This is a genomic window from Citrobacter sp. KTE30, assembly GCF_000398825.1.
GTDB lineage: Bacteria > Pseudomonadota > Gammaproteobacteria > Enterobacterales > Enterobacteriaceae > Citrobacter > Citrobacter freundii.
The window spans coordinates 115344-158104 of the sequence record NZ_KB976055.1 but is presented as its reverse complement, the minus strand read 5'-3'; the positions used below and the strand labels follow the sequence as shown (position 1 = coordinate 158104).

General features: G+C 52.9%; 39 protein-coding genes (1 of these 39 only partly in view). 30 read left to right on the top strand and 9 right to left on the bottom strand.

Annotation, left to right across the window (positions count from 1 at the left end; genetic code table 11):
• The first annotated feature begins 527 nt into the window (after window positions 1-527).
• The 5 genes from WC1_RS21875 to WC1_RS21895 all read left to right on the top strand — a co-directional run bounded on the left by WC1_RS21875 (window position 528) and on the right by WC1_RS21895 (window position 7446).
• Window positions 528-2159, top strand: coding sequence for a sensor histidine kinase (locus WC1_RS21875; protein ID WP_016149431.1), 1632 nt, complete (start codon window positions 528-530; stop codon window positions 2157-2159).
• The gene (gene dcuR, locus WC1_RS21880; protein WP_003031875.1) at window positions 2156-2875 is read left to right on the top strand and encodes a two-component system response regulator DcuR; all 720 of its coding nucleotides are present in this window, start codon (window positions 2156-2158) and stop codon (window positions 2873-2875) included. The genes WC1_RS21875 and dcuR overlap by 4 nt, the downstream gene beginning before the upstream one ends.
• Before the next feature lie 716 nt (window positions 2876-3591).
• A complete protein-coding gene (gene dcuB / locus WC1_RS21885; RefSeq protein WP_003031873.1) occupies window positions 3592-4932 on the top strand; it encodes an anaerobic C4-dicarboxylate transporter DcuB in 1341 nt (446 codons plus the stop codon).
• A gap of 96 nt (window positions 4933-5028) precedes the next feature.
• Window positions 5029-6675 carry a class I fumarate hydratase FumA gene (gene fumA, locus WC1_RS21890; protein ID WP_016149430.1) on the top strand — a complete coding sequence of 549 codons (1647 nt, stop codon included), beginning with the start codon at window positions 5029-5031 and terminating at the stop codon, window positions 6673-6675.
• A gap of 147 nt (window positions 6676-6822) precedes the next feature.
• Window positions 6823-7446, top strand: a complete 624-nt coding sequence (locus tag WC1_RS21895; protein WP_003031870.1) for a DUF2238 domain-containing protein — start codon at window positions 6823-6825, stop codon at window positions 7444-7446.
• Between the two features lie 20 nt (window positions 7447-7466).
• On the opposite strand, the gene WC1_RS21900 is transcribed toward WC1_RS21895, so the two are convergent.
• From WC1_RS21900 to melA, 3 genes are all read right to left on the bottom strand, one after another.
• Entirely contained in the window at window positions 7467-7721 is a 255-nt protein-coding gene (locus WC1_RS21900; protein WP_003031867.1) for a SemiSWEET transporter, read from the bottom strand.
• A 2-nt stretch (window positions 7722-7723) separates the two neighbouring features.
• On the bottom strand, window positions 7724-9154 hold the full coding sequence (melB, locus tag WC1_RS21905; protein ID WP_016149428.1) for a melibiose:sodium transporter MelB: 1431 nt from the start codon (window positions 9152-9154) through the stop codon (window positions 7724-7726).
• Between the two features lie 92 nt (window positions 9155-9246).
• Window positions 9247-10602, bottom strand: coding sequence for an alpha-galactosidase (melA, locus tag WC1_RS21910; RefSeq protein ID WP_088902826.1), 1356 nt, complete (start codon window positions 10600-10602; stop codon window positions 9247-9249).
• Between the two features lie 269 nt (window positions 10603-10871).
• Here melA and melR point away from each other — a divergent pair, with 269 nt between their 5' ends.
• The 7 genes from melR to pmrB all read left to right on the top strand — a co-directional run bounded on the left by melR (window position 10872) and on the right by pmrB (window position 20387).
• Window positions 10872-11804 (top strand): transcriptional regulator MelR, encoded by a 933-nt coding sequence (melR, locus tag WC1_RS21915; protein WP_003841146.1) that lies wholly within the window; start codon window positions 10872-10874, stop codon window positions 11802-11804.
• A 237-nt stretch (window positions 11805-12041) separates the two neighbouring features.
• Window positions 12042-14309, top strand: a complete 2268-nt coding sequence (gene adiA, locus WC1_RS21920; RefSeq protein WP_008321469.1) for an arginine decarboxylase — start codon at window positions 12042-12044, stop codon at window positions 14307-14309.
• Between the two features lie 311 nt (window positions 14310-14620).
• Window positions 14621-15382, top strand: coding sequence for an AraC family transcriptional regulator (locus WC1_RS21925; RefSeq protein WP_016149426.1), 762 nt, complete (start codon window positions 14621-14623; stop codon window positions 15380-15382).
• 127 nt (window positions 15383-15509) lie between these two features.
• Window positions 15510-16847, top strand: a complete 1338-nt coding sequence (gene adiC, locus WC1_RS21930) for an arginine/agmatine antiporter (protein WP_003031853.1) — start codon at window positions 15510-15512, stop codon at window positions 16845-16847.
• Between the two features lie 146 nt (window positions 16848-16993).
• Window positions 16994-18631: a phosphoethanolamine transferase EptA gene (gene eptA, locus WC1_RS21935; protein ID WP_003031851.1), complete on the top strand. Its 1638-nt coding sequence runs from the start codon at window positions 16994-16996 to the stop codon at window positions 18629-18631.
• 4 nt (window positions 18632-18635) lie between these two features.
• Window positions 18636-19304, top strand: a complete 669-nt coding sequence (gene pmrA / locus WC1_RS21940) for a two-component system response regulator PmrA (RefSeq protein ID WP_003031849.1) — start codon at window positions 18636-18638, stop codon at window positions 19302-19304.
• Window positions 19305-20387 carry a two-component system sensor histidine kinase PmrB gene (pmrB, locus tag WC1_RS21945; RefSeq protein WP_003841135.1) on the top strand — a complete coding sequence of 361 codons (1083 nt, stop codon included), beginning with the start codon at window positions 19305-19307 and terminating at the stop codon, window positions 20385-20387.
• Here pmrB and pmrR read toward each other — a convergent pair.
• Both pmrR and proP read right to left on the bottom strand, forming a co-directional pair.
• On the bottom strand, window positions 20381-20470 hold the full coding sequence (gene pmrR, locus WC1_RS21950) for an LpxT activity modulator PmrR (protein ID WP_008321468.1): 90 nt from the start codon (window positions 20468-20470) through the stop codon (window positions 20381-20383). The two genes, pmrB and pmrR, sit on opposite strands and share 7 nt — an antisense overlap.
• 157 nt (window positions 20471-20627) lie before the next feature.
• Window positions 20628-22130, bottom strand: a complete 1503-nt coding sequence (gene proP / locus WC1_RS21955; RefSeq protein ID WP_003841133.1) for a glycine betaine/L-proline transporter ProP — start codon at window positions 22128-22130, stop codon at window positions 20628-20630.
• 699 nt (window positions 22131-22829) lie between these two features.
• Between proP and kdgT the strand changes: the two genes are divergently transcribed.
• Window positions 22830-23828, top strand: a complete 999-nt coding sequence (gene kdgT, locus WC1_RS21960) for a 2-keto-3-deoxygluconate transporter (protein ID WP_003031841.1) — start codon at window positions 22830-22832, stop codon at window positions 23826-23828.
• Window positions 23829-23858: 30 nt separating this feature from the next.
• Here kdgT and WC1_RS21965 read toward each other — a convergent pair whose 3' ends face one another.
• Window positions 23859-24752: a diguanylate cyclase regulator RdcB family protein gene (locus WC1_RS21965; RefSeq protein ID WP_016149425.1), complete on the bottom strand. Its 894-nt coding sequence runs from the start codon at window positions 24750-24752 to the stop codon at window positions 23859-23861.
• Window positions 24749-27106 (bottom strand): clamp-binding protein CrfC, encoded by a 2358-nt coding sequence (gene crfC, locus WC1_RS21970; protein ID WP_016149424.1) that lies wholly within the window; start codon window positions 27104-27106, stop codon window positions 24749-24751. Before crfC ends, WC1_RS21965 begins: the two co-directional genes overlap by 4 nt.
• 539 nt (window positions 27107-27645) lie before the next feature.
• On the opposite strand from crfC, the gene WC1_RS21975 reads away from it, so the two are divergent.
• The 16 genes from WC1_RS21975 (at window position 27646) to phnP (ending at window position 39635) form a co-directional block, all read left to right on the top strand.
• Window positions 27646-27981 (top strand): zinc ribbon domain-containing protein YjdM, encoded by a 336-nt coding sequence (locus WC1_RS21975; protein WP_003031835.1) that lies wholly within the window; start codon window positions 27646-27648, stop codon window positions 27979-27981.
• A gap of 139 nt (window positions 27982-28120) precedes the next feature.
• Window positions 28121-28570 (top strand): VOC family metalloprotein YjdN, encoded by a 450-nt coding sequence (yjdN, locus tag WC1_RS21980; protein ID WP_003031832.1) that lies wholly within the window; start codon window positions 28121-28123, stop codon window positions 28568-28570.
• Between the two features lie 132 nt (window positions 28571-28702).
• Window positions 28703-29491: a phosphonate ABC transporter ATP-binding protein gene (gene phnC / locus WC1_RS21985; RefSeq protein WP_003841124.1), complete on the top strand. Its 789-nt coding sequence runs from the start codon at window positions 28703-28705 to the stop codon at window positions 29489-29491.
• A gap of 155 nt (window positions 29492-29646) precedes the next feature.
• On the top strand, window positions 29647-30663 hold the full coding sequence (gene phnD / locus WC1_RS21990) for a phosphonate ABC transporter substrate-binding protein (RefSeq protein ID WP_003031828.1): 1017 nt from the start codon (window positions 29647-29649) through the stop codon (window positions 30661-30663).
• A gap of 104 nt (window positions 30664-30767) precedes the next feature.
• Window positions 30768-31547 (top strand): phosphonate ABC transporter, permease protein PhnE, encoded by a 780-nt coding sequence (phnE, locus tag WC1_RS21995; protein ID WP_003841119.1) that lies wholly within the window; start codon window positions 30768-30770, stop codon window positions 31545-31547.
• A gap of 20 nt (window positions 31548-31567) precedes the next feature.
• The gene (phnF, locus tag WC1_RS22000) at window positions 31568-32293 is read left to right on the top strand and encodes a phosphonate metabolism transcriptional regulator PhnF (protein ID WP_003841117.1); all 726 of its coding nucleotides are present in this window, start codon (window positions 31568-31570) and stop codon (window positions 32291-32293) included.
• Window positions 32294-32746: a phosphonate C-P lyase system protein PhnG gene (gene phnG, locus WC1_RS22005; protein ID WP_016149423.1), complete on the top strand. Its 453-nt coding sequence runs from the start codon at window positions 32294-32296 to the stop codon at window positions 32744-32746.
• Window positions 32743-33327, top strand: a complete 585-nt coding sequence (gene phnH / locus WC1_RS22010) for a phosphonate C-P lyase system protein PhnH (protein ID WP_003844771.1) — start codon at window positions 32743-32745, stop codon at window positions 33325-33327. Before phnG ends, phnH begins: the two co-directional genes overlap by 4 nt.
• The gene (locus WC1_RS22015; protein ID WP_016149422.1) at window positions 33327-34394 is read left to right on the top strand and encodes a carbon-phosphorus lyase complex subunit; all 1068 of its coding nucleotides are present in this window, start codon (window positions 33327-33329) and stop codon (window positions 34392-34394) included. The genes phnH and WC1_RS22015 overlap by 1 nt, the downstream gene beginning before the upstream one ends.
• 46 nt (window positions 34395-34440) lie before the next feature.
• Window positions 34441-35232: an alpha-D-ribose 1-methylphosphonate 5-phosphate C-P-lyase PhnJ gene (phnJ, locus tag WC1_RS22020; protein WP_224774781.1), complete on the top strand. Its 792-nt coding sequence runs from the start codon at window positions 34441-34443 to the stop codon at window positions 35230-35232.
• Window positions 35229-35987 (top strand): phosphonate C-P lyase system protein PhnK, encoded by a 759-nt coding sequence (gene phnK / locus WC1_RS22025; protein ID WP_003844769.1) that lies wholly within the window; start codon window positions 35229-35231, stop codon window positions 35985-35987. The genes phnJ and phnK overlap by 4 nt, the downstream gene beginning before the upstream one ends.
• Window positions 35988-36076: 89 nt before the next feature.
• Window positions 36077-36757 carry a phosphonate C-P lyase system protein PhnL gene (phnL, locus tag WC1_RS22030; RefSeq protein WP_003841104.1) on the top strand — a complete coding sequence of 227 codons (681 nt, stop codon included), beginning with the start codon at window positions 36077-36079 and terminating at the stop codon, window positions 36755-36757.
• Window positions 36754-37890: an alpha-D-ribose 1-methylphosphonate 5-triphosphate diphosphatase gene (gene phnM / locus WC1_RS22035; RefSeq protein WP_003031811.1), complete on the top strand. Its 1137-nt coding sequence runs from the start codon at window positions 36754-36756 to the stop codon at window positions 37888-37890. The genes phnL and phnM overlap by 4 nt, the downstream gene beginning before the upstream one ends.
• A 2-nt stretch (window positions 37891-37892) precedes the next feature.
• Window positions 37893-38447, top strand: a complete 555-nt coding sequence (phnN, locus tag WC1_RS22040) for a ribose 1,5-bisphosphokinase (protein ID WP_016149421.1) — start codon at window positions 37893-37895, stop codon at window positions 38445-38447.
• Window positions 38434-38868: an aminoalkylphosphonate N-acetyltransferase gene (gene phnO / locus WC1_RS22045; RefSeq protein ID WP_003031809.1), complete on the top strand. Its 435-nt coding sequence runs from the start codon at window positions 38434-38436 to the stop codon at window positions 38866-38868. Before phnN ends, phnO begins: the two co-directional genes overlap by 14 nt.
• Window positions 38869-38876: 8 nt before the next feature.
• Window positions 38877-39635, top strand: a complete 759-nt coding sequence (phnP, locus tag WC1_RS22050) for a phosphonate metabolism protein PhnP (RefSeq protein ID WP_016149420.1) — start codon at window positions 38877-38879, stop codon at window positions 39633-39635.
• Between the two features lie 201 nt (window positions 39636-39836).
• Here the strand turns inward: phnP and yjdP are convergent, their stop codons facing one another.
• Both yjdP and WC1_RS22060 read right to left on the bottom strand, forming a co-directional pair.
• Window positions 39837-40166, bottom strand: a complete 330-nt coding sequence (gene yjdP, locus WC1_RS22055; protein WP_003031807.1) for a DDRRRQL repeat protein YjdP — start codon at window positions 40164-40166, stop codon at window positions 39837-39839.
• 69 nt (window positions 40167-40235) lie between these two features.
• Complete coding sequence (locus tag WC1_RS22060; RefSeq protein ID WP_016149419.1) at window positions 40236-42500, bottom strand: hybrid sensor histidine kinase/response regulator; 2265 nt, start codon at window positions 42498-42500, stop codon at window positions 40236-40238.
• 114 nt (window positions 42501-42614) lie between these two features.
• Here WC1_RS22060 and WC1_RS22065 point away from each other — a divergent pair, with 114 nt between their 5' ends.
• Window positions 42615-42761, top strand: partial view of a sugar ABC transporter ATP-binding protein gene (locus WC1_RS22065; RefSeq protein WP_016149418.1) — the 5' portion only. The gene runs 1377 nt beyond the window's last position; only the first 147 of its 1524 coding nucleotides appear in the window; its start codon is at window positions 42615-42617; its stop codon lies off the right edge, out of view.

The following is a 42761-nucleotide window of genomic DNA, read 5'->3' as shown; positions in this document are numbered from 1 at the left end:
TTCGTCTTGCGACGTTAAGAATCCGTATCTTCGAGTGCCCACACAGATTGTCTGATAAATTGTTAAAGAGCAGTTGCGACGCGCTTTAGCGCTCTGTCGCGAGGTGGCGTATATTACGCTTTCCTCTTTCAGAGTCAACCCTCATTTTCAGGTTTTTCTCTTCAACCGAACCGGCTGTTTGTGTGAAGTGATTCACATCCGCCGTGTCGATGGAGGCGCATTATAGGGAGTTTCCTGTGGCCCGCAACCCTTAAATTGCAGAAAAATGACTGACTGCTGCATTCCACAGCAAAACCCCGCCTTATACCAATTTACGCACAGAGTTATCCACAATCGTAAGCAAATTATCTGTCAGCGTCCCTGAAAAGGGAGAGAATCGGTATGAAAACCTCTATATAGAAAGAAATTCACTCTACGCTATATAAAGAAGAAAAGCTGACAACTTAAGCTCCATAATCCCTACCACCTTTGAATTACGCCCCCCATCAGGCGATAATACCCGCACAAACCGTGATTCCAGGACCGTGATGAGACACTCACTGCAACGTACTGCTATACGCAAACGCCCGATGAAGCTTGGCACCACCGTGATCCTCATGGTTAGTGCAGTTCTCTTCTCCGTGCTGCTTGTCGTTCATCTGATTTATTTCTCGCAAATTAGCAACATGACGCGCGATGCGTTAGCGAGTAAAGCGCTTGCCGTCGCGCGAACGTTGGCCAACTCTCCGGAGATCCGCCAGGGACTAATGAAAAAGCCCGAGGAAAGCGGTATTCAGGCGATTGCCCAGGCGGTGAATAAGAGCAACGATTTTTTGTTCATCGTCGTCACCGATATGCACAGCATTCGTTACTCCCATCCCGAAGCACAGCGAATCGGCCAGCCATTTAAAGGCGATGACATTTTGCTGGCCCTGCAAGGTAAAGAGAATGTCGCCATTAATCGCGGGTTTCTGGCTAAAGCCCTGCGGGTATTCACCCCTATATACGACGAACATCACCAGCAAATTGGCGTGGTGGCGATCGGTCTTGAGCTAAGCAGAGTTGCTGAACAGATCAATAACAGCCGCGGCAGCATCATCTGGTCAATCTTATTTGGCGTGCTGGTTGGGCTGCTCGGTACATGGATATTCGTTAAGGTCCTCAAGCGCATTCTGTTTGGTCTGGAACCTTATGAAATCTCCAATCTGTTCGAACAACGCCAGGCGATGCTGCACTCTATAAAGGAAGGAGTCATTGCCGTTGACGAGTGCGGTGAAGTGACGTTGATTAACCAAGCTGCGCAGGAGCTGCTGGATTATCACAAATCACAAGATGATGCCCAGCTCTCCACGCTCAGCCATGCGTGGTCACAAGTGGTCGATTTTTCACAGGTACTACATGACGGAACGCCGCGCCGCGATGAAGAGATCATGGTGAAGGATCGGCTACTCTTAATTAACACGGTCCCGGTACTCAGCAACGGTAAAATCATCGGCGCCATTTCAACCTTCAGAGATAAGACTGAAGTCCGAAAGTTAATGCAACGCCTGGACGGTATGGTCAACTATGCCGATGCACTTCGTGAACGATCCCACGAATTCATGAATAAATTGCACGTGATTCTGGGATTATTGCATCTGAAAAGTTATAAGCAGCTTGAAAATTACATCCTCAAGACCGCGAACAATTATCAGGAAGAAATTGGCTCACTGTTAGGAAAAATAAAATCTCCGGTGATCGCAGGATTTTTACTCAGTAAGATTAATCGCACATCTGATTTAGGCCATAGCCTGGTCATCAGCAATGAAAGCCAGCTACCGGAGAATAACAACGAAGATCAGGTGGCGGTGCTGATTACCGTTCTGGGGAATCTGATTGAAAACGCCCTGGAAGCGCTAGGTCAAGAACCTGGTGGTGAGATCAGCGTATCCTTGCATTATCGACACGGCTGGTTGCATTGCGAAGTGAATGACGATGGTCCGGGGATCGCCCCCGAAAACATTGAGCACATCTTTGAGAAGGGCGTTTCGTCAAAAGGAACCGAACGGGGCGTAGGTTTAGCGCTTGTTAAACAACAGGTTGAAAACGTTGGCGGCAATATATCCGTCGAGTCTGAACCTGGGATCTTCACCCAATTTTTTGTACAGTTACCGTGGAATGGTGAGAGGGCCAGCAGATGATCAATGTCTTAATTGTCGATGACGATGCAATGGTAGCGGAATTAAACCGTCGTTATGTCGCGCAACTCTCCGGTTTTCACTGCTGCGGCACAGCCTCCACGCTGGAGAAAGCAAAAGAGATAATCTTTCATAGCGGTCATCATATCGATCTGATTTTGCTAGATATTTATATGCAAAAAGAAAACGGCCTGGACCTGCTACCGGTTCTGCACAGTGAAGGTTGCAAGTGCGATGTCATCGTCATCTCTTCTGCAGCCGATGCCACCACCATTAAAGATTCACTTCACTACGGCGTCGTTGACTACTTGATCAAACCTTTCCAGGCGTCCCGGTTTGAAGAGGCGCTCACCGGCTGGCTACAGAAAAAAACTGAGATGGAAAAGCATCAGTACTATGAACAGTCTGAGCTTGACCAGTTGATTCACGGCAGCTCCTCCAATGAACAAGAAACGCGGCGCTTACCCAAAGGATTAACGCCACAAACGTTGCGCACGTTGTGCCAGTGGATTGATGAGCACCAGGATCAGGAGTTCTCCACGGATGAGCTGGCTAACGAGGTCAATATCTCGCGCGTCTCTTGCCGTAAATACCTTATCTGGCTCGTCAATTGTCACATCTTATTTACCAGCATCCATTATGGCGTGACCGGCAGACCTGTTTATCGTTATCGCGTGCAGGCTGAACACTACTCATTGCTTAAACAATATTGCCAATAAATACACTTGGGATTATTTGTTATTTGAAAGTAACAATTATTAAAATAATGAAAAATCCCTATTTCACCAGCTGACACTGCAAAATTATAAATTTGCGTTAGATCAAATATATTTGTATCCGGCATGTTAAATGTATTATTTTAATATTGACAAACATCACACTGTTTTTAATTTCAAAATCGCTAACAAAAGTTAATTAAGTATTATCTAACTCGCAGAGTGTGTATTTTTACCCATAAAGGATTAGTCTGAAATTAACCAGACATATAAAATCTAGACTGGTAGCAATGGAGACCATGCTACGTACTATGGACACCGTACATTTTTGTGAGCAAATAAAAGTATCCGCACGCCGACTTCATCACATCATGAAATGGCGTGACCGTGATCACATAAATAACCCACTCACTCATTCTGTCGGTGGTTCATGTAATAGCGGAAAACGCAAAATAGATAAATTACAGCGTCAACCGCGGCTCTCCATGTTCAGCTCTGCTTCCCATCGCCTGAGGATTCTCTCCTCTGATCAAAGCCACAGAAAAAACCAAATATCGCCATAACTTTAAAAAAAAATTCTAGCAAGACATTTGAACATTAATCGCAAATACGGACATATCGAATACTGACCATTTTTTGATGCTTATTCTGGCAAAAAAGAATGTGGCACAGATCCATTTTTCAAAAAATTGACTGGGTTTTTCGCGAGGGTAAATAAAATGTTATTTAGTATACAACTTCTCATAATATTAATATGTTTGTTTTATGGTGCCAGAAAGGGCGGTATCGCGCTGGGTTTATTAGGCGGTATCGGCCTGGTCATTCTGGTTTTCGTTTTCCATCTCCAGCCGGGTAAACCACCTGTAGATGTCATGCTGGTTATTATTGCCGTGGTGGCCGCATCGGCAACCTTACAAGCCTCCGGCGGTCTTGACGTTATGCTGCAAATCGCTGAAAAGCTGCTGCGCCGTAACCCAAAATATGTTTCCATCGTCGCACCTTTCGTTACCTGCACCCTGACGATTCTCTGCGGTACAGGGCACGTGGTATACACCATCCTGCCAATCATTTATGACGTTGCCATTAAGAACAATATTCGCCCGGAACGTCCGATGGCGGCGAGTTCCATCGGTGCGCAGATGGGTATTATCGCCAGCCCGGTTTCTGTAGCCGTTGTGTCACTGGTGGCAATGCTGGGTAACGTAACGTTTGAAGGCAAGCATCTCGAATTCCTCGACCTGCTCAGCATCACCATCCCGTCTACCCTGTTGGGTATCCTGGCGATCGGTATCTTCAGTTGGTTCCGTGGTAAAGATCTGGATAAAGATGAAGAGTTCCAGAAGTTCATTTCTGTACCTGAAAACCACAACTATGTGTATGGCGATACCGCCACGCTGTTAGACAAAAAGCTGCCGAAAAGCAACTGGCTGGCCATGTGGATCTTCCTTGCCGCTATCGCCGTTGTTGCCGTACTCGGCGCGTTCTCTGAGCTGCGCCCTACCTTTAGCGGCAAACCACTGTCAATGGTGCTGGTTATCCAGATGTTCATGCTGCTGACCGGTGCGCTGATTATTATCCTGACGAAGACCAATCCCGCTTCAATATCTAAAAACGAAGTCTTCCGTTCCGGTATGATCGCGATTGTGGCGGTGTACGGTATTGCCTGGATGGCCGAAACAATGTTCGGCGCGCACATGACAGAAATCGAAGGTGTGCTGGGCAATATGGTGAAAGAGTATCCGTGGGCCTATGCAATTGTTCTGCTGCTGGTATCCAAATTTGTAAACTCCCAGGCAGCAGCGCTGGCAGCGATTGTTCCGGTCGCACTGGCAATCGGGGTTGATCCAGCGTACATCGTGGCTTCCGCTCCGGCATGTTACGGTTACTACATTCTGCCGACCTACCCGAGCGACCTGGCGGCTATTCAGTTTGACCGCTCTGGCACCACCCACATCGGCCGCTTCGTTATCAACCACAGCTTCATTCTGCCTGGTTTGATCGGCGTAAGCGTATCCTGTGTCTTTGGTTGGATCTTCGCCGCAATGTACGGTTTCCTGTAATCACAGTTCGCGTGCCGTCCGCGTTGGTACGGCACGCCACCATTAAGACACAGAGAATTTTAAAATTCCTGAGAAAAATGAAAAGGCTGGAAGCAAATGTCAAAAGTTGAATTCACTTACCAGGCGGCTTTCCCACTGGGGGAAGACAAAACTGAGTACTACCTGCTGACATCCGATCACGTCAGTGTCGGCGAGTTTGAAGGCGAAACAATCCTGAAAGTAGCTCCTGAAGCACTTACGCTACTGGCCCAACAAGCCTTCCACGATGCCTCCTTCATGCTCCGCCCAGAACACCAGCAGCAAGTCGCCTCAATTCTCCATGATCCCGAAGCCAGCGAGAACGATAAGTACGTAGCGCTGCAGTTCCTGAGAAACTCCGAAATCGCCGCCAAAGGCGTGTTGCCAACCTGCCAGGACACCGGTACGGCAATTATCATGGGTAAAAAAGGTCAGCGCGTTTGGACCGGCGGCGGCGATGAAACGGCCCTCTCCAAAGGCGTATTTAATACCTATATTGAAGATAACCTGCGCTACTCGCAAAACGCGGCGCTGGATATGTACAAAGAAGTGAATACTGGCACCAACCTGCCCGCACAAATCGATCTGTACAGCGTGGACGGTGACGAATACAAATTCCTGTGCGTGGCCAAAGGCGGCGGCTCAGCCAACAAAACCTATCTGTATCAGGAAACCAAAGCGCTGCTGACTCCCGGCAAACTGAAAAACTTCCTGGTTGAGAAAATGCGCACGCTGGGTACTGCAGCTTGCCCGCCGTACCACATCGCATTCGTCATTGGCGGGACGTCAGCGGAAAGTACCCTTAAAACGGTGAAATTGGCCAGCACACACTACTATGACGCGCTGCCGACTGAAGGTAATGCTCACGGCCAGGCGTTCCGCGATCTCCAACTGGAACAGGAACTGCTGATCGAGGCACAGAAACTCGGCCTTGGCGCTCAGTTTGGCGGGAAATACTTCGCACATGATATCCGCGTGATCCGCCTGCCTCGCCACGGCGCATCCTGCCCGGTTGGTATGGGCGTTTCTTGCTCCGCAGACCGTAATATTAAAGCCAAGATTAACCGCGAAGGGATCTGGATTGAAAAACTGGAACATAACCCAGGTCAGTACATTCCGGAATCTCTGCGCCAGGCGGGTGAAGGTGAAGTGGTTAAAGTTGACCTTAACCGCCCGATGAAAGAGATCCTCGCTCAGCTCTCTCAGTACCCGGTTTCTACTCGTCTGTCACTGAGCGGTACTATCATTGTCGGTCGTGACATTGCCCACGCGAAGTTAAAAGAACGTATTGAGTCCGGCGAAGGTTTACCGCAGTACGTGAAAGATCATCCGATCTACTACGCGGGTCCGGCCAAAACGCCTGCAGGCTATCCGTCCGGTTCTTTAGGCCCAACCACCGCGGGTCGTATGGACTCCTACGTTGACCTGTTGCAGTCTCACGGCGGCAGCATGATCATGTTGGCGAAAGGTAACCGTAGCCAGCAGGTGACTGACGCCTGCCACAAACACGGCGGCTTCTACTTAGGCAGCATCGGTGGTCCGGCAGCGGTACTGGCGCAGCAGAGCATTAAGCATCTGGAATGCGTGGAATACCCGGAGCTGGGAATGGAAGCTATCTGGAAAATCGAAGTAGAAGATTTCCCTGCTTTCATCCTGGTCGATGACAAAGGCAACGATTTCTTCCAGCAAATCGTCAGCAAACAATGCGCTAACTGCGCGAAGTAACCCATTCGGCCCGGCACTGGACTGGCACTAAATTTTTGGCGTCAGTCCAGCGATCCCCCCGGGCCAACTTTATCCCCCCATTTACTGGTATTGAATTTTTGCCGTTCACAGGGAATAGTGACCTTTTCCATTACGTGTGAATTCACAATGCTCCGCACTCTGAACCCCACAATCTTGCACACTGGCGCAGTGTTCCTGGCGCTGATCCTTATCTACACCGGTATCTCTGCCTCGGAGAAAATCACCTGGCTGATGGAAGTCACGCCGGTCATTATTGTCGTCCCGCTGTTGCTGGCTACCATGAAGCAGTACCCATTGACGCCGCTGCTTTATACGTTGATTTTCTTGCACGCCATCATTCTGATGGTAGGCGGGATGTATACCTACGCCAAAGTTCCCGTCGGTTTTCAGGTTCAGGAATGGCTGGATCTCAGTCGTAACCCCTATGACAAGTTGGGTCACTTCTTCCAGGGGCTGGTACCAGCCCTGACGGCAAGAGAGATTTTAGTGCGCGGCAATATTGTCCGTGGTCGTAAGATGCTGGCATTTTTAGTCTGCTGCGTAGCACTGGCGATTAGCGCAATGTATGAACTGATCGAGTGGTGGGCAGCGCTGGCAATGGGACAAGGTGCGGAAGACTTCCTTGGCACGCAGGGTGACCCGTGGGATACCCAGTCGGACATGTTCTGCGCCCTGCTCGGTGCGTTAACAACGATCCTCGCGTTGGCGGGCTGGCACAATCGGCAGTTGAAAACGGCCGGAGAGCGCTAACGCTTCTCCGGCAATCTGCGCTACCTACTGCGATACTTGATAACCAGAATCGGCAAGGCGAACAACAGTGTCAGAAAGTTCGCCATGCTGACAGCGGTATCTTCAATCAATAACCCATAAGCCAGCCACAACACCAGCCCGCACACAAACATCACATACATTAAACCGGAGATACCCTGGGTGTTGCGGGTGGTAATAACCTTAATCGCCTGCGGCAAAAAAGAGAGCGTCGTCAGCGTTGCCGCCAGATAGCCAATCCAGGAATGCCACTCCATAGCTAGGCCTTCACATCGCTGGCCACTACCACCGGAATCTCCGGAGTATTCGACTGTTTGACGGGCGACGGCACTTTTCGGTACTTATCCAGCAGGTGGATCTGAATCTTACGCAGCATATCGCCATTCAACCGGTAGTAACGGAAATAGAGCACCAGTGTCACAACGAAAAAAAGCGTGGGCAGCGCGATCATGATGAACTGCATGCCGAGGATGGTCTCAGCAGATTGCGTCGCATTCGGAACATAACCAATCAATCCCAGCACCACCGCAATAAAGAAAGCGGAAAACGCCGAGCCACCTTTGACCACCATTGTCTGCACGGCATAGGCAATACTCTCGCAGCGGACGTTAAACTTGTATTCACCGTAATCTACGGTGTCCGCCACCATAATCACCTGCAGTACCCAGAACAGCGCCGTACCAATGTTCAGAAGGATCCCTGCGGTAACAATCAGGAAAGTATTGTGGAATGCCCCCAGAGCCATAATCAGCAATACGCCTGCGCTGAGAACTGGCATAACCGAAGCGCCAGCCCACAGTACCCGGCGAGAAAGCGCCTTTGACAGACGGGGAAAGAGAATCAATGTCAGCAAGTTCGCTGCTCCGGCATAGGAGAGGTAGTATGGGAAAAGGTCAGCATCACCCACCACGTAGGTGAAGTAGTAAATCGCAAAACCTGTAATGATATTGGACGCCACGTTGTAAGCCAGCGCCATCCCCAGCAGGCAGGAAAGCTGATCGTTTTTGTAGATAAGCGCAAGGATTGATTTCAGCGTCAGCCGGGTGCTGTCTGCGGTAGCTTTGCTGTCAGAGGAATACACTTCATGCACATTGCGCAAGGTTACGAGGGTAGAAACAATAAAAAATGCGATCAGCACCAGCGTAAACATCTGAAAACCGAACCCGCGATCCGCGCCGCCAACATAGTTTACAAAGGGTAGCGTCACGCCCGCGGTGACAAACCCTGCAAGGCTGGCAAAAAAACGAGGGAACGGCACCAGTTGTTCACGTTCGCGTTTATCCAGCGTAATCGTGGGGACCAGCGACCAGAATGGAATATCCATAATGGTGTAGGTCATCCCCCACAATATGTACGTCACACAAACAAAAACGATTTGCGCCGTCCCCTCAAACAGATGTGCGCTAAAGAGCAAAAACAGCACCAACGAGTTCGCCAGCGTACCGAGTAAGATCCAGGGTTTAAATTTTCCCCAACGCGACCGGGTGGCATTCACTATCCACCCCATCACCGGATCGTTAAACGCGTTCCATATTTTTGCCACCAGGAACAAGGTTCCGACGACGCCCACCGATAATCCCACCACGTCGGTGTAGTAATACATCAGGTACATGTACACGATACCGATAGCGAAATCCTTACCGAACGCTCCAAATCCGTAACTGAGTTTTGTTGTCAGAGAGATGCTCATAGGGTATCGGGTCGCTGTTACCAGCGCCCGCCTTCTGTAAGAGGAAACGTCAGAGGTTAAACGCCGGATGCTCTGCCCGGCGTGATTGTGTATTAACGGTGCAGCCAGGCCGGCAGCCAGTCGCCGTGAGACGCGATCAGGTCGTCCACCAGCGCATAAATCTCTTCAATCCCCAGTACCGCGGCGGTATGCGGATCCATCATCGCCGCGTGATAAACACGATCGCGGTTCTCCGTCAGGATGGCTTCCGTTAGCAGAGTCTGAACATTGATATTGGTTTGCATCATCGCCGCCAAATGTGACGGGAGAGCACCGACTTTCGTTGGCTGAATACCATTCGCATCAACCAGACAAGCGACTTCAACACAGCAACCTTGCGGCAGGTTATCGATCAGACTGTCATTGCGAACATTGCCATACACGACGCTCGGTTCACCGGTCCAGATAGCGTTCATGATAGTGCTGGCATATTCGCGCGACGGTTTAATGTCGATCCGCTCAGCCGTTTTGTACTCTTCCAGCTCTTTTTTCCAGTTCGCCAACTGTTCCACACAACGTTTCGGATATTCATCCAATGGCACCTTATAGCGTTCAATCAGATCTTCACGCCCCGGTTTGATAAACCACGGCGTATATTCGGCGAAGTGCTCCGACGATTCGGTGACGAAGTACCCCAGTTTTTTGAACATTTCATAGCGCACAATGTTCTGGCAACGGGTATTTCCGTGAATATTCGGTTTCGGCGCCTGACCGGATTCATAGGCCGCCAGCAGCTCCGGGTAGAGATTCACATAGGCGCCGTCCGCCGTTTTGCGCTCCAGCTCCAGATAAAACGCCATATGGTTGATCCCGGCACTGCGATAGCGCAAAGAGGCAGGGTCAATGTTCAGATCGCGGGCCAACTCCTCCGCCGTCCCCTGCACCGAATGACACAGCCCAACCTGCTTAATATGCGGATAGCGCGCATACATTGCCCAGGTGTTCATCGCCATCGGGTTAACGTAGTTAAGCATTGTGGCCTGCGGACAGACTTCGGTCATATCCTCACAAATCTGCCATAAATGCGGAATGGTGCGCAGCGCGCGCATAATGCCGCCCGGCCCCAGCGTGTCGGCAATCGTCTGCTCCAGACCATGGCGTTTACACACCGTAAAATCGGTGACGGTACAGGGTTCATAGCCGCCGATCTGGAAAGCGACCACCACAAAATCAGCATCCTGTAATGCTGCTTTTTGATCGGTATAGCAGGTGATTCGTCCAGACGCGCCCGCAGAATCCATCAACTTGCGCACAACAACGTGTGACTCTTCCAGACGCGTAGGATCGAGATCCATCAAGGCGATATGCGCAGATTTAAGCGCATCGCGGTGAAAGACGTCCCCAAGAATATTTTTGACGAAAATCGTGGAACCGGCGCCGATAAAGGTAATTTTGGGTGCAGACATCATGACTCTCCAGAACATTAGTAAACACAGTCATGGTGGCACAGCGTATAGCTGAAAACTTCCGACTTCTCTGCTGAGCATTCCCATAAACTCAGATCATCACTCTGCACCCTATTGGATCTGAGTTTATGGGACAAAATTACCCAAAAAGCAGAGTATGTGGCCGCAAAATGTCGCTATGCTCAATGGTAACGGTCCAATTTGTGTCCTGATTCTCAGCCTTAATACGTGTTAAATGACATGATTCTGATAATTCAGGAAATGGAGCAACCATGAGTACATTACCGACATCGCCTCTTCCTCCCGATCCGCACATGTGCAGTAGCGATGAAGAACAAACCCGCAGCCCACTATCGCTGTACTCAGAATATCAACGGATGGATATCGAGTTGCGCTCACCGCATGCTATGCCAGCCAGCCACTGGCATGGGCAGGTGGAGATCAATGTGCCGTTTGATGGTGACGTCGAGTACCTGATCAACAACGAAGTCGTACAGATAAAACAGGGACACATCACGCTATTCTGGGCCTGCACACCGCATCAACTCACGCGTCCGGGCAGTTGCCAAAGTATGGCTATCTTCAATTTACCGATGCACCTTTTCCTCTCCTGGCCGCTGGATCGCGAGTTGATCAACCATGTTACCCATGGAATGGTCATCAAATCGCTGGCGTCGCAGCAGTTGAGCACCTTTGAAGTTCAGCGCTGGCAACAGGAACTGAACAACCCGAACGAACAAATTCGCCAGCTCGCCATTGATGAAATTGGTCTGATGCTCAAGCGGTTTAGCCTTTCCGGCTGGCAGCCTATACTCGTCAATAAAACCTCGCGGACCCACAAAAACAGCGTGTCGCGGCACGCCCAGTTTTACGTCAGCCAAATGCTGAGCTTTATTGCCGATAACTACGATCAGGCGCTCACCATCAACGACGTCGCGGAACACGTGAAGCTCAACGCCAACTACGCGATGGGGATTTTCCAACGCGTAATGCAACTCACCCTGAAGCAGTACATCACGGCAATGCGGATCAATCACGTCCGCGCATTGCTAAGCGATACCGATAAAACCATTCTCGACGTTGCGTTGACCGCCGGATTCCGTTCCAGCAGCCGTTTTTATGACACCTTCAGCAAGTTTGTCGGCATGTCGCCGCAGCAGTACCGCAAACTAAGCCAGCAGCATCGGCAAACAATGGCTGGTTGATATCATTCGGCCATATCAGTATCAGCCAAAAAAATAATCCCCCTGTCGATAAACGGTGGTGAAAAACCGCCAATAAGCAAACGTAACCATATGTTTAAAAACAAATTAAACATAAATCAGACTATTTTTCACCCGCTTTACAGCCCGTTTTGACAGGATAATACTTGCCTGCGTCACATTCATACGGTGTGTCTGCAATTCATAGATTGCAACCTTTCCACAACCGGGTAAAAGATGATGAAAGTATTAATTGTTGAAAGTGAGTTTCTGCATCAGGACACCTGGGTCGGTAGCGCTGTCGAACGTCTGGCTGACGCATTAAGCCGCCAAAATGTTACCGTCATTAAGTCCACCTCATTCGACGATGGCTACGCAATCCTCGCCGCCAATGAAGCCATTGATTGCCTGATGTTCAGCTATCAAATGGAACAACAAGACGAACATCTGAACGTCAGGCAATTGATCGGCAAGCTCCACGAGCGCCAGCAAAACGTTCCCGTATTCCTGCTGGGCGATCGCGAAAAAGCCACCGCATCGCTGGATCGCGACCTGCTGGAGCTTGTCGATGAATTCGCCTGGATTCTGGAGGACAGCGCTGACTTTATCGCTGGCCGTGCCATCGCAGCGATGACTCGCTATCGTCAGCAGTTGTTACCACCGCTGTTCAACGCCCTGATGAAATACAGCAATGTCCATGAGTATTCCTGGGCTGCACCGGGTCACCAGGGCGGTGTCGGTTTCACCAAAACACCTGCCGGTCGACTGTACCATGACTACTACGGTGAGAATCTCTTCCGTACCGACATGGGGATTGAACGTACCAATCTCGGTTCTTTACTCGACCATACAGGCGCATTTGGGGAAAGTGAAAAAAATGCTGCCCGCGTGTTCGGTGCCGACCGTTCCTGGTCCGTAGTGGTCGGGACTTCCGGCTCTAACCGCACCATCATGCAGGCCTGTATGACCGACAACGACGTCGTGGTGCTGGATCGTAACTGCCATAAATCCATCGAACAGGGGCTGATCCTCACCGGGGCAAAACCGGTGTACATGGTGCCAAGCCGCAACCGGTACGGCATTATCGGGCCTATCTACCCGCAAGAAATGCAGCCTGAAACTTTACAGAAAAAAATCAGCGAAAGCCCGCTGACCAAAGGCAAAGCTGGGCAAAAACCGTCTTACAGCGTTGTGACCAACTGTACCTACGACGGTGTTTGCTACAACGCCAAAGAGGCGCAGGATCTGCTCGCACAAACCAGCGATCGCATCCACTTCGATGAAGCCTGGTACGGCTATGCTCGCTTCAACCCAATTTATGCCGATCACTACGCCATGCGTGGCGCGCCGGGCGATCATAACGGTCCTACCGTTTTTGCCACCCACTCGACCCACAAACTGCTGAATGCGCTCTCTCAGGCATCTTACATTCACGTTCGTGAAGGGCGTGGGGCCGTGAACTTCTCCCGCTTTAACCAGGCGTACATGATGCACGCCACCACCTCTCCGCTGTATGCTATCTGCGCCTCAAACGACGTGGCGGTCTCCATGATGGACGGTAACAGCGGCCTGTCGCTCACTCAGGAAGTGATCGACGAAGCAGTCGATTTCCGTCAGGCCATGGCACGGTTGTACAAAGAGTTCACCGCCGAAGGCGACTGGTTCTTCAAACCGTGGAACAAAGAAGTGGTAACCGATCCGCAGACCGGTAAAACCTATGACTTTGCCGACGCGCCAGCCACATTGCTGGCAACCGATCAGAACTGCTGGGTGATGCGTCCGGGTGAATCCTGGCACGGCTTTAAAGACCTGCCGGATAACTGGAGCATGCTGGACCCGATCAAAGTCAGCATTCTGGCACCGGGGATGGGCGACGATGGCGAACTGGAAGAGAACGGCGTACCGGCCGCACTGGTTACCGCCTGGCTTGGCCGCCACGGCATCGTGCCGACCCGAACCACCGATTTCCAGATTATGTTCCTGTTCTCCATGGGGATTACCCGCGGGAAATGGGGCACACTGATCAACACGCTGTGCTCTTTCAAACACCACTACGATGCCAATACCCCGCTGGCACAGGTGATGCCAGAACTGGTTGAGGAACATCCTGACACTTATGCCAACATGGGTATTCACGATCTGGGCGACACCATGTTCGCCTGGCTGAAAGAGAACAACCCAGGCAGCCGTCTCAATGCAGCCTACTCCGGTCTGCCGGATGCGGATATTACTCCGCGTGACGCTTACAACGCGATAGTCAGTGACAACGTTGAGATGGTGGCGATTGAAAATCTGGCGGGACGTATTGCGGCAAACTCCGTGATCCCTTACCCACCGGGAATTCCGATGCTGCTGTCCGGTGAAAACTTTGGCGATGCCAACAGCCCGCAAATTGGGTACCTGCGTTCGTTGCAGTCCTGGGACCACCACTTCCCTGGATTTGAACATGAAACCGAAGGAACGGAAATTATTGACGGTGTTTATCACGTTATGTGCGTGAAAGCATAAGGTCTCTTTTTAGATAGTCCGATGTTTAAGGTAGACATGTCATTCTTGAGTAATTCCTGAGTATTGCTGCAAAACAATAACACTGTCATACCTTTTTGCGCGGGACCACCCCGCGCTTTTTTTATACGCAAATAGCATCTTTCCACTTGCGTAAAAAAATGTGTACATAAGAAAAATCCCACCAAACATTGTAATTAATTTCAGACACGTTATTTTATTGCGGTCCTGGTTTCATCATACAATTTCAATTTAGCCGATTTGGCTCATCTGATGTTGAGCTACGGTGTTTTTTCATATTCCTGGAGTTGGGTATGAAGCTTTGCAGCAAAGAAGCTTGTGTTGTTGTATTAACGGAGAAGGATGTTTGGTTAAGGATTAACGGTAAAGACGCCATCAGTTTAAAAGCTAATCATATGGCACTGGTGGCATGCGATAATAATATTATCGATTTTTCATCACTTAATAACGCATTGGTTGTACATATTAGCCGCGATATCATTAAAGACTATCTGCGCTTTTTAAATAAAGACCTTTCACAGATCCCACTCTGGCAACGCAGTGCCAGCCCAGTAATGATCTCAGCGTGTCTGACGCCGGATGTCTTCAGGGTGGCTGCCCAACATAGCGTAATGGACACAGTGAACGAAGCTGAAAGAGAGCGTACGCGCTCGCTACTGTTCACGGTGTTATCACGCTTTCTCGACAGCAAAAAGTTTATCTCTTTGCTCATGTATATGCTGCGCAACTGTATCAGCGACAGCGTTTATCACATTATTGAGAGCGATATACATAAAGACTGGAATTTAAGCATGGTTGCCAGTTGCTTATGCCTGAGCCCCAGTTTGTTAAAGAAAAAGCTCAAAAGTGAAAATACAAGTTACAGCCAAATAATTACCACCTGTCGCATGCGATATGCCGTCAATCAATTACTGATGGACGGCAAAAACATTTCCCAGGTCTCTCAACTGTGTGGATATAACAGTACCTCATACTTTATCTCCGTATTCAAAGAGTTCTATGGGATGACACCTCTGCATTATGTTAGTCAACATAGGGAGCCATCCGCCGCCTGATTTTTAATCAGTTAGCGATAAGCCATAATAATATCAGCATTAGCGATACCCCAGCTCCGTCATCATTAAACAGACTTTTGACGAGGTATGATAAGGCGTCATTTATCCTTATCAGGAGTTAGAAAATATGTCGACGGATGCTGATGCTCACAAAGTGGGCTTAATCCCCGTCACCCTTATGGTGTCGGGGAATATTATGGGTTCCGGTGTATTCCTGCTACCCGCAAACCTTGCGTCAACTGGCGGGATTGCAATCTACGGATGGTTGGTCACGATTATCGGTGCTCTGGCACTGTCGATGGTGTACGCCAAAATGTCGTCCTTAGACTCCAGTCCCGGTGGTTCTTATGCTTACGCCCGCCGCTGCTTCGGTCCTTTTTTGGGCTACCAGACCAACGTGCTGTACTGGCTGGCCTGCTGGATTGGTAACATCGCCATGGTGGTCATTGGCGTCGGTTACCTGAGCTACTTCTTCCCCATCTTAAAAGATCCGCTGGTCCTGACGCTGACCTGTGTCGTAGTGCTGTGGATCTTCGTATTACTGAACATTGTCGGACCGAAAATGATCACCCGCGTGCAGGCCGTCGCAACGGTACTGGCGCTGGTACCAATTGTCGGGATTGCCGTCTTCGGCTGGTTCTGGTTCCGCGGTGAAACCTATATGGCGGCCTGGAACGTCAGCGGCATGAACACCTTCGGCGCGATTCAAAGCACTCTGAATGTTACCTTATGGTCATTTATCGGGGTAGAAAGCGCCTCCGTCGCGGCTGGCGTGGTTAAAAACCCCAAACGTAACGTACCTATCGCCACCATGGGCGGCGTGCTGATTGCCGCTGTTTGCTACGTGCTCTCCACCACCGCGATCATGGGTATGATCCCTAACGCGGCGCTACGTGTTTCAGCCTCTCCGTTCGGTGATGCCGCACGCATGGCGCTGGGTGACACCGCAGGGGCAATTGTCTCCTTCTGTGCTGCGGCCGGGTGTCTTGGTTCTCTGGGCGGCTGGACGCTGCTTGCCGGGCAAACCGCCAAAGCCGCAGCCGATGACGGCCTGTTCCCACCGATTTTTGCCCGCGTGAACAAAGCCGGTACGCCAGTGGCCGGGTTAATTATCGTCGGCATTCTGATGACCATCTTCCAGTTCAGCAGCATGTCGCCGAACGCAGCGAAAGAGTTTGGTCTGGTCTCTTCGGTCTCCGTTATCTTCACCCTGGTGCCGTATCTGTACACCTGCGCCGCGCTGCTGCTGCTCGGCCATGGTCACTTTGGTAAAGCACGCCCGATGTACTTACTGGTGACCTTTATCGCCTTTGTCTACTGCATCTGGGCGGTTGTCGGTTCCGGAGCCAAAGAAGTGATGTGGTCGTTCGTCACGTTGATGATCATCACCGCGCTGTACGCACTGAACTACAACCGGATCCATAAAAACCCGTATCCACTGGATGCCCCGGTAAACAATAACTAACACCAACAATCGTCGTGGCCCGATGGCGTAAGTTCATCGGGCCAACGTTCTCCCACCGCTCTTCGAAACATCAACATTAAGAACTTAAGGTTGGCTTAATTTTACTTTGAGAGGATTTGCGCCACATAGTCGATGGAACCCCCTTAATGTTAAAGCTCTTGTTTAAAAGGCCCACTCTCGGGCTAATCAGCTGGCTTCTGCTGATCTCATTTTATCTTGCGACCTTCCTGAACATTGCGTTCTATAAACAAGTGCTGCAAGACCTGCCTCTGGACTCTGTGCGTAACGTGCTGGTGTTTTTATCAATGCCGGTGGTCGCGTTCAGCGTCATGAACATTGTGCTGACACTGGCCTCATTCCTGTGGCTTAATCGCCTGGTGGCGTGCATTTTCATTCTGGTTGGCGCATCGGCCCAATATTTCATCATGACCTACGGCATCATCATCGACCGCTCAATGATCGCCAATATGATGGACACCACCCCCGCCGAAACCTTTGCTTTGCTGACGCCACAACTGCTCATCACGCTCGGAGTGAGCGGCATTCTGGCCGCACTTATTGCCTGCTGGGTAAAAATCAAACCGATCACGTCTGTCATGCGCAGCATACTGTTCCGTGGCGCGAACATTCTGATCTCCGCACTGCTGATCGTGCTGGTCGCTGCGTTCTTCTATAAAGATTACGCTTCACTGTTTCGCAACAACAAAGAACTGGTGAAATCCCTCAGTCCATCCAACAGCATTGTGGCGACGTCATCCTGGTATTCACACCAGAGGCTGGCCCACCTGCCGCTGGTACGCATTGGCGAAGATGCACACCGCAATCCGTTGATGGTGAAAGAAAAGCGTAAGAACCTGACGATTGTGGTTCTCGGCGAGACTTCACGTGGCGATAACTTCTCGCTGTCAGGCTATTCGCGCCAGACCAACCCGCTGCTGGAAAAAGATAATGTGGTCTATTTCCCCCGCACAACGTCCTGCGGAACGGCAACGGCAGTATCAGTACCCTGCATGTTCTCGGATATGCCACGCGCGCACTACGACGAAGAACTGGCGCAGCATCAGGAAGGCGTGCTCGACATTATTCAACGGGCGGGAATTAACGTTCTGTGGAACGATAACGACGGCGGCTGCAAAGGGGCTTGTGACCGGGTTCCACACCAGAATATGACTAAGCTGAACCTGCCGGGGCAGTGTATTGACGGTGAATGCTACGATGAAGTCCTGTTCCACGGGCTGGAAGAGTACATTAATAACCTGAAAGGCGACGGCGTGATTGTGTTGCATACCATCGGCAGCCACGGTCCGACCTATTACAACCGCTATCCTGCGCAGTTTAAGAAATTTACGCCAACCTGCGATACCAACGAAATCCAGACCTGTTCACAGCAACAGTTGGTCAATACTTACGACAACACTATTCTTTACGTTGACTATATTGTTGATAAAGCAATCAATATACTGAAAGAGCACCAGGATAATTTCACCACCAGCCTGGTCTATCTTTCCGATCACGGCGAATCCTTAGGGGAAAATGGCGTCTATTTGCACGGCCTGCCGTATTCGATTGCACCTGATACGCAAAAACATGTGCCGATGCTGCTGTGGCTCTCCGAGGATTATCAGCAACGCTATCAGGTCTCTCAGACATGTTTGCAAAAACGGGCAAGCTCAGAAGATTTCTCACAGGATAATCTCTTCTCAACCCTGCTGGGATTAACGGGCGTACAAACACAGAAATATCAGGCGGCGGATGATATTCTGCAGCCCTGCCGGGGAGGCTAAACGAATGAAAATCCTGATTGTTGAAGATGATACGTTGTTATTACAGGGACTGATACTCGCCGCGCAAACAGAAGGCTACGCCTGCGACGGCGTATCCACGGCCCGTGCAGCGGAGCAGTGTCTGGAGAGCGGACATTACAGTCTGGTTGTTCTGGACCTGGGTTTACCGGATGAAGACGGCCTGCACTTTCTGAACAGAATCAGACAGAAAAAATACACCGTGCCGGTACTTATCCTCACCGCCCGCGACACGGTGAAAGACCGTGTCAGCGGACTGGACGTGGGTGCTGATGACTATCTGGTCAAACCGTTCGCACTGGAAGAACTGCATGCCCGCATCCGGGCGCTGCTGCGTCGGCATAACAATCAGGGTGAAAGTGAACTCATTGTCAGCAACCTGACGCTTAATATCGGTCGGCGCCAGGTGTGGATGGACGGGCAAGAGGTTATCTTAACGCCGAAAGAATACGCACTCCTGTCACGCCTTATGCTCAAAGCGGGCAGCCCAGTACACCGGGAAATTTTGTATAACGACATCTACAGCTGGGATAACGAACCGTCGACCAATACGCTGGAAGTGCACATTCACAATCTGCGCGACAAAGTCGGAAAATCTCGCATCCGCACGGTCAGGGGATTTGGCTATATGCTGGTTGCCACTGAGGAAAGCTAAGTGAAGCTGCTGCAATATCTAAAACAACCGCTCCCGCTTCGTCATCGCCTGATGCTGACGATTGGTCTTATTCTGCTGGTCTTTCAGCTGATTAGCACTTTCTGGTTGTGGCATGAAAGTACCGAGCAAATACAGTTATTCGAACAGGCATTGCGCGAAAATCGCAACAACGATCGCCACATCATGCATGAGATCCGCGAGGCCATCGCCAGTCTGATCGTCCCCGGCATCTTTATGGTCAGCCTGGCGCTGCTGATTTGCTACCAGGCAGTGCGACGTATTACTCGTCCGCTGGCAGATCTGCAAAAAGAGCTGGAGGCGCGGGCAGCCGATAACCTGACCCCGATTGAAATTCACAGCTCAACCATTGAGATCCAGGCGGTTGTCTCCGCGCTCAACGACCTGGTAACGCGGCTAACCAGCACGATTGAAAACGAACGCTTATTTACCGCCGATGTCGCTCACGAACTGCGCACACCGCTGTCAGGCGTGCGCCTGCATCTGGAATTATTATCCAAAACCCATAAGGTCGACGTTTCGCCGCTAATTGCCCGGCTAGATCAAATGATGGACAGCGTATCGCAACTGCTGCAACTCGCCCGCGTCGGACAGTCGTTTTCGGCCGGGAGCTACCAGCATGTCAAGCTGCTGGAGGATGTTATTCTGCCCTCCTACGATGAACTCAGCACCATGCTGGACCAACGTAAACAGACGCTGCTCCTGCCACAAAGCGCGGCGGACGTTGTCGTGCCTGGTGATGTTACGCTGTTGCGGATGCTACTACGAAATCTGGTGGAAAACGCGCATCGTTACAGCCCGGAAGGCACCCATATTACGATTAGCCTGAACACAGAGCATGATGCCGTCCTTGCCGTTGAAGATGAAGGGCCGGGCATTGATGAAAGTAAATGCGGGGAGTTGAGTAAAGCGTTTGTGCGTATGGACAGCCGCTTTGGCGGAATTGGACTGGGGCTGAGCATTGTCAGTCGCATCACCCAGTTACATCAAGGGCATTTCTATTTGCAAAATCGCCAGGGAGCCAACGGCACTCGCGCATGGGTGGAATTGGCGAAAATTCAGTAAGAGCTCACCCATACATACAAAAAGCTGCTGACGATCAGCAAACTGCACACGGTGGTCAAACTTTCATAAATACGGGTTTTCATGACACTCTCCTCCGAAACTATGGAGGAGAGTTTGCCTGAAGGATATTAAGCCAACCTTAAGGCCACGCGCCGGATGGCGGCTGACGCCTTACCCGGCCTACAAAGTACAATGCTACCCGTAGGCCTAAAAGCTGCGTGCCATCAGGCAATGACACGATTACTCATCAATACGCGGATGCTGCTGCACCAGACGCGTGCGCTTAACCTGTAGCTCAGCAATTTCCTGATCGATATCTTCGATTTTCTGTTCAATGTTATCGTAGTGTTCGCCGAGGATCTCTTTCGCTTCCTGAATATCCGAAGCGGCAGGCGTGGCCCCTTTCAGCGGCTGATTGGCGGTCTCTTTCATGGTCACGCCGGTAATTAAACCAACCACCGCAATCACCATCAGATAATAAGCAGGCATCATCAGATTCTGCGAGCTTTCCACCAGCCATGCGGCCAATGTCGGAGTCAAACCAGCAATCAATACCGAGATATTAAACGCGGCGGCCAGTGCACTGTAGCGAATATGCGTCGGGAACATCGCCGGTAACGTTGACGCCATCACCCCGGTAAAGCAGTTGAGGATCACCGCCAACATCAGCAACCCGGCGAAAATCAGACCGATAACATTACTGTTAATCAGGATAAATGCCGGAATCGCCAGCACAAACAGCGCAATACTGCCCATGATCACAAACGGACGGCGCCCGAAGCGGTCGCTGAGCAACCCCATAATCGGCTGCACAAACAGCATACCAATCATGATGGCGATAATAATCAACACACCGTGGTCTTCGGAGTAATGCAGGTTATGCGACAGGTAGCTCGGCATATAGGTGAGCAGCATGTAGTAGGTGACGTTGGTAGCAATCACCAGACCAACACATGCCAACAAGCTGCGCCAGTGCTTAGTCGCAATCTCTTTAAACGAAACCTTCGGACCTTCCTGTAGACCCTGACGATCGCCCTGCTCCAGTTTATCCACGTGCTGCTGGAACGCCGGCGTCTCTTCCAGCGCATGACGCAGGTACAGACCAATCAGCCCTAATGGTAGCGCCAGGAAGAACGGAATACGCCAGCCCCACTCAAGGAAATTTTCCTCGCCGACGACGGTTGAAATCAGAACCACCACGCCCGCACCCAGCACAAACCCGGCAATCGAGCCGAAGTCCAGCCAACTGCCCATAAATCCACGCTTACGGTCCGGCGAATATTCCGCGACAAAAATCGACGCCCCGGTGTACTCTCCGCCGACCGAGAATCCCTGTGCCATCTTACACAGCAGCAGCAGAATCGGCGCCCAAATACCAATTGAGGCATACGAGGGAATAAGACCGATACAGAAGGTACTTATCGACATAATCACAATGGTGATAGCCAGTATCTTCTGACGACCGTATTTATCGCCGAGCATACCGAAGAACAATCCGCCAAGCGGTCGAATCAGAAAGGGAACAGAGAAGGTGGCGAGTGCAGCAACCATCTGCACGCTGGGGTCAGCCCCCGGGAAGAACACTTTACCTAATGCGTAAGCAACAAATCCATAAACACCAAAATCGAACCATTCCATCGCATTACCTAACGACGCTGCGGTAATGGCTTTTCGCAATTTACCGTCATCAATGATGGTAACGTCACGCAGCGTTATCGGTTTTATTTTTTTCCTTTTTAGCATACTCGTCCTCATAGACTTAGCCCTGTCACGCTCCAGTTCGAATCCCCCAACGCCCATGCGTCAAGGTCATCACCGAGCGGGGAACGCACAGGCGCATTCCCTGTAACAAGCGTAGCAGGTTTACTTACACTGACGAGAAACGCACAGTACAACCGAACCTGTTGACGCCTGATTGGGCGGTTAATGACCTCTTTACCCTAACAGCGTTTAAATTTGTGATCAACTTCACATATAGTTTTTCATTTCGTCAACATGCGTAAATTAGGTCATTCTTAGTCATCTTTTTTACATGTAACGCTTGTGATTTACTGACAATTAAATACAAGAATAAATCGCTTTATTGCACCAACAATCACAGCGGTCATTATTATTCTGCTAGCAAAAAAAACACCTAATCCCTTCACAAAAAGATCACAGCTTTTTTAATAATCAGAGCGACCGGGAACTTTTGCTCGGAATATGTGATGAAGATAACTAAAACATCGTTTTATTTTGATTGAATCAACGTTCCCATGAATGCAAACTAATTCCAGACGCAATATCCCTGGGAGCAGCAACACGCTCAACGTATGCCGCGTTAGATTTTATAAAACAAAGAGATAGCGATTTTCTTTGTTAAGAGAAACCAGTAACCATTTGAATTTATTAATTTTTACCCTCTTGCGCTAGTATTAGCGGCGACAAGACATGAGGACGTTTATGAAAATTAAAGCCACGATTGAACGCATCCCCGGCGGAATGATGTTGATTCCTCTGTTATTAGGCGCAGTGTTAAATACGTTAGCTCCGGATACCGGTGCGTATTTCGGTTCGTTTACCAAAGGAATGATCAGCGGAACGGTACCGATTCTGGCAGTGTGGTTTTTTTGTATCGGCGCATCTATTGATTTACGGGCAACCGGCACGGTATTACGCAAGTCCGGTACGCTGGTAATAACCAAAATAGCCGTGGCGTGGGTAGTGGCAATGATTGCGGCTTCATTCATTCCTGATACCGGTATTCAAACCGGGTTCTTTGCAGGCCTCTCAGTTTTGGCAATTGTCTCCGCAATGGACATGACCAACGGTGGTTTGTACGCCAGCCTGATGAACCAGTACGGCACCAAAGAAGAGTCCGGCGCATTTGTGTTGATGTCTCTGGAATCCGGCCCGTTAATGACCATGGTCATCCTCGGCTCCGCGGGTCTGGCCTCCTTCGAGCCACACCATTTCATCGGCGCGGTATTACCGTTCCTGATTGGCTTTACATTAGGCAACCTGGATCATGACCTGCGTTCTTTCTTCAGCAAAGCCACACCGGTGCTGATCCCGTTCTTCGGCTTCGCATTGGGTAACACCATTAACCTGAGCGTAATCGTTGATACCGGTCTGCTGGGTATCTTGCTGGGTGTCGCGGTTATCGTCATCACCGGTATCCCGCTGATTATTGCAGACCGTGTTATTGGTGGCGGGAACGGTACGGCAGGCGTGGCAGCCTCTTCAGCAGCAGGCGCTGCGGTGGCAAACCCGGTGATTATCGCCCAGATTAACCCGGCGTTCGAACCGGTTGCCGCATCCGCTACGGCGCTGGTTGCCGCCAGCGTAATTGTCACCGCCATTCTGGTGCCGATTATCACCGCGCTGTACGCCAAACGTTTTAATAAAAACCTGGTCGCCAACGAGACGGTGTCCACCCCGGCAGACTCTCTGCACCATTAACTCTGTCTTAGCCCCACTGACTGTCCCTGCTCAATTGATGAGTAGGGACGGTGCAAAAATCTCCTCAACCATCGCATCAGCCAGTCGTTTCGCCGAACACAATCGCGGCATTCCTAACGCCACATTTTGCCAACGCTGCGTCACCGACCAGCTCACCGGATGACGCTGCGCATCGCACCAGTCGCCTAACCAGCTCAGCATATCGTTATACTCGCCCGATCCCCCGACAACTGGCGTGCTGAGCCAATGATGATAGTAATGACGCGTAGCAGGCGCCGCATTCACGCTGTCCGCCAACGCCTGAGCGGCCATGGTTCGCAGGTTGTCTTTTAGCATTAACACCACATCGGCATTCGCTAACCGGCAGGCGTCACCGAAGGCTCCCCAGCGCAACTCCTCCAGCGCAACAAAACAGCGTCCAGGTAACGACCAACCGTCATATGCGCCAGCCCGCCAGCGGGTAAAAATTTGTTCGCTGTGTTCGCCCGCCTGAACCGTCAGGCCACGCTGGGTCAGCGCCTTCTCTTTATACGCAGCGCGTTGGGTAAACCAGTCAGTCAGTGAATTTATTTGTTGTAAAAGACCGGGGGTTGAAAGCCCACGCGGGTGTTCGGTTTGTTGTAAAAACCTCAGCCCTTCGGCAATACGCACCAGCGCCAGATGGCCTGGGTCGATCATGCCCGCCAACTTCTCTACCAGCTTAAGACGCATCACCAGATGCTCGCTGGATACTCCCGCCATCACCCACGCCCGTAGTTGTGTCTGAGATAACACCTCCTGCGTCAGACGCGCGCGAAGCCGCTGCTGCTGTTGCAGAAAACCGCCGGAACGTTTGGTTTCATCTCCCTGAACCAGATCGACCATAAACTTCGGGTAGACACACTCCAGCGTCCTCCCGGGGCCTTCCAGTAAAACGTTAGTCATGTGTGCTCGGTTGCAAAAAGGGTATTGATATCGTCACGCAGCAAACGGGAATCTTCATAAAGCCATGCCGCAATCGTAATGCGCTGCTGCAATTGCTCATTCATTGCATTCACCGCGGATTCATTTTGTTGGCGTAGCGTCAGACTCTCACTCAGGCTCGCCTGCAATTGCGCCAGACACAGTGAAAAATCTGCAAAAAACGTGGCCATGCCTGCCGTAACGGAAATATCGACCTGAGCAACTAAAGCTTTACGAATTTGTTGGCAAAACTGGGAGACATACTGCACAAGGTTCTTATGCAAAGCGCCCATATCAATGAGATAACGCGTTTTTGTTTCGACGTAATCATTCCATCCCCAGTTGGGTTGATTTAGCCAACGAGAGAAAGTGTCACGTACCGCACCACCAGTAGACGGCGCATTTTCTGCCGGAATATCCTGCTCAATGGCCTCGTTAAACAATTGGCGGGTATTGAAATTAAACATCGCTGTATGGAACGCTGGAAAACGGATCCGCGCACGAAAACCAGCGTGGTTTAGCTCCTCTTTCACCCTTTGCTCAATTGGCCGCATCGCGTCATTTAGCGCCCGGGAGAGTGTCGACTCAAGCTGTTCAAAACGCAGGGCTAAGTCACGGCTGATGCTTTCCTGCGCCGCCAGCAATACCCCCTCACAGGACGAGCGAATTTTATCTAACACAATTTTCGCCTGGCCTTCATCGTGCAGCACCAGCATTTCTCCGGCCATTTCTGCCGAGGAGACGCCAGTTCCCAGACTATGTTGTGACATCATCAGGACGTTTTCTTTGACAAAGAACGTGTTGATACCGCAAAGAATCTCGGTTTGTTGCTCTCTGAGATAGGCTGCAGCAGCTTCCAGCGCCAGTTCTACTTCATGGCTGACTTCATCGCTCACCCGCCCCTGGCTCACTTCTAACTGCTGCATATCCTCTTCAATATGCGTGATGTTCAGCCGTAGTTCGTCATAGGCGACCGTTAACCCGTGGGCACGAAACTCCAGATATTCGTGCACGCTTTGCGCATAGTTCAATAACTTATGTGACGCTGAGCGTAGCGCATACAGCGATGCATTGGCGTAAGCGGCGTGAATCACTTTCTGGATAGGCTGTTCAAACAGCGAGTCTTCCCACAACAGGTCGGCGGCATGACGGATATGCTCCGTATCTTCAAGATCGGTGGTGCGCCAGCGTCTGCCAAGCGCCGCTTCGGCAAAATCCTGCACCCAACGTTGCACCTGATGATCCGGCAGTCGCCCACGGGCCGTCAGCTCATGACGCGCCCTGTTTGCCAGATAGCCCCACATTGAGGAAACCGGATAGATTCTTTCAGGGGCAATGCCACCTTGCATCAACGTGCCAGAAATCAACGCCCGCACCTGCTCTTCATCGTCACTGTTGCGGTCTTTCTGATCGAACTTGTTCACCAGCGCATACAGCGGTACTGACTTGCCAACCGCCATAATCGCCTGACGCACTTCCTCATCAGAAATAGATTTCAATTGGGTGTAATCCAACACTGCCAGCACCGCAGAGGCCCGTACCAGCTGTTCATTAAGCATTTTTTGTAAGTGCGGTTGTCCCGCCTCGTTCGGCCCCGGCGTATCCAGCAACGTTAATTGCCCTGGGTAGCTTGCTTGTCCGGCCAAATGGACAAACTCAACCTCAATAACCGGAATATGCTCAATCGCGGCATAGGCAGCAAAAGGAAAATCAACATCCAATGCTTTTGACAGGCGCACCAGGTCGTTCAGGCTTTTAAGGCAATGGAAAATAGGCTGTGCGCCAAGATAATACCGTTCAAATGCCACGCCGGTTTCAATATGCTGCAGCAGGACATTCATATCCTTGTCAATTTCCAGGGTCTGCGTAAGACGCTGGCGATCGCACTCGCGCACACGCTGCTGTAAAACCTTCATTAAGGCATCAATCGGCGCGACATGTGAAAAATGCAGGACCGGCTCTTTCTGCCCCGGCGTATGACGAATTAGCGTTGGTAACGCCGTCATGGGGCGATTACGATTAGGTAAAACTTCTGTCCCTACAATCGCGTTAATCGTCGTCGATTTTCCCGCTTTCATCGTGCCAACAATCGCCAGCACCATTTCCAGACGCGTAATCTTGCGCAACTCATTATTGAGCGTTGCTTGCTGGACATCCATGCCACGCGCGCTGAAGTGCAGGGGCTGAACAACCTGACTGCCATGCTCTCCTTGTTTTAGCGCGACATCATCCAACGACGTTATGGGCAATTTTTGCAATTGCCTGAGATGTTCAAGCGAGAGCATCAGCAAGCGTTCCGCTTCCTGACTTAATTCATATATTGTCTGTGTGTGCATGGAAAATCTTTCCTTAACGCAAATAGCATTGCTTTTATTTAGCCCAATCGTTTTATTTATAGATTTTTTGGCTTTTATAATTACGTGTGGAAATAATTAAAATCAAAACAACCAATTGATATTATTAAAATAAGTTTGGCGTACAACCGCTGGCCTGAAACCTCTCACTTATGTAATAAGTAAGAAAGATAAACAGCGTAGTTCAGTTTTAAAAAATGCCAGCTTAATCCCCCTACTAAAATTAAGGGGGATTGAGATATTCAATCACAATGACTTAGACATCCGCAGGCGATGTTACCTATGAATATCAGATATTTCGCCTCACCTTATCTTAAATAACCTGACGTAGCAATTTCCCTTAAAAAATATTACCCCATACTTTCATTGAGGTAAAAGCAAAGGGTCTTTACAGCAGATCATTTGCGTAATCACGCAGTAGTCCCGACAAAAGCAGGGATTTTATGTATAATTGCGGCCTTTTTCGGCAATCTGCCATTTTTTGGGCGCATTTGCCCCTGCTGACTTTTGAGGAAATCCACATGTCATTACCACACTGCCCACAATGCAACTCCGAATACACTTACGAAGATAACGGCATGTTCATCTGCCCGGAATGCGCGCACGAATGGAACGATGCTGAACCGGCACAGGACAGCGACGAACTGATCGTTAAAGATGCCAACGGCAACCTGCTGGCCGACGGCGACAGCGTTACCGTCGTGAAAGACCTGAAGGTAAAAGGTAGCTCTTCCATGCTGAAGATCGGTACCAAAGTGAAAAACATTCGCCTGGTTGAAGGTGACCACAACATCGATTGCAAAATCGATGGCTTTGGCCCAATGAAGCTGAAATCTGAGTTTGTGAAAAAGAACTGATGCAAATTGCCTGATGGCACTACGCTCATCAGGTCTACACCAGCTCATCTGCCAGGCGGGAAGCTCATACTTCCCGCCTGGTTTATTTATGCAGACGATAACTACACTTAACTGGTTTCTTTTACCTGAGGTAAAGATTATGCCGTTAAGTCCCTATATCTCCTTTGCAGGCAACTGCGCTGACGCTATCGCCTACTATCAAAAAACGTTAGGCGCTGAACTGCTCTACAAAATCAACTTCGGTGAAATGCCCAAATCGGCGCAGGATAGTGAAGATGGTTGCCCTTCAGGCATGAAATTCCCCGACACCGCCATCGCCCACGCCAACCTGCGCGTTGCGGGCAGCGACATCATGATGAGCGATAGCGCCCCGGACGGAAATGCTCACTACTCTGGCTTTACGCTGGTGCTCGACACGCAAAACGTCGATGAAGGCAAACGCTGGTTTGATAACCTGGCAGCAAACGGAAAAATCGAAATGGACTGGCAGGAAACCTTCTGGGCCCACGGTTTCGGTAAAGTGAGCGACCAGTATGGCGTGCCGTGGATGATCAACGTCGTCAAACAACAGCAACCCCCTACAGAGTAATCCAACGGGAGGCCAGCCCTCCCGTACTGTCATCAAATAGCGCTCAACTCTTCATCATCGAGTAACTATCCCTTAACGAAAACGTCACATTGATCCGCCACGATGGGGCCACTTTTTTAGGGAGGCCGCAGCATGCAAACGATTATTCGCGTCGAAAAACTCTCCAAGTCCTTCAATCAACATCAGGCGCTCAATGCGGTTGATCTGAATATCTGTTCCGGTGAGATGGTGGCTCTGCTTGGGCCGTCCGGCTCCGGCAAATCCACCCTTTTACGTCATTTAAGCGGTTTGATCGTCGGTGATAAATCACCCGGTAGCCGCGTCGAGCTGCTGGGCCGCACCGTTCAACATGAAGGCCGCCTGGCGCGCGATATCCGCAAAAGCCGCGCCCACACCGGCTACATCTTCCAGCAGTTCAATCTGGTGAACCGCCTGACAGTGCTGGAGAACGTCCTGATTGGCGCGCTCGGCAGCACGCCGTTCTGGCGCACCTGTTTTAGCTGGTTTACCGCTGAGCAGAAACAGCGTGCATTACAAGCGTTAACCCGCGTTGGCATGGCGCACTTTGCATACCAGCGTGTTTCCACGCTTTCGGGCGGACAACAGCAGCGCGTCGCAATCGCCCGCGCGCTGATGCAGCAGGCCAAAGTGATCCTTGCCGATGAGCCGATTGCCTCACTGGACCCGGAATCCGCACGCATCGTGATGGACACCCTACGCGACATAAACCAGACCGACGGCATCACCGTGGTCGTCACGCTGCATCAGGTGGATTACGCCCTGCGCTACTGCGAACGCATCGTCGCGCTGCGCCAGGGCAACGTCTTCTTTGATGGCAGCAGCCAGCATTTTGATAACGATCGTTTTGACCATCTTTACCGCAGCATGAACCGCGTCGAACAGAACGCGCAGGCTGCATAGTTCTAAAAAACCAGGCGTTATTGGCGCAGCCAGGCTGGAGACGGCCAGCGCGGAAAAACCGGAGCGTACACGCAGTACGTGAGGATTTTGAGCACTGCCCGGATTCAGGCTGGCAAGTGAAATAGCCTGGAACAATGACTAATTAAGGAAACGACATGAGCTATAAGACAGTTGCCGCGCTGGCCTTCACCAGCATGTTTAGCGTCAGTACCTTGTTAAGCCCGGCGCATGCCGAAGAGCAAGAAAAAGCGCTGAACTTTGGCATTATTTCGACCGAGTCACAGCAAAACCTGAAGCCGCAGTGGGAACCGTTCCTGAAGGACATGGAAAAATCGCTGGGCGTGAAAGTGAACGCCTTCTTCGCCCCGGACTACGCCGGGATCATCCAGGGCATGCGCTTTAACAAAGTGGATATCGCCTGGTACGGCAACCTCTCGGCAATGGAAGCGGTGGATCGCGCTAACGGGCAAGTGTTTGCCCAGACCGTCGCCGCCGACGGATCCCCGGGTTACTGGAGCGTGTTGATCGTTAACAAAGACAGTCCGATCAATAACCTGAACGATCTGATCGCCAAACGTAAGGATCTGACCTTCGGCAACGGCGATCCCAACTCAACGTCAGGCTTCCTTGTTCCCGGCTACTACGTCTTTGCCAAAAACAACATCTCCGCGAGCGATTTCAAACGCACCGTTAACGCCGGACACGAAACCAACGCCCTGGCAGTCGCCAACAAGCAGGTCGATGTCGCCACCAACAACACCGAAAACCTCGACAAGCTGAAAACTTCCGCGCCGGAAAAGCTGAAAGAGTTAAAGGTGATCTGGAAGTCACCGCTGATCCCGGGCGATCCGATCGTCTGGCGTAAAAACCTCTCCGAAACCACCAAGGACAAGGTGTACGACTTCTTTATGAATTACGGCAAAACGCCGGAACAGAAAACCGTACTGGAACGCCTTGGATGGGCACCGTTCCGCGCCTCCAGCGATCTGCAACTGGTGCCGATTCGCCAGCTGGCACTGTTTAAAGAGATGCAGGGTGTGAAGGACAACAAAGGGCTGAACGAGGAAGAGAAAACCAGCAAAACCTCGGCGTTGAAAGCGCAGCTCGATGACCTTGACCGTCTGACCGCCGCACTGGGCGCTATGACCAGCGTCACCAAAGCGGTGCAGTAACCCTGGTGCCCGGTGGCGCTTCGCTTACCGGGCCTACGATGTTTTGTAGGCCGGATAAGGCCCCTGCGCCGCCATCCGGCAATAACCTATGCACGGAGCTAAACATGCAAACCATCACCGTCGCCCCGCCCAAACGTAGCTGGTTCTCGCTGCTGAGCTGGGCCATTCTGCTCGCCGTACTGGTGGTCTCGTGGAAAGGTGCCGAAATGGCTCCGCTCACGCTGATCGAAGATTCCGGCAATATGGCAACCTTCGCCGCCGACTTCTTCCCACCGGACTTCAGCCAGTGGCAGGACTATCTCGGTGAAATGGCCGTCACCCTGCAAATTGCCGTCTGGGGAACTGCCCTCGCCGTGGTGCTATCGATTCCCTTCGGCCTGATGTGCGCCGATAACCTGGTGCCGTGGTGGATTTACCAGCCGATGCGCCGCCTGATGGACGCCTGCCGCGCCATCAATGAAATGGTCTTCGCGATGCTATTCGTGGTCGCCGTCGGGTTAGGGCCATTCGCCGGGGTGATGGCACTGTTTATCCACACTACCGGGGTACTCTCCAAGCTGCTTTCCGAAGCGGTAGAAGCCATTGAGCCGGGTCCGGTAGAAGGTATTCGCGCCACCGGAGCCAACAAAATTGAAGAGATTCTGTACGGCGTTCTGCCACAGGTCATGCCGCTGCTTATCTCCTACTCGCTGTATCGCTTTGAATCCAATGTTCGCTCAGCCACGGTAGTCGGCATGGTGGGCGCAGGTGGTATTGGCGTGACCTTATGGGAAGCGATTCGCGGCTTCCAGTTCCAGCAAACCTGCGCCCTGATGGTGTTAATCATCGTCACCGTCAGCCTGCTGGATTTCCTTTCCCAGCGTTTGCGTAAGCACTTTATCTGATTAGCGAGGCATTGATTGCTATGCACTTGTCTACACATCCGACCAGTTATCCAACGCGTTATCAGGAAATTGCCGCGAGACTTGAGCAGGAGCTACGTCAACATTATCGCTGCGGTGACTATCTGCCCGCCGAGCATCAGCTTGCCGCGCGCTTCGAGGTAAACCGCCACACCCTGCGCCGCGCCATTGACCAGTTGGTTGAACGCGGTTGGGTTCAGCGTCGCCAGGGAGTCGGCGTACTGGTGCTGATGCGCCCGTTCGATTACCCGCTTAATGCCCAGGCACGCTTTAGTCAGAACCTGCTGGACCAGGGCAGCCACCCCACCAGCGAAAAACTGCTGGCGGTGCTGCGTCCGGCCTCCAGCCACATTGCCGATGCGCTCAGCATAAACGAGGGCGATAACGTGATTCACCTGCGCACCCTGCGTCGGGTTAACGGGATCGCACTGTGCCAGATCGACCACTATTTTTCCGACCTCACGCTGTGGCCGCTGCTGCAAGGCTTCAACAGCGGCTCACTGCACGACTATCTGCGTCAACAATCCGGTCTGACGCTGCTGCGCACGCAAACGCGCATCAGCGCCCGCCGCGCGCAGGCCAAAGAGAGCAAGGTGCTGGAAATCCCCAATATGGCGCCGCTGCTGTGCGTGCGCACCCTGAACCACCGTGAAGGCGAAAAACACGCGGCGGAATACTCCGTCAGCCTGACCCGCGCCGACATGATCGAATTCACTATGGAGCACTGAATGCATTTCGATACCGCCACCCGCCAGCGCTGGATGCGCGCCCTGGCTTACAGCAATGCCGATGCCCTGAAAGCCCGTATCAACGCGCTCAAACTGACGCCGGACTATGAACTTATCCGCGCACCGGAAAGCGGACTGATGCAGATCCAGGCCCGTATGGGCGGTACCGGTAACCGCTTCTTTGCCGGTGACACCACGCTTACCCGCGCAGTGGTACGCCTGAAGAGCGGCACGCTGGGTTACAGCTACCTGCTGGGACGCAATAAACAACATGCCGAGCAGTGCGCGGTAATTGACGCGCTACTGCAGGAACAAACGCATTTCCAGAACCTAATGGAAACCTTAATTGCCCCGCTGGAAGCGGAACGCGATGCGTTGATTAACGCACGCTGTGCCGAAGTCAACGCCAGCCGGGTCGACTTCTTCACGCTGGTACGCGGAGATAACGCATGACCTTACAGACCGCATTTAATTTACCCGTTCAGGATGCTCAGCAGAGCTTTCGTCGCCTGCTGAAAGCCATGAGCGAACCGGGCGTAATCGTCGCCCTGCATCAGCTGAAACACGGCTGGCAGCCGCTGGGTCTGGCGACCACCAGCGTGCTGCTGACCCTGGTCGATGGCGACACGCCGGTCTGGCTGGCGCCGTCGATGGATAACGATATCGTCCGGCAGAACCTGCGTTTTCACACCAACGCGCCGCTGGTGGATCAACCACAGTTGGCGGCCTTTGCCGTCGCCGACGAACGTATCAGCAGCGAACAGCTTAACGCCCTCTCCGCCGGTTCAGCCGTCGCACCAGAAACCAGCGCCACGCTGATTGTGCAAGTCTCAGGCTTAAGCGGTGGACGCATGCTGCGTCTGACCGGCGCGGGCATCGCCGAAGAGCGCATGATCGCGCCACAGCTGCCGGAATGCCTGATTCACGAACTCACCGAACGCCCGCACCCATTCCCACTGGGGGTCGATCTGATCCTCACCTGTGGCGAACGCCTGCTGGCTATTCCGCGAACCACCCATGTGGAGGTGTGCTGATGTACGTCGCCGTCAAAGGGGGCGAAAAGGCGATAGCCAACGCCCACGCCCTGCAGGAAAACCGACGCCGGGGCGATGAGACCATTGCTGAACTGAGCGTGGCGCAAATCGAACAGCAGATGAACCTGGCCGTTGATCGGGTGATAACCGAAGGTGGCATCGCTGACCGCGAACTGGCTGCGCTGGCGCTCAAACAGGCCAGCGGCGATAACGTCGAGGCCATCTTTTTGCTCCGCGCCTACCGCACTACGCTGGCAAAGGTAGCTGTCAGCGAACCGGTTAACAGCGCAGAAATGCGTCTTGAGCGCAGAATCTCCGCGGTCTACAAGGATATTCCCGGCGGGCAGCTGTTGGGTCCAACCTATGACTATACCCATCGCCTGCTGGATTTTACCTTACTGGCCAATGGCGAAACCCCGCCTCTGCGCAGCGCAGACGGCGCGCAGGATGCCTCCCCGCACGTCTTTTCCCTGCTGGCGAACCAGGGCCTGGCAAAACGTGAAGAGGATGATGGCGCGACACCCGACGACATCACCCGCACGCCGCCGGTTTACCCCTGCTCACGCGCTTCACGTCTGCAACAGTTGATGCGCGGTGACGAGGGATATTTGCTGGCGCTGGCCTACTCCACCCAGCGCGGCTACGGGCGCAACCACCCGTTTGCCGCCGAAATCCGTAGCGGCTATGTGGCACTGGAAACCGTACCGGAAGAGCTGGGATTTGCGGTGAACGTCGGCGAACTGCTGATGACGGAATGTGAAATGGTCAACGGATTTGTCGCGCCAGAAAATGAATCCCCCCATTTTACCCGCGGCTACGGGCTGGTGTTCGGTATGAGCGAACGTAAAGCGATGGCGATGGCGCTGGTGGACCGCGCCCTACAGGCAGCCGAATACGATGAAACGGCCACAGGACCGGCGCAGGACGAAGAGTTCGTGCTGGCGCATGCGGATAACGTCGAGGCGGCGGGTTTTGTTTCGCACCTCAAACTTCCCCATTACGTCGATTTCCAGGCCGAACTGGAACTGCTCAAACGCCTGCAACAGGAGGCCACCTGTGACCACTAACCTCTCCGGCTACAACTTTGCCTATCTTGATGAGCAGACCAAACGCATGATCCGCCGCGCAATTCTGAAAGCGGTAGCGATCCCCGGTTACCAGGTACCGTTTGGCGGCCGTGAAATGCCGATGCCATACGGATGGGGAACCGGCGGCATTCAACTTACCGCCAGCGTGATTGGCGAGCCGGACGTGCTGAAAGTGATTGACCAGGGCGCGGACGACACCACTAACGCCGTATCGATTCGTAATTTCTTCAAGCGTGTGACCGGAGTGAATACCACTGAGCGTACGGAAGATGCGACGCTGATCCAGACCCGCCACCGCATCCCGGAGACGCCGCTGGTGGAAGATCAAATAATCATCTTCCAGGTACCGATCCCCGAGCCGCTACGCTTTATCGAACCGCGAGAAACGGAAACTCGCACGATGCACGCGCTGGAAGAGTACGGCATCATGCAGGTGAAACTGTATGAAGATATCGCCCGCTTCGGTCATATCGCCACCACTTACGCCTATCCGGTGAAGGTCAACGACCGCTACGTCATGGACCCGTCGCCCATCCCGAAATTCGACAATCCGAAGATGGACATGATGCCGGCCCTGCAACTGTTTGGCGCAGGCCGCGAAAAACGCATCTATGCCGTTCCACCTTACACCCGCGTGGAAAGTCTCGATTTCGACGATCACCCGTTTACCGTGCAGAGCTGGGATGAACCTTGTGCCATCTGCGGCTCAACCCACAGCTATCTCGATGAAGTGGTGCTCGATGACAGCGGCAAACGCATGTTTGTCTGCTCCGACACCGATTACTGCCGCCAACAGAGCGAGGCCCTCAGCAAATGACGCAACCGCTGCTTTCAGTCAACAACCTGACCCATCTCTACGCGCCGGGCAAGGGCTTCAGCGATGTCTCTTTTGACCTGTGGCCAGGCGAAGTGCTGGGTATCGTCGGCGAGTCCGGTTCTGGCAAAACCACGCTGCTGAAATCGATCTCTTCACGGCTGACGCCGCAGAGCGGTGAGATTTTGTATCAAAACCGTTCGCTGTACGGCATGAACGAAGCCGACCGTCGCCGTCTGCTGCGCACCGAATGGGGCGTGGTGCATCAGCATCCGCTGGATGGCCTGCGCCGTCAGGTCTCCGCCGGCGGCAATATCGGCGAACGCCTGATGGCCACTGGCGCGCGTCACTACGGCGACATCCGCGCCACCGCGCAGCGCTGGCTGGAGGAGGTGGAGATCCCTGCCTCGCGTATCGACGACCTGCCAACCACCTTTTCCGGCGGTATGCAACAGCGCCTGCAGATCGCCCGCAACCTCGTCACCCATCCCAAACTGGTGTTTATGGACGAACCCACCGGCGGGCTGGACGTTTCGGTACAGGCCAAACTGCTGGACCTGCTGCGCGGCCTGGTGGTGGAACTGGATCTTGCAGTGGTCATTGTCACCCACGATTTGGGTGTGGCGCGTCTGCTGGCAGACCGTTTGCTGGTGATGAAGCAGGGTCAGGTGGTGGAAAGTGGGTTAACCGACCGCGTGCTCGACGACCCGCACCATCCGTACACCCAGTTGTTGGTGTCGTCCGTTTTGCAAAATTAAACATCGGATGCCGGATGGCAGCTTACGGGGCGCTTTTTGTAGGCCGGATAAGCACAGCACCATCCGGCAATAAGAACCATGAGGCTCAAATGATCCGCGTTGAAAATGTCAGTAAAACCTTTGTCCTGCATCAGCAAAACGGCGTGCGTCTGCCGGTGCTGCAAAACGCCACGCTGGAAGTGAAAAACGGCGAATGCGTGGTGCTGCACGGTCACTCGGGTAGCGGCAAATCCACGCTGCTGCGATCGCTGTACGCCAACTATCTGCCGGATGAAGGACACATCCACATTCGCCACAGCGATGAGTGGGTCGATCTGGTGCAGGCCCCGGCGCGCAAAGTGTTGGAAGTTCGCCGTTCAACCATCGGCTGGGTGAGCCAGTTCCTGCGCGTAATCCCGAGGATTTCCGCGCTGGATGTGGTGATGCAACCGCTGCTGGATCTGGGTGTCTCCCGTGAGGAGTGTGCAGCCAAAGCGGCTAACCTACTTACCCGCCTGAACGTGCCGGAGCGGCTGTGGCACCTGGCACCGTCGACCTTCTCCGGTGGCGAACAGCAGCGCGTCAACATCGCCCGCGGGTTTATCGTCGATTACCCGATTCTGCTGCTCGATGAACCCACCGCCTCGCTGGACGCCAAAAATAGCGCCGCCGTCGTCGCATTGATTGAAGAAGCAAAAGCCCGCGGCGCAGCAATTGTCGGTATTTTTCACGATCAAACCGTGCGCGACCGCGTAGCGGATCGTCTGCATCTGATGGGAACAACAGCATGATTATCAATAATGTAAAGCTGGTACTGGAAGATGACGTGGTGCAAGGATCGCTGGAAATCGAGGGCGGGGTCATTCGCGCCTTTGCTGAAAGTCCGAGCAGCCTACCTGAGGCGCTGGACGGCGAAGGCGGCTGGCTGCTGCCAGGGCTTATCGAGCTGCATACCGATAATCTCGACAAATTTTTTACCCCGCGCCCGAAGGTAGATTGGCCTGCCCACTCGGCGATGAGCAGCCACGACGCGCTAATGGTCGCCAGCGGCATTACCACCGTGCTGGACGCAGTGGCGATTGGCGATGTGCGCGACGGTGGTGACCGTCTGGAAAATCTGGAGAAGATGATCAACGCGGTGGAAGAGACGCAAAAGCGTGGGGTCAATCGCGCCGAGCACCGCCTGCACCTGCGCTGCGAGCTGCCGCATCACACTACCCTGCCGCTGTTTGAAAAACTGGTCGGTCGTGAGCCGGTGACGCTGGTGTCGCTGATGGATCATTCCCCCGGCCAGCGTCAGTTCGCCAATCGTGAGAAGTACCGCGAGTATTATCAGGGCAAGTATTCGCTCACCGACGAGCAGATGGCCCGTTATGAAGAAGAACAGTTAGCGCTGGCTGCGCGTTGGTCACAGCCCAACCGCACGGCGATTGCCCAGATGTGCCGTGAGCGCCAGATTGCGCTGGCGAGCCATGACGATGCCACCTGCGATCATGTGCTCGAATCGCATCAACTTGGCAGCGTGATCGCCGAATTTCCCACAACTTTCGAAGCCGCCGATGCCTCACGCCAGCATGGCATGAACGTGCTGATGGGCGCACCTAACATCGTGCGCGGCGGCTCTCACTCCGGCAACGTGGCGGCACATAGGCTGGCTGAGCTGGGGCTGCTGGATATTCTCTCCTCCGACTACTACCCCGCCAGCCTGCTCGATGCGGCATTTCGCGTAGCAGATGACGACGCTAACCGCTTTACGCTGTCGCAGGCTATTCGTCTGGTGACACGCAATCCGGCGCGGGCCTTAAATCTCGACGATCGCGGCGTTATTGCCGAAGGTAAACGCGCGGATCTGGTGCTGGCGCATCGCAAAGGCGGCAACATCCATATCGACCACGTCTGGCGTCAGGGCAAAAGGGTATTCTGACTATGGGTAAACTGATCTGGCTGATGGGGCCGTCCGGCTCCGGTAAGGACAGCCTGCTGGCAGAATTGCGCCAGCAGGAACCGGCGCAACTGCTGGTGGCGCATCGTTACATCACCCGCGCCGCCAACGCCGGGAATGAAAATCATATTGCGCTAAGTGAACCAGAGTTTTTTACCCGCGCCGGGCAGAACCTGCTGGCGCTGAGCTGGCATGCCAACGGCTTCTACTACGGCGTCGGCGTGGAGATAGACCTCTGGCTGCACGCTGGTTTTGATGTGGTGGTCAACGGCTCGCGTGCGCATCTGCCCCAGGCGCAGGCCCGTTATGGCGCTTCTTTGCTTCCCATTTGCTTACAGGTTTCTCCGGCAATTCTCCGCCAGCGCCTGCAGGCGCGTGGGCGGGAGAGCGAAACGGAAATCGCCGCCCGTCTTGAACGCGCATCCCGCTACGCCCCGTATGACTGCCACGTCCTGAATAACGATGGTAGTTTGCTACAGTCTGTCGATACACTGCTCGCACTGATGGGACGCAAGGAGAAGAAACATGTCTGTCTGTGAATTACGCCGCGCCACGCTCTACGATACCGATGCGGTTTACGCGCTCATCTGCGAGTTGAAGCAGGGTCAATTTGACCTGCAGGCTTTTAGCGCTGGTTACGCCGCTAATCTGCAAGATGCCAATATGCACTACCAACTGGCACTGATCGACGGACAGGTCGTAGGCTTGATCGGTCTACACCTGCAGTTTCATCTGCACCACGCCAACTGGATTGGCGAAATCCAGGAACTGGTGGTGATGCCGCAGGCGCGAGGGTTAAGGGTTGGCAGCCAGCTACTGGCCTGGGCCGAAGCCGCCGCACGCGAAGCGGGCGCAGAAGTCACCGAGCTTTCCACCAGCACCCAACGCCTTGACGCACACCGTTTTTACCAGCGCGAAGGCTATACCATGAGCCATTTTCGCTTCACCAAACCGCTGTAGGGGGAGCCATGAGTCTGACCATTACGCTAACGGGAACGGGCGGCGCACAGCTGGTGCCGACATTTGGCTGCGACTGTGCGGCCTGCCAACGAGCACGCTTACAGGCGCAATATCGTCGACGCCCTTGTAGCGGGGTGGTCAAATTCAACAATGCGGTGACGCTGCTGGACGCGGGGATCCCGCATCTAATGGACGACTGGCCAGCGGGCAGCTTCCAGCAGTTTCTGCTGACCCACTATCATATGGATCACGTGCAGGGGCTGTTTCCGCTGCGCTGGGGCGTGGGGGCGACTATCCCGGTGTACGGACCGCCGGATGAACAGGGTTGCGACGATCTGTTTAAGCATCCCGGCATCCTCGATTTTAGCCATACCGTCGCGCCATTCGTAGTGTTTGACCTGCAAGGATTGCAGGTCACGCCGCTACCGCTCAACCATTCAAAGCTGACGTTTGGTTATCTGCTGGAGACCGCACATAGCCGCGTGGCGTGGCTCTCCGATACCGCCGGACTTCCCGACAAGACGCTGAAGTTTCTCCACAATAACCAACCCCAGGTGATTATCATCGACTGCAGCCATGCCCCGCGCTCCGAGCCACCGCGCAATCACTGTGATTTAAATACCGTTATCGCGTTGAACGACATTATCCGCTGTCCACGGGTGATCCTGACGCATATCAGCCATCAGTTCGACCTGTGGATGATGGAAAACCAGCTTCCCGCAGGGTTTGAGGCAGGATATGACGGTATGGAGATTATGCTGGAGTAAGGAAATTTGCCGGATGCGATGAAAACATCTTATCCGGCCGACAAGACGACAGTCAGGCGACTTTTCCATAAGCATAGAGAGATTGCAATGCATACATGCACTGTGCTCAAGTGCATGCATTAACATAAAATGGCGAGATGTTGAGCTGACAGCGAAATCCCTTACAGGGGATAAAATATTCTTACATTTAGATAGTTACAGTTAACGATCGTAATCTTCTTCCATTCTGCGTTCTTCGTCTTCTAACTGACGCCGTTCTTGATCAAGCTGGCGCTGACGGTCATCCAGTTGGCGACGTCGATCTTCAAACTGGCGGCGGCGATTATCATATTGCCTGCGCCGGTCGTCACTCATCTGGCGCTGCCAGCTTTCATCACGGGAATCATCATAATCCCGCCCGTTGTCCGGTTTGTATGCGTCGTTTATCGCCTGCTGAATATTACCAATGGCGTCATCGATAATATCCGCCTGCGCCGATACGGTGGTCAGCATCAGTAAACTAAAAAGAAGGAATGTCGCGGAGCGTTGCATAAAACCAGCCTCATCAAGAAACTCGCCCCACGGTAACCAAAGCGTATTTGCGCGGGTAGCGGAGGAATCTCAATTACGCGAATGCCGCAGCGCCTGCGCCAGCTCTCCCCGGGTAAAAGGCTTACGCAATAGTGCCACATCCGGCAGCGCCGGGTTATGCGCCGGGCGTAAATCCTGACCGCTCATCAGCAAGATGGACACCTGCGGATAATGTGCCTGGGCATGGTTAACCACATCCACGCCGCTTAAACCACCTGGCAGCATTAAGTCGCTGATAAAAATATCAATCTCGGATGAAGCCGCCAGCATATGCATCGCCTGTTCGCCGTTGGCGGCCTCTAACGTCAGGTAGCCCAGCAGGTGTAATTGCTCGCACAACGTCTGGCGTACATCGTCCTCATCCTCGAGCACCAACACCAGTTTTTCATCGTTGGTCGTTGTGTGTTGCGCTACCGCTTCCACTTGAGCCTGCACCGGAACAACGGCGCGAGGCAGTTGCAGCCGGACAGTCGTTCCCTGCCCGGGGGCGCTTTCAATCTCCACCCGGCCACCGGACTGGCGCACAAAACCGTAAACCATCGACAGCCCAAGCCCACTGCCGCTGCCGGTCTGTTTGGTGGTGAAAAATGGCTCGAAGACCTGCGCTTTCACTTCCTGCGACATCCCACTTCCCTGGTCGGCTACCTCCAGCATCACCATGTCCTGCTTACGCCCATCGCTGCGCGTAACCCGTTGATTCCAGGTACGGATTTTTATCGTGCCCGACTGCCCGTCCATGGCGTCACGGGCGTTCATCACCAGATTGATAATGGCGTTTTCCAGTTGGCTGACGTCAATCCACGCGGGCCAGGCAGGCGACTGGGCTTCAATCTCCAGCGTCAACGTGGCCGGAAGAGAGTGGCGCATCAGTTCGCCCAGGTTTTCCAGCAGCGTTTTCAGCTCCACCGCATGAGGGTGCAATGACTGTTTGCGCGAAAAGGCCAGCAGCCGTTGGGTAAGCAGCGCCCCGCGCTCGGCGGCTTTTAGCGCCCGATTGACCCGTGGCGCATCGGGCGACTCCGGATTCACCAAATCCAGACTGCCAATAATCACTGCCAGCAGGTTATTGAAATCATGCGCTAATCCACCCGTCAGTTGCCCCACCGCCTTCAGCTTTTGGCTGTGCAACAGCGCTTCTTCCAGCCCCTGACGCTCGGTGCGATCGATTTCCATCTGGCTGGTTTTTTCTTTTAGCAGTCGGGTAGTGTGCTCCAGCGATGCCGTATTGCGGGCAAAGACGCTAAAGGCGCGGGCCAGCTCGCCCAGCTCATCGCGCCGCTGCAGGGCCGGGACACTGACGTCTGATTCACCGTGCGCCAGCCGGGTCATCGCCCGCGAAATGGCCGTTAGGTTGGAGCCGAGATTACGGTAGATATACCACCCGGCAAAACCGGTGATCACCACCGCCAGCAGCGCAAACACTAAAATAAACAACGCGCCGGATTGCAGTTCCTGATGGCTTTGCGCCACCCGTTGCTCTGAGATCAGCGCCACCTGCGAGGCATACTGGTTGATATCGCTGTTGAGGATCGCCACCAACGCTTTGATGTGGAACATATACCAATTGATGGCCAAATCGCTTTGCTCCAGCGCGGAAGAGAGCGGCTCCAGCTTATGCAGTTCCTGGTTGAAGTCGTTGAGGATACCGCTAATCAGCGGATTGGCATGCTGCAAGGGAAGAGCGGGCATCACCGCATCCAGTTGTTTCACCACCGAACGCGGCGTGGGCGTGTCGATGGCGGCAACAATTAAGCGGTCCATCTGCCCCAGCAGCACATCGTCCTGCGCGCCGGTGAGCTTTTGCAGATGACGTAAATAGCTTTGATTCTGATACAGCGAACTGAGCAGCGCGTTACGTTCCAGGTGCCGCCGCTGACCGCGCTGCAACATACCTTCTACGCTGCTTTGTAACTCCTGGCTGCGCTGGATAATTCGCTCGACCAGCACCGGCTCCTGCTGCGCCAGCGGTGCGGTAGCCAGTTGTTCCAGCGACTGCTTCAGCGCCCTTTGCGTCTCCTGCAACCGCTCCGCTTCGCCTTTGTATTCCAGCGCCCCGACTACCTGCGACAGCCGCACCGCCGCTGTCGCCACATTCGCCGTATCCCGTGCCAGGTTCATGCTGCCGGTCATGTCGTCAACGGTTTGCTGCTGCACCTGCTCCTGGATCTGGCTTGCGTGCTGAAACCCCAGCACCGCCACGCCGCTCACCATCAGCGTGACCGCCACCACCAGCAGATTGAAGAACAGCAATCGTCCACGCGCACTGGCGAAAAAGTGACGTCCCGGTTGCGGCATATCACGCTCCGTGAAGAAAAATCGCAATATGACAAATATGAACGGCTTCTGACATTTTGCATTTACATTCCTGTGATGGACTGCTGATATCGGCCACCCCACAGGAGATCCTCTATGAGCAGGACACCGGTTCTGGAGATGCGCAACATTGCTAAAGCGTTTGGCAAATTTTACGCGCTGAAAGGGGTCGATTTAACGGTCTGGCCGGGCGAGATTCATGCCCTGATGGGCGAGAACGGTGCGGGGAAAAGCACCCTGATG

Excerpts from the sequence above, each read along its gene's own strand:
- WC1_RS21875 (WP_016149431.1), top strand. The coding sequence starts at position 528 with ATGAGACACTCACTGCAACGTACTGCTATACGCAAACGCCCGATGAAG.
- dcuR (WP_003031875.1), top strand. The coding sequence starts at position 2,156 with ATGATCAATGTCTTAATTGTCGATGACGATGCAATGGTAGCGGAATTA.
- dcuB (WP_003031873.1), top strand. The coding sequence starts at position 3,592 with ATGTTATTTAGTATACAACTTCTCATAATATTAATATGTTTGTTTTAT.
- fumA (WP_016149430.1), top strand. The coding sequence starts at position 5,029 with ATGTCAAAAGTTGAATTCACTTACCAGGCGGCTTTCCCACTGGGGGAA.
- WC1_RS21895 (WP_003031870.1), top strand. The coding sequence starts at position 6,823 with ATGCTCCGCACTCTGAACCCCACAATCTTGCACACTGGCGCAGTGTTC.
- WC1_RS21900 (WP_003031867.1), bottom strand. The coding sequence starts at position 7,721 with ATGGAGTGGCATTCCTGGATTGGCTATCTGGCGGCAACGCTGACGACG.
- melB (WP_016149428.1), bottom strand. The coding sequence starts at position 9,154 with ATGAGCATCTCTCTGACAACAAAACTCAGTTACGGATTTGGAGCGTTC.
- melA (WP_088902826.1), bottom strand. The coding sequence starts at position 10,602 with ATGATGTCTGCACCCAAAATTACCTTTATCGGCGCCGGTTCCACGATT.
- melR (WP_003841146.1), top strand. The coding sequence starts at position 10,872 with ATGAGTACATTACCGACATCGCCTCTTCCTCCCGATCCGCACATGTGC.
- adiA (WP_008321469.1), top strand. The coding sequence starts at position 12,042 with ATGAAAGTATTAATTGTTGAAAGTGAGTTTCTGCATCAGGACACCTGG.
- WC1_RS21925 (WP_016149426.1), top strand. The coding sequence starts at position 14,621 with ATGAAGCTTTGCAGCAAAGAAGCTTGTGTTGTTGTATTAACGGAGAAG.
- adiC (WP_003031853.1), top strand. The coding sequence starts at position 15,510 with ATGTCGACGGATGCTGATGCTCACAAAGTGGGCTTAATCCCCGTCACC.
- eptA (WP_003031851.1), top strand. The coding sequence starts at position 16,994 with ATGTTAAAGCTCTTGTTTAAAAGGCCCACTCTCGGGCTAATCAGCTGG.
- pmrA (WP_003031849.1), top strand. The coding sequence starts at position 18,636 with ATGAAAATCCTGATTGTTGAAGATGATACGTTGTTATTACAGGGACTG.
- pmrR (WP_008321468.1), bottom strand. The coding sequence starts at position 20,470 with ATGAAAACCCGTATTTATGAAAGTTTGACCACCGTGTGCAGTTTGCTG.
- proP (WP_003841133.1), bottom strand. The coding sequence starts at position 22,130 with ATGCTAAAAAGGAAAAAAATAAAACCGATAACGCTGCGTGACGTTACC.
- kdgT (WP_003031841.1), top strand. The coding sequence starts at position 22,830 with ATGAAAATTAAAGCCACGATTGAACGCATCCCCGGCGGAATGATGTTG.
- WC1_RS21965 (WP_016149425.1), bottom strand. The coding sequence starts at position 24,752 with ATGACTAACGTTTTACTGGAAGGCCCCGGGAGGACGCTGGAGTGTGTC.
- crfC (WP_016149424.1), bottom strand. The coding sequence starts at position 27,106 with ATGCACACACAGACAATATATGAATTAAGTCAGGAAGCGGAACGCTTG.
- WC1_RS21975 (WP_003031835.1), top strand. The coding sequence starts at position 27,646 with ATGTCATTACCACACTGCCCACAATGCAACTCCGAATACACTTACGAA.
- yjdN (WP_003031832.1), top strand. The coding sequence starts at position 28,121 with ATGCCGTTAAGTCCCTATATCTCCTTTGCAGGCAACTGCGCTGACGCT.
- phnC (WP_003841124.1), top strand. The coding sequence starts at position 28,703 with ATGCAAACGATTATTCGCGTCGAAAAACTCTCCAAGTCCTTCAATCAA.
- phnD (WP_003031828.1), top strand. The coding sequence starts at position 29,647 with ATGAGCTATAAGACAGTTGCCGCGCTGGCCTTCACCAGCATGTTTAGC.
- phnE (WP_003841119.1), top strand. The coding sequence starts at position 30,768 with ATGCAAACCATCACCGTCGCCCCGCCCAAACGTAGCTGGTTCTCGCTG.
- phnF (WP_003841117.1), top strand. The coding sequence starts at position 31,568 with ATGCACTTGTCTACACATCCGACCAGTTATCCAACGCGTTATCAGGAA.
- phnG (WP_016149423.1), top strand. The coding sequence starts at position 32,294 with ATGCATTTCGATACCGCCACCCGCCAGCGCTGGATGCGCGCCCTGGCT.
- phnH (WP_003844771.1), top strand. The coding sequence starts at position 32,743 with ATGACCTTACAGACCGCATTTAATTTACCCGTTCAGGATGCTCAGCAG.
- WC1_RS22015 (WP_016149422.1), top strand. The coding sequence starts at position 33,327 with ATGTACGTCGCCGTCAAAGGGGGCGAAAAGGCGATAGCCAACGCCCAC.
- phnJ (WP_224774781.1), top strand. The coding sequence starts at position 34,441 with ATGATCCGCCGCGCAATTCTGAAAGCGGTAGCGATCCCCGGTTACCAG.
- phnK (WP_003844769.1), top strand. The coding sequence starts at position 35,229 with ATGACGCAACCGCTGCTTTCAGTCAACAACCTGACCCATCTCTACGCG.
- phnL (WP_003841104.1), top strand. The coding sequence starts at position 36,077 with ATGATCCGCGTTGAAAATGTCAGTAAAACCTTTGTCCTGCATCAGCAA.
- phnM (WP_003031811.1), top strand. The coding sequence starts at position 36,754 with ATGATTATCAATAATGTAAAGCTGGTACTGGAAGATGACGTGGTGCAA.
- phnN (WP_016149421.1), top strand. The coding sequence starts at position 37,893 with ATGGGTAAACTGATCTGGCTGATGGGGCCGTCCGGCTCCGGTAAGGAC.
- phnO (WP_003031809.1), top strand. The coding sequence starts at position 38,434 with ATGTCTGTCTGTGAATTACGCCGCGCCACGCTCTACGATACCGATGCG.
- phnP (WP_016149420.1), top strand. The coding sequence starts at position 38,877 with ATGAGTCTGACCATTACGCTAACGGGAACGGGCGGCGCACAGCTGGTG.
- yjdP (WP_003031807.1), bottom strand. The coding sequence starts at position 40,166 with ATGCAACGCTCCGCGACATTCCTTCTTTTTAGTTTACTGATGCTGACC.
- WC1_RS22060 (WP_016149419.1), bottom strand. The coding sequence starts at position 42,500 with ATGCCGCAACCGGGACGTCACTTTTTCGCCAGTGCGCGTGGACGATTG.